This window comes from Pantoea sp. F_5, assembly GCF_008631595.1.
GTDB classification, from domain to species: domain Bacteria; phylum Pseudomonadota; class Gammaproteobacteria; order Enterobacterales; family Enterobacteriaceae; genus Pantoea; species Pantoea gossypiicola.
This window is the reverse complement of record NZ_VWUO01000005.1, coordinates 115136-172806: the sequence shown is the minus strand read 5'-3', so window position 1 is coordinate 172806 and position 57671 is coordinate 115136. Positions and strand designations below refer to the sequence as shown.

The 57671-nt window shown below is 56.2% G+C and carries 46 protein-coding genes and 1 riboswitch (2 of these 47 running past the window's edge); of the genes, 28 read left to right on the top strand and 18 right to left on the bottom strand.

What is annotated here, in order from left to right; genetic code table 11:
* The 6 genes from dapB to F3I44_RS09010 form a co-directional block, all read left to right on the top strand.
* A protein-coding gene (dapB, locus tag F3I44_RS09035; protein WP_150010879.1) for a 4-hydroxy-tetrahydrodipicolinate reductase crosses the window boundary here: on the top strand, positions 1 to 299 show its end. Its footprint begins 517 nt before the window's first position; the window shows 299 of its 816 coding nt (coding positions 518–816); its start codon lies off the left edge, out of view; it ends in the stop codon at positions 297 to 299.
* A gap of 469 nt (positions 300 to 768) precedes the next feature.
* Complete coding sequence (gene carA / locus F3I44_RS09030; RefSeq protein ID WP_033731511.1) at positions 769 to 1917, top strand: glutamine-hydrolyzing carbamoyl-phosphate synthase small subunit; 1149 nt, start codon at positions 769 to 771, stop codon at positions 1915 to 1917.
* A 14-nt stretch (positions 1918 to 1931) separates the two neighbouring features.
* The gene (gene carB / locus F3I44_RS09025) at positions 1932 to 5159 is read left to right on the top strand and encodes a carbamoyl-phosphate synthase large subunit (RefSeq protein ID WP_013356733.1); all 3228 of its coding nucleotides are present in this window, start codon (positions 1932 to 1934) and stop codon (positions 5157 to 5159) included.
* Between the two features lie 252 nt (positions 5160 to 5411).
* Positions 5412 to 6551, top strand: a complete 1140-nt coding sequence (locus F3I44_RS09020) for a porin (RefSeq protein ID WP_150010877.1) — start codon at positions 5412 to 5414, stop codon at positions 6549 to 6551.
* Positions 6552 to 6785: 234 nt separating this feature from the next.
* Positions 6786 to 7268 carry a type 3 dihydrofolate reductase gene (folA, locus tag F3I44_RS09015; protein ID WP_013356735.1) on the top strand — a complete coding sequence of 161 codons (483 nt, stop codon included), beginning with the start codon at positions 6786 to 6788 and terminating at the stop codon, positions 7266 to 7268.
* A 90-nt stretch (positions 7269 to 7358) separates the two neighbouring features.
* Complete coding sequence (locus F3I44_RS09010; protein WP_150010875.1) at positions 7359 to 9242, top strand: PhoX family phosphatase; 1884 nt, start codon at positions 7359 to 7361, stop codon at positions 9240 to 9242.
* Between the two features lie 34 nt (positions 9243 to 9276).
* Here the strand turns inward: F3I44_RS09010 and apaH are convergent, their stop codons facing one another.
* The 6 genes from apaH to lptD are packed head-to-tail and all read right to left on the bottom strand — an operon-like array spanning position 9277 to position 16090.
* Positions 9277 to 10134: a bis(5'-nucleosyl)-tetraphosphatase (symmetrical) ApaH gene (gene apaH / locus F3I44_RS09005; protein ID WP_150010873.1), complete on the bottom strand. Its 858-nt coding sequence runs from the start codon at positions 10132 to 10134 to the stop codon at positions 9277 to 9279.
* Between the two features lie 53 nt (positions 10135 to 10187).
* The gene (gene apaG, locus F3I44_RS09000; protein ID WP_150010871.1) at positions 10188 to 10565 is read right to left on the bottom strand and encodes a Co2+/Mg2+ efflux protein ApaG; all 378 of its coding nucleotides are present in this window, start codon (positions 10563 to 10565) and stop codon (positions 10188 to 10190) included.
* A gap of 3 nt (positions 10566 to 10568) precedes the next feature.
* Positions 10569 to 11390, bottom strand: coding sequence for a 16S rRNA (adenine(1518)-N(6)/adenine(1519)-N(6))-dimethyltransferase RsmA (gene rsmA, locus F3I44_RS08995; RefSeq protein ID WP_150010869.1), 822 nt, complete (start codon positions 11388 to 11390; stop codon positions 10569 to 10571).
* Positions 11383 to 12375, bottom strand: a complete 993-nt coding sequence (gene pdxA / locus F3I44_RS08990; RefSeq protein WP_150019379.1) for a 4-hydroxythreonine-4-phosphate dehydrogenase PdxA — start codon at positions 12373 to 12375, stop codon at positions 11383 to 11385. Before pdxA ends, rsmA begins: the two co-directional genes overlap by 8 nt.
* Positions 12365 to 13660 (bottom strand): peptidylprolyl isomerase SurA, encoded by a 1296-nt coding sequence (gene surA / locus F3I44_RS08985; protein WP_150010865.1) that lies wholly within the window; start codon positions 13658 to 13660, stop codon positions 12365 to 12367. Before surA ends, pdxA begins: the two co-directional genes overlap by 11 nt.
* Positions 13661 to 13714: 54 nt before the next feature.
* On the bottom strand, positions 13715 to 16090 hold the full coding sequence (gene lptD, locus F3I44_RS08980; protein ID WP_150010863.1) for an LPS assembly protein LptD: 2376 nt from the start codon (positions 16088 to 16090) through the stop codon (positions 13715 to 13717).
* Positions 16091 to 16272: 182 nt separating this feature from the next.
* Here lptD and djlA point away from each other — a divergent pair, with 182 nt between their 5' ends.
* Positions 16273 to 17082 carry a co-chaperone DjlA gene (gene djlA, locus F3I44_RS08975; RefSeq protein ID WP_013356743.1) on the top strand — a complete coding sequence of 270 codons (810 nt, stop codon included), beginning with the start codon at positions 16273 to 16275 and terminating at the stop codon, positions 17080 to 17082.
* A gap of 59 nt (positions 17083 to 17141) precedes the next feature.
* Here the strand turns inward: djlA and rluA are convergent, their stop codons facing one another.
* The 3 genes from rluA to polB all read right to left on the bottom strand — a co-directional run bounded on the left by rluA (position 17142) and on the right by polB (position 23255).
* Complete coding sequence (rluA, locus tag F3I44_RS08970) at positions 17142 to 17795, bottom strand: bifunctional tRNA pseudouridine(32) synthase/23S rRNA pseudouridine(746) synthase RluA (RefSeq protein ID WP_150010861.1); 654 nt, start codon at positions 17793 to 17795, stop codon at positions 17142 to 17144.
* Between the two features lie 39 nt (positions 17796 to 17834).
* A complete protein-coding gene (gene rapA / locus F3I44_RS08965) occupies positions 17835 to 20741 on the bottom strand; it encodes an RNA polymerase-associated protein RapA (RefSeq protein WP_150010859.1) in 2907 nt (968 codons plus the stop codon).
* A gap of 153 nt (positions 20742 to 20894) precedes the next feature.
* The gene (gene polB, locus F3I44_RS08960) at positions 20895 to 23255 is read right to left on the bottom strand and encodes a DNA polymerase II (protein WP_150010857.1); all 2361 of its coding nucleotides are present in this window, start codon (positions 23253 to 23255) and stop codon (positions 20895 to 20897) included.
* A gap of 169 nt (positions 23256 to 23424) precedes the next feature.
* On the opposite strand from polB, the gene F3I44_RS08955 reads away from it, so the two are divergent.
* The gene (locus tag F3I44_RS08955) at positions 23425 to 24189 is read left to right on the top strand and encodes a DedA family protein (protein ID WP_150010855.1); all 765 of its coding nucleotides are present in this window, start codon (positions 23425 to 23427) and stop codon (positions 24187 to 24189) included.
* Positions 24190 to 24192: 3 nt separating this feature from the next.
* On the opposite strand, the gene thiQ is transcribed toward F3I44_RS08955, so the two are convergent.
* From thiQ to sgrR, 4 genes are all read right to left on the bottom strand, one after another.
* The gene (thiQ, locus tag F3I44_RS08950) at positions 24193 to 24894 is read right to left on the bottom strand and encodes a thiamine ABC transporter ATP-binding protein ThiQ (RefSeq protein ID WP_150010853.1); all 702 of its coding nucleotides are present in this window, start codon (positions 24892 to 24894) and stop codon (positions 24193 to 24195) included.
* A complete protein-coding gene (gene thiP, locus F3I44_RS08945; protein ID WP_150019378.1) occupies positions 24881 to 26488 on the bottom strand; it encodes a thiamine/thiamine pyrophosphate ABC transporter permease ThiP in 1608 nt (535 codons plus the stop codon). Before thiP ends, thiQ begins: the two co-directional genes overlap by 14 nt.
* Positions 26464 to 27450 (bottom strand): thiamine ABC transporter substrate binding subunit, encoded by a 987-nt coding sequence (thiB, locus tag F3I44_RS08940; RefSeq protein WP_150010849.1) that lies wholly within the window; start codon positions 27448 to 27450, stop codon positions 26464 to 26466. The genes thiP and thiB overlap by 25 nt, the downstream gene beginning before the upstream one ends.
* Before the next feature lie 46 nt (positions 27451 to 27496).
* Positions 27497 to 27599: riboswitch (TPP riboswitch) on the bottom strand.
* A gap of 35 nt (positions 27600 to 27634) precedes the next feature.
* A complete protein-coding gene (gene sgrR / locus F3I44_RS08935) occupies positions 27635 to 29296 on the bottom strand; it encodes an HTH-type transcriptional regulator SgrR (protein WP_150010847.1) in 1662 nt (553 codons plus the stop codon).
* 253 nt (positions 29297 to 29549) lie between these two features.
* Here sgrR and F3I44_RS08930 point away from each other — a divergent pair, with 253 nt between their 5' ends.
* Positions 29550 to 30728: an MFS transporter gene (locus tag F3I44_RS08930; protein WP_150010845.1), complete on the top strand. Its 1179-nt coding sequence runs from the start codon at positions 29550 to 29552 to the stop codon at positions 30726 to 30728.
* A 233-nt stretch (positions 30729 to 30961) separates the two neighbouring features.
* Here the strand turns inward: F3I44_RS08930 and leuD are convergent, their stop codons facing one another.
* The 5 genes from leuD to leuL form a co-directional block, all read right to left on the bottom strand.
* Positions 30962 to 31567, bottom strand: coding sequence for a 3-isopropylmalate dehydratase small subunit (leuD, locus tag F3I44_RS08925; protein ID WP_003854779.1), 606 nt, complete (start codon positions 31565 to 31567; stop codon positions 30962 to 30964).
* A 3-nt stretch (positions 31568 to 31570) separates the two neighbouring features.
* Positions 31571 to 32977 (bottom strand): 3-isopropylmalate dehydratase large subunit, encoded by a 1407-nt coding sequence (leuC, locus tag F3I44_RS08920; RefSeq protein WP_150010843.1) that lies wholly within the window; start codon positions 32975 to 32977, stop codon positions 31571 to 31573.
* A 4-nt stretch (positions 32978 to 32981) separates the two neighbouring features.
* Positions 32982 to 34073: a 3-isopropylmalate dehydrogenase gene (gene leuB, locus F3I44_RS08915; RefSeq protein ID WP_098051507.1), complete on the bottom strand. Its 1092-nt coding sequence runs from the start codon at positions 34071 to 34073 to the stop codon at positions 32982 to 32984.
* 2 nt (positions 34074 to 34075) lie between these two features.
* Positions 34076 to 35638: a 2-isopropylmalate synthase gene (gene leuA, locus F3I44_RS08910; protein WP_150010841.1), complete on the bottom strand. Its 1563-nt coding sequence runs from the start codon at positions 35636 to 35638 to the stop codon at positions 34076 to 34078.
* Positions 35639 to 35728: 90 nt separating this feature from the next.
* Entirely contained in the window at positions 35729 to 35812 is an 84-nt protein-coding gene (gene leuL / locus F3I44_RS24240; protein ID WP_099257765.1) for a leu operon leader peptide, read from the bottom strand.
* Between the two features lie 730 nt (positions 35813 to 36542).
* Here leuL and ilvI point away from each other — a divergent pair.
* The 19 genes from ilvI to lpxC all read left to right on the top strand — a co-directional run.
* Complete coding sequence (gene ilvI / locus F3I44_RS08900; protein WP_150010839.1) at positions 36543 to 38264, top strand: acetolactate synthase 3 large subunit; 1722 nt, start codon at positions 36543 to 36545, stop codon at positions 38262 to 38264.
* A gap of 2 nt (positions 38265 to 38266) precedes the next feature.
* Entirely contained in the window at positions 38267 to 38758 is a 492-nt protein-coding gene (gene ilvN / locus F3I44_RS08895) for an acetolactate synthase small subunit (protein ID WP_009092152.1), read from the top strand.
* A 196-nt stretch (positions 38759 to 38954) separates the two neighbouring features.
* The gene (gene cra / locus F3I44_RS08890; protein ID WP_150010837.1) at positions 38955 to 39965 is read left to right on the top strand and encodes a catabolite repressor/activator; all 1011 of its coding nucleotides are present in this window, start codon (positions 38955 to 38957) and stop codon (positions 39963 to 39965) included.
* 494 nt (positions 39966 to 40459) lie between these two features.
* Positions 40460 to 40918, top strand: coding sequence for a division/cell wall cluster transcriptional repressor MraZ (gene mraZ, locus F3I44_RS08885; RefSeq protein WP_009092149.1), 459 nt, complete (start codon positions 40460 to 40462; stop codon positions 40916 to 40918).
* A gap of 2 nt (positions 40919 to 40920) precedes the next feature.
* Entirely contained in the window at positions 40921 to 41862 is a 942-nt protein-coding gene (gene rsmH / locus F3I44_RS08880) for a 16S rRNA (cytosine(1402)-N(4))-methyltransferase RsmH (protein ID WP_150010835.1), read from the top strand.
* Positions 41859 to 42179, top strand: a complete 321-nt coding sequence (ftsL, locus tag F3I44_RS08875; RefSeq protein ID WP_003854764.1) for a cell division protein FtsL — start codon at positions 41859 to 41861, stop codon at positions 42177 to 42179. The genes rsmH and ftsL overlap by 4 nt, the downstream gene beginning before the upstream one ends.
* A 16-nt stretch (positions 42180 to 42195) precedes the next feature.
* A complete protein-coding gene (locus F3I44_RS08870) occupies positions 42196 to 43965 on the top strand; it encodes a peptidoglycan glycosyltransferase FtsI (RefSeq protein ID WP_150010833.1) in 1770 nt (589 codons plus the stop codon).
* Entirely contained in the window at positions 43952 to 45439 is a 1488-nt protein-coding gene (gene murE, locus F3I44_RS08865) for a UDP-N-acetylmuramoyl-L-alanyl-D-glutamate--2,6-diaminopimelate ligase (RefSeq protein WP_150010831.1), read from the top strand. Before F3I44_RS08870 ends, murE begins: the two co-directional genes overlap by 14 nt.
* On the top strand, positions 45436 to 46794 hold the full coding sequence (gene murF, locus F3I44_RS08860) for a UDP-N-acetylmuramoyl-tripeptide--D-alanyl-D-alanine ligase (RefSeq protein WP_150010829.1): 1359 nt from the start codon (positions 45436 to 45438) through the stop codon (positions 46792 to 46794). The genes murE and murF overlap by 4 nt, the downstream gene beginning before the upstream one ends.
* On the top strand, positions 46788 to 47870 hold the full coding sequence (gene mraY, locus F3I44_RS08855; RefSeq protein ID WP_013356763.1) for a phospho-N-acetylmuramoyl-pentapeptide-transferase: 1083 nt from the start codon (positions 46788 to 46790) through the stop codon (positions 47868 to 47870). The genes murF and mraY overlap by 7 nt, the downstream gene beginning before the upstream one ends.
* A gap of 2 nt (positions 47871 to 47872) precedes the next feature.
* Positions 47873 to 49189 carry a UDP-N-acetylmuramoyl-L-alanine--D-glutamate ligase gene (gene murD / locus F3I44_RS08850; RefSeq protein ID WP_150010827.1) on the top strand — a complete coding sequence of 439 codons (1317 nt, stop codon included), beginning with the start codon at positions 47873 to 47875 and terminating at the stop codon, positions 49187 to 49189.
* Positions 49189 to 50403, top strand: a complete 1215-nt coding sequence (gene ftsW / locus F3I44_RS08845; protein ID WP_150010825.1) for a cell division protein FtsW — start codon at positions 49189 to 49191, stop codon at positions 50401 to 50403. The genes murD and ftsW overlap by 1 nt, the downstream gene beginning before the upstream one ends.
* Entirely contained in the window at positions 50400 to 51458 is a 1059-nt protein-coding gene (gene murG / locus F3I44_RS08840; RefSeq protein WP_150010823.1) for an undecaprenyldiphospho-muramoylpentapeptide beta-N-acetylglucosaminyltransferase, read from the top strand. The genes ftsW and murG overlap by 4 nt, the downstream gene beginning before the upstream one ends.
* A gap of 70 nt (positions 51459 to 51528) precedes the next feature.
* Positions 51529 to 53007, top strand: coding sequence for a UDP-N-acetylmuramate--L-alanine ligase (gene murC, locus F3I44_RS08835; protein ID WP_150010821.1), 1479 nt, complete (start codon positions 51529 to 51531; stop codon positions 53005 to 53007).
* Entirely contained in the window at positions 52997 to 53917 is a 921-nt protein-coding gene (locus tag F3I44_RS08830; protein WP_150010819.1) for a D-alanine--D-alanine ligase, read from the top strand. The genes murC and F3I44_RS08830 overlap by 11 nt, the downstream gene beginning before the upstream one ends.
* A 1-nt stretch (position 53918) precedes the next feature.
* Positions 53919 to 54758, top strand: coding sequence for a cell division protein FtsQ (gene ftsQ, locus F3I44_RS08825; RefSeq protein ID WP_150010817.1), 840 nt, complete (start codon positions 53919 to 53921; stop codon positions 54756 to 54758).
* Positions 54755 to 56011: a cell division protein FtsA gene (gene ftsA / locus F3I44_RS08820; RefSeq protein ID WP_010253890.1), complete on the top strand. Its 1257-nt coding sequence runs from the start codon at positions 54755 to 54757 to the stop codon at positions 56009 to 56011. Before ftsQ ends, ftsA begins: the two co-directional genes overlap by 4 nt.
* Positions 56012 to 56082: 71 nt before the next feature.
* Positions 56083 to 57237, top strand: coding sequence for a cell division protein FtsZ (ftsZ, locus tag F3I44_RS08815; RefSeq protein ID WP_003854738.1), 1155 nt, complete (start codon positions 56083 to 56085; stop codon positions 57235 to 57237).
* Between the two features lie 101 nt (positions 57238 to 57338).
* Positions 57339 to 57671, top strand: the start of a protein-coding gene (gene lpxC / locus F3I44_RS08810) for a UDP-3-O-acyl-N-acetylglucosamine deacetylase (protein WP_013356769.1). Its footprint extends 585 nt past the window's final position; 333 of the gene's 918 nt are visible here — the first part of the coding sequence; its start codon is at positions 57339 to 57341; the stop codon falls past the right edge of the window.

Here is a 57671-nt window from a genome sequence, read left to right as displayed (position 1 = left end):
GGGAGGCAATAGCCGACGCGATGCAGTGGAAACTGGATGAGCATGCAGTCTATACGCGTGAAGGCCATACGGGTGAACGTCAGCCACAGACTATCGGTTTTGCGACGGTGCGCGCAGGTGACATCGTCGGTGAACATACAGCGATGTTTGCAGATATTGGCGAGCGGGTAGAGATTACCCACAAGGCTTCAAGCCGTATGACCTTTGCAAATGGCGCAGTTAAATCAGCTTTATGGCTGAAGGATAAGAAATCAGGTCTTTATGACATGCGTGATGTGCTGAATTTGTCGATGTTGTAAGTGTTGTGAGCCATCGTGATGTGGTTATTTCAATCGTTAATTGATTGATTGAAAAGGGGCAATGTTATCATTGCCCTTAATTTTATCTTAAAAATAGTGTTCTGATGTAAAATACCTATCTGATGCTTATTTGTATTGGTTTTTTGGTTTTGTCAGCCCGGCTAAACGCCATTTTTGACCATTTGGTCAAAAATAAAGGCCCTGCTGCGCTGGTTTCGTTTTTAGGCTGCATGGCAAACGATTATTCCGCCAGGTTTTATCCTCTTTTTACCGCTTATGCCTGATTTTTCCCTCATAAGGCAGATAATCATTAAAAAATCCCGCAACAGGGTAGACAATGACCAGGGCGATCATTAGAATGCGCGCAATTTGCCAAAAATCGACAATTCAGGCGGTTTTTGCATTGATTCAGGCGGCTATTTTGAATTAATATGCAGATATATTGACTGTTTATTCCCTGGAGGATGTTTTGATCAAGTCAGCAATCCTGGTTCTGGAAGACGGAACCCAATTCCACGGTCGGGCCATCGGGGCAACAGGATCGGCAGTGGGAGAAGTCGTTTTCAACACTTCAATGACCGGTTATCAAGAAATCCTCACTGATCCTTCCTATTCCCGCCAAATCGTCACTCTCACTTATCCCCATATCGGTAATGTCGGTGCCAATGCCGCCGACGAAGAATCCAGCCAGATTCATGCGCAGGGCCTGGTTATTCGTGACCTGCCACTGATTGCCAGCAACTTCCGTAGCGAAGAAGGCTTATCTGCTTACCTGCAGCGCAACAACATCGTGGCGATTGCCGATATTGATACCCGCAAGCTGACGCGCTTGCTGCGTGAGAAGGGGGCGCAGAATGGCTGCATTATTGCCGGCGACAATCCGGATGCTGCGCTGGCGCTGCAAAAAGCCCAGGCGTTCCCGGGACTGAAAGGAATGGACCTGGCGAAAGAGGTCTGCACCACGGAGACTTACAGCTGGCAGCAGGGCAGCTGGACGCTGGACGCAGGTCTGCCAGAGCAGGCTGCTGCGGAGTCGCTGCCTTACCATGTAGTGGCTTACGACTACGGTGCTAAGCGCAATATCCTGCGCATGCTGGTCGATCGCGGCTGCCGTCTGACCGTGGTTCCGGCACAGACACCTGCCGAAGAGGTCCTGAAACTGAATCCGGATGGCATTTTCCTCTCCAACGGTCCGGGTGACCCGGAACCGTGCGACTACGCTATCAGCGCCATTCAGGCCTTCCTGAAAACCGAGATCCCGGTGTTCGGTATCTGCCTGGGCCACCAGTTGCTGGCGCTGGCCAGCGGTGCTAAGACCGTGAAGATGAAACTCGGCCACCACGGCGGCAACCATCCGGTGAAAGATCTCGAAAACAATCGCGTCATGATCACCGCACAGAACCACGGTTTTGCGGTTGATGAGAACAATCTGCCCGCGAATCTGCGTGTGACCCACATTTCGCTGTTCGATAAAACCGTGCAGGGCATTCATCGCACTGACAAGCCTGCATTCAGCTTCCAGGGGCATCCGGAAGCCAGTCCGGGACCGGGTGATGCTGCGCCGCTGTTTGACCACTTTATTGAATTGATTGACGCATTCCGTCTGCAAGCGAAGTAATCAGGAGCTAATTCATGCCAAAACGTACAGACCTAAAATCCATCCTGATTCTTGGTGCCGGTCCGATTGTGATCGGCCAGGCCTGCGAATTTGACTATTCCGGTGCGCAGGCGTGTAAGGCGCTGCGTGAAGAGGGCTACCGCGTTATTCTGGTGAACTCTAACCCGGCGACGATTATGACCGACCCCGAAATGGCCGATGCAACCTACATTGAGCCGATTCACTGGGAAGTGGTGCGCAAAATCATCGAAAAAGAGCGCCCGGACGCGGTTCTGCCCACAATGGGCGGTCAGACGGCGCTAAACTGCGCGCTGGAGCTGGAGCGTCATGGCGTGCTGGAAGAGTTTGGCGTCACCATGATTGGCGCGACCGCTGATGCCATCGACAAAGCGGAAGATCGCCGTCGTTTCGACGTGGCAATGAAAAGCATCGGTCTGGATACCGCCCGCTCCGGTATTGCGCACACCATGGAAGAAGCGCTGGCCGTGGCAGAAGATGTTGGCTTCCCGTGCATCATCCGTCCCTCCTTTACCATGGGCGGCACGGGTGGCGGCATCGCCTATAACCGCGAAGAGTTTGAAGAGATTTGCGAACGCGGTCTCGATCTCTCACCAACCAATGAGCTGCTGATTGATGAGTCGCTGATTGGCTGGAAAGAGTATGAAATGGAAGTCGTGCGCGATAAGAACGACAACTGCATCATCGTCTGCTCCATTGAAAACTTCGACGCGATGGGGATCCACACGGGTGACTCCATCACGGTCGCACCTGCCCAGACGCTGACCGACAAAGAGTATCAGATCATGCGTAACGCCTCGCTGGCGGTACTGCGTGAAATCGGTGTTGAAACCGGCGGCTCCAACGTGCAGTTCTCCGTTAACCCGAAAGATGGTCGCCTGATTGTCATTGAGATGAACCCACGCGTGTCGCGCTCCTCGGCGCTGGCGTCAAAAGCGACTGGCTTCCCGATTGCGAAAGTGGCGGCCAAACTGGCGGTCGGCTACACGCTCGACGAGCTGATGAACGATATCACTGGTGGTTTAACACCGGCCTCGTTTGAGCCGTCAATCGACTACGTTGTCACCAAGATCCCACGTTTCAACTTTGAGAAATTTGCCGGTGCCAACGATCGCCTGACTACGCAGATGAAGTCGGTGGGTGAAGTGATGGCAATTGGCCGCACATTCCAGGAATCCATGCAGAAAGCGCTGCGCGGCCTGGAAGTGGGCGCTAACGGTTTTGACCCGAAAGTGCACCTCGACGATCCGGAAGCGTTAACCCGCATCCGCCGCGAGCTGAAAGATGCCGGTTCAGACCGCATCTGGTACATCGCGGACGCTTTCCGCGCTGGCATGTCGGTTGATGGTGTGTTCAACCTGACCAACATTGACCGCTGGTTCCTGGTGCAGATTGAAGAGCTGGTACGGCTGGAAGATCAGGTGGCAAGCGAAGGGGTGAATAGCCTGGATGCCACGTTCCTGCGTACCCTGAAGCGCAAAGGCTTTGCCGATGCGCGACTGGCGACGCTGGCAGGTGTGGCTGAGAGCGAAATCCGCAAGCTGCGTCAGCAGTTTAACCTGCACCCGGTTTATAAGCGTGTCGATACCTGTGCTGCCGAGTTCGCGACGGATACCGCTTACATGTACTCCACCTATGAGGAGGAGTGCGAAGCCAACCCGAGTCCGGATCGCGAAAAAATCATGATTCTGGGTGGTGGACCAAACCGTATCGGTCAGGGTATCGAATTCGACTACTGCTGTGTTCATGCCGCTCTGGCGCTGCGTGAAGATGGTTACCAGACCATTATGGTGAACTGTAACCCGGAAACGGTCTCGACCGATTACGACACCTCTGACCGCCTCTACTTTGAGCCGGTCACGCTGGAAGACGTGCTGGAGATTGTCCGCATTGAGCAGCCAAAAGGCGTCATCGTACAGTATGGCGGTCAGACCCCGCTGAAACTGGCGCGTGCGCTGGAAGCCGCAGGCGTACCGGTTATCGGCACCAGCCCGGATTCCATTGACCGTGCCGAAGACCGTGAGCGTTTCCAGCAGGCGGTTGATCGCCTGAAACTGAAGCAACCGGCTAACGCCACGGTCGCGACGCTGGAGCAGGCAGTCGAGAAAGCCGCTGGCCTGGGTTATCCGCTGGTGGTGCGTCCTTCTTATGTACTGGGTGGCCGTGCCATGGAGATCGTTTACGACGAGATCGACCTAAGACGCTACTTCCAGACGGCAGTCTCCGTTTCCAACGATGCGCCGGTACTGCTTGATCGCTTCCTGGATGATGCGGTTGAAGTCGATGTGGATGCGATTTGCGACGGTGAGCGGGTGCTGATTGGCGGCATTATGGAACATATCGAGCAGGCTGGTGTTCACTCCGGTGACTCCGCCTGTTCACTGCCGGCCTACACGCTGAATCAGGAGATTCAGAACGTGATGCGCCAGCAGGTTGAGAAACTGGCGTTTGAGCTGAACGTTCGTGGCCTGATGAACGTCCAGTTCGCGGTGAAAGACAACGAAGTCTATCTGATCGAAGTGAACCCACGTGCGGCGCGTACCGTTCCGTTCGTCTCTAAAGCGACTGGTGTACCGCTGGCGAAAGTGGCTGCACGCGTGATGGCAGGTAAAACACTGGCAGAGCAGGGCGTGACGGAAGAGGTGATCCCGCCTTACTACTCAGTTAAAGAAGTGGTGCTGCCATTCAACAAGTTCCAGGGCGTTGACCCGATTCTGGGCCCGGAAATGCGCTCTACCGGTGAAGTCATGGGCGTGGGCCGCACGTTCGCTGAGGCATTCTCCAAAGCGATGCTGGGTGCACAGAGCAACATGAAGAAGTCGGGCCGTGCGCTGCTGTCGGTGCGTGAAGGCGACAAGAAACGTATCGTCGACCTGGCCGCGAAGCTGCAGAAGTTTGGTTTTGAACTGGATGCAACTCACGGCACGGCAGTGGTGCTGGGCGAAGCGGGCATCAATCCGCGCCTGGTTAACAAGGTACATGAAGGTCGTCCACACATTCAGGACCGCCTGAAGAATGGCGAGTATAGCTACATCGTCAATACTACGGCAGGTCGTCAGGCGATTGAAGATTCGAAGCTGATTCGCCGCAGCGCACTGCAGTATAAAGTGCACTACGATACCACGCTGAACGGTGGCTTCGCGACTGCGATGGCGCTGAATGCTGACCCGACGGAACAGGTTATCTCCGTTCAGGAGATGCATGCCCAGATAAAGGCGATGTAAGGTAATGTTGTGTGAAAAACGGCTCCTCCGGGAGCCGTTTTTTTTGCCACTTCTCTGGCGATAATCCGAAAGTCAGGTCCAGTGATAGGCTGGAGTTTGCGTTAAAGTGACTGATTTGGCTTAATTTTTTAGCTTTAGGTGCGAATGACGCCGATTCGCACAAATTTATAAGATAAACACTTCCTGTACGGATTTTTCGCCAGTACTATGCCTGCCGCTCATCACTGGAGCGTATCAGGACATAAATAAAAAATGAAAATGCGTACTTTTTCTCTGAGTGCAGTGGCTGCACTGATGGTTACTCTTCCTTTCGCCAGCCAGGCGGAAATTACCCTGTTAAAACAGGATCCGCAGGCAGGCGATCCACTTAGCCGCCTTACCCTGAATGTTGGCGGCAGCATCCGTGCTCAGGTCAATCATCAGACCGGCGTGGATGACAAATCTTACAAGCGCGACGGTTTTGATGGTGGCACCCGTTTCCGTTTTGGCGCTGACTACTACCTGTTTGATGACGTGAGCTGGACCAGCTATTACGAGCTGGGCGTGAATATTCCGGCGGTCTTCAGCTGGGATCGTCACTATGCCGATGGTGCCAATAACACTACGCGTCGCCAGCTTTACACCGGTCTGAAAAGCAAGACCTGGGGCCAGCTGACCTTCGGTCAGCAGAACAGCGTTTACTATGACACCGTAGGCGCGAAAACCGATATCTGGGATTACGATATGGTCGGCCAGGCCCCGGGCAACGGTATTAATGGCGACTACGACGGATCTTACCGTTCACGTAAGCAGCTGAAGTACAAAAACAGCTTCGGCGACGCGGATATCTACGCTTCTTATCTGTTCGAAGATAACGAGTATCTGCCAGGCAATGGCCTGCGCTATAAGCGTAAAGGCGGCGGCTCACTGGGCGTGGATTACCACATCACTGAGGATTTGAGCTGGGGCACGGCGTGGAACTACACCCGCGCGGCGATGCGTAATCCGAACAACGGCGACAGCCGCGATTACGACCAGAACATCTACGGTACCGCACTGAGCTGGACACCAGGCAACTGGACGCTGTCAGCCGGTGGTGGCTGGTATCAGAACTTCATGACCACCAAACGCAAAGATGTGCATGATTACTTTGCTGGCGATGCATGGGGCATTGAATATTTCGCCGGTTACAAGATCCCGGTGGCGCAGTACGGTCTGAAAGCCGTCCAGCCTTATGTCATGGGTGACCGCATTGAGTATGCGACTGGCCGTGATTACCAGCGCATCGACAACGGTCTGGGTGTGACGCTGTTCCTCGACTACGGTTTCCGTGTTGATTACGAACATGTCTTTACCTCCAGCACCGATAACCTGGGTGATATGAATCTGGTGCGTCTGCGCTACGACTTCTGATAACTCTGACGGCTCCTTCGGGAGCCGTTTTCTTTTACGCACGCTTTTTGTGCCAGCCTGAGGCAAATCGCTGGCGTGCTGCGGCAAACTGACGCGATTACGCGGTGAAAAACGCTGCACAGGCCGCGAAAAACGGTGTCATGAAAAGCTTTACGCAAATAGACCTTCCCTCCTATCGACGAAAGTTTCACCTTTACGTATCATGGCGCCAATTTTTTTCAGTGAGTGGTTAACATGATTAGTCTTATCGCGGCATTAGCAGCAGATCGCATTATTGGAATGGAGAACGCCATGCCGTGGGACCTGCCTGCAGATCTGGCGTGGTTCAAGCGCAATACGCTGAAGAAACCGGTGATTATGGGGCGACTGACCTTTGAATCCATTGGCCGTCCGTTACCTGGCCGACTGAACATCGTTGTCAGCAGTAAGCCAGGCACCACAGAAGGCGTGACCTGGGTTACGTCGCTGGATGAGGCGTTACAGGCAGCCGGTGATGCAGAAGAGATCATGGTGATTGGCGGTGGACGTGTCTATGAGCAGATGCTTAAGCGTGCCGATCGTCTCTATCTGACGCACATTGATGCGGAAGTAGAAGGTGATACGCAGTTCCCGGATTACGAGCCGGACGAATGGCAGTCCACGTTCAGCGAGTTCCACGACGCAGATGAGCAGAACTCTCACAGCTACTGTTTTGAGATCCTCGACCGTCGCCGTTAATCCTCTTCCCGCCTGGCTGTAACCTGGCTGTCATCTCTATTTATTAGCATTGCTTCTTTTCTGGGATCGTCATAAAGGAAGCAATCAACAATGAAAACCGAACTCTCCGCCTTAAGCACTGACCGCCTTCGTGATCCACATCGCCGTAAATTTCTTGCCGGTTCCGGCGCGATCGGGCTGACCGGCTTTCTCAGCGGCAGCCTCACGCTTTCCGGAAGCGTACTGGCGCAGGAGAAGCCCGCGGGCAGTCTGCTGCTGGGCTTTCAGGCGATTGCCGCGTCAACCGCCGATGAGGTTGTGGTCGCACCGGGCTATCGTGCAGATGTGTTGATCTCCTGGGGGGATCCGCTGGTGAATGGCGCGGCCGCGTTTGATCCGCACGGCAACAATAGCGCGGAAGATCAGGAAAAGCAGTTCGGTGACAACAACGATGGGATGAGCTTTTTCGCGATCGATGACCAGCGAGGCGTGATGGCGATTAACAATGAATACGTGAACGAGCCGACGCTATTTGCCCACGGCGGCAGCAAAGCGACCAGCCTGGAAGATGTGAAGAAGTCACAGGCGGCACACGGCGTCTCCATCGTTGAAGTGAAGCGGGGCGACGATAATCGCTGGCAGGTAGTACGTCCTTCTGACTACAACCGCCGCATTACTGCCAATACGCCTATGCGGTTTTCCGGCCCGGCCGCAGGTGATAACGCGCTGAAGACCGCCGCCGACCCGCAGGGAATGCATGTCCTGGGCACCTTTGGTAACTGCGCCAACGGTAAAACGCCGTGGGGCACTTATCTCACCTGTGAAGAGAACTACGACACCTATTTTGGCACTCATCAGGCAGACTTTACCCCGACCCCACAGCAGAAGCGTTACACCCTGAATGCTGCCGAGCCGGAGCGCAACTGGTCTGACTTTGATCCCCGCTTCGATATCGCGAAAAATCCCAACGAATTTAATCGCCACGGCTGGATTGTCGAGATCGATCCCTTTGATCCTCACGCCGTGCCGGTCAAACGTACCGCGCTGGGCCGCTTTAAGCACGAGAACGCGGCTGTGACGGTCGCGAAAACCGGGCAACTGGTGGTTTACATGGGCGACGATGAGCGCGGCGAATATATCTATAAATATGTCTCCGACGACAAAGTCATCCCGGATGATGCCAAAGCCAGTCAGGGATTGCTGGATAAAGGCACGCTCTATGTGGCGCAGTTCAACGGCGATGCGCAGGGTACACCGCTGAAAGGCACCGGGCGCTGGCTGCCACTGAAGTGGGGTGAAAATGGACTCACCCCGGAAAAGGGGTTTAACAGCCAGGCAGATGTCCTGATCAATGCGCGTGCTGCGGCCGACGTGGTTAACGCCACGCGGATGGACCGGCCCGAGTGGATTGCCGTTAACCCGCACGATGGCCGTGCCTATTGCACGCTGACCAACAACAATAAGCGCGGCAATGAGGGCATGCCGGTCAATGCGGCGAATCCGCGGCCCAAAAATATCTACGGTCAGATTATCCGCTGGGATGAGAAGGGCGATGCTACGGCACAGACCTTTGAGTGGGATATCTATGCGTTGTGCGGCAACCCGATAGCGCATCCCGAGGGGATCTATCGCGGCACACCTAATATCACGGCGGAGAACACCTTCAACAGTCCGGATGGCCTGGGATTTGATGCGCAGGGGCGCTTGTGGATCCTGACCGATGGCAAGTACAGTAACAAAGAGGATTATCAGGGGCAGGGGAATAATCAGATGCTGGTGGGGGATCCTGGCAGTGGGGAGATCCGCCGGTTTATGGTCGGCCCCAAATCGTGCGAGCTTACCGGTATTACCTTCACGCCCGACTACAAAACGCTATTCGTGAATGTGCAGCATCCCGGTGAAGAGGGTGACTCACACTTCCCCAATAACAGCCCGCGTCCACGCTCGTCGGTGATCATGATCACCCGCGAAGATGGCGGCATTATCGGTGCATAAAACAGGATGCTGGCCTGACTGGCCAGCATCGCCGTTATAAGGCAGGCGGTGCCAGACTGTCGCTGGAGTCGAGCGCTTTCTCGCGGTTAGAGGGCTGAACCACATAGCGCTGCTCTTCCCAATGCAGCAGGGTCAGCGCGCCGCCCCAGCAGCAGCCGGTATCCAGTCCGATAATCCCCTCTGGCGTACCTTTGCCTTCCAGTGAAGCCCAGTGACCAAACACGATGGTGTAGTCACGTGCGACCGGTCCCTCAATGTTAAACCAGGGTTTCAGCGGCGGAAGGGCGGATTCAGGGGCATCTTTACAGATCATGTCCAGCTGGCCGTTGGGGAAGCAGTAACGCATACGGGTAAAGGCATTGGTGCTGAAGCGCAGACGCGCCAGGCCAGTCAGATCTTCACTCCAGTTGTTCGGCATGTCGCCATACATGGCATCCAGGAACAGCGGATAGCTGTCGCTGGCGAGCACCGCTTCAACTTCACGTGCACACTTTTTCGCAGTCTCAATATCCCACTGCGGCGTGATACCGGCGTGGCCCATCACCAGTTTTTTCTCTTCATCAACCTGTAACAGCGGCTGGCGGCGCAGCCAGTTGATCAGCTCGTCTGCATCGTCCGCTTCCAGCAGGGTGGTGAGACGATCTTTAGGCTTGTTACGGCTGATCCCGGCATAGACTGCCAGCAGATGTAAATCGTGGTTGCCCAGCACCAGGCGCACGGCGTCGCCCAGTGACTTCACATAGCGCAGGACCTCCAGTGAGCCAGGACCGCGCGCCACCAGGTCGCCGGTCAGCCACAGCGTATCCTGCTCGGGATTGAAATCGACCTGCTGCAGCAAGGCACGTAATTCATCGTAGCAACCATGGACGTCGCCAATCAGGTATGTGCTCATAACGTTTTATCCATCGGGAATGTGCCCGACGTATCGGGCAAAAGGCGTGAAAATCAGTGAATGTGGGTCTGAATGGCGAGGCGGAACACCGGGATCTCGACGTGGAAGGTATCGCCCTGATCGTCGACCATCACGTAATGTCCCTGCATGGTGCCCATCGGCGTTTCGATCACCGCACCGCTGGTGTACTGAAATTCATTACCAGGCGCAATAAACGGCTGTTCACCGACCACGCCTTCGCCCTGAACTTCCGTTTCGCGGCCGTTACCGTTGGTAATCAGCCAGTAACGTCCCAGCAGTTGCACAGCGGAACGGCCCAGATTGCGTATCGTAATGGTATAGGCGAAGACGTAGCGATCCTCATCCGGTGAGGATTGTGAGGCAACGTACTGGCTTTGCACATGGACGGAGACGCGGGCCGTTTCACTCATGACTTACTCCTGCGATTTTCCCTGATGATTAGCCAGCCAGTTTGCCAGCTGACAATATTGCGCGACAGAGACGTTCTCGGCACGCAGGGTTGGATCTATGGATAACTCTTCCAGTGCACCGGCAGCCACCATGTGGCTCAGGCTGTTGCGCAATGTTTTACGGCGCTGACCAAAGGCTTCTGTCGTGATACGGCTCAGGATACGCACGTCGCTGACCGGATGCGGCGGCTCGGCAAAGGGCACCAGACGCACTACGGCCGAGTCCACTTTCGGTGGCGGCGTGAAGGCGTGTGGCGGCACTTCCAGCACAGGAATAACCTGGCAGTAATATTGCGCCATCACCGTCAGACGGCCATATGCTTTACTGCCCGGACCGGCAACCAGACGGTTGACCACCTCTTTCTGCAGCATGAAGTGCATATCTTTGATCGAACCAGTATAGCTGAAAAGGTGGAACATCAGCGGGGTCGAAATATTGTAAGGCAGGTTACCAAATACCCGCAGCGGCTGGCCTCTCTCCTGCGCCAGCGCGGCGAAGTCGAAGGTCATGGCATCCTGCTGGAAGATGGTCAGTTTCGGGCCAAGGAACGGATGCGTTTGCAGACGCGCCGCGAGATCGCGGTCCAGCTCCACCACCGTTAAGCTATCGAGGCGTTCGCCCACCGGCTCGGTTAAGGCACCGAGGCCAGGGCCGATCTCCACCAGCGCTTCATCGCGCTGGGGATGAATGGCGGAGACAATGCTGTCGATAATGTACTGATCGTTCAGGAAGTTCTGCCCGAAACGTTTACGGGCGTAGTGCCCCTGATGGACGCGATTATTCATTACTGCTCTTGATCATAGTGATGGCGAGGTTAAGCGCCGTGATAAAGCTGCCCGGTTCCGCCTGACCCAGCCCGGCGAGTTCAAGCGCGGTGCCGTGGTCAACGGAGATCCGGATAAAGGGCAGGCCCAGGGTAATATTTACCGCGCGGCCAAACCCCTGAAACTTCAGTACCGGCAGGCCCTGGTCGTGATACATCGCCAGCACCGCATCGGCATGTTGCAGATATTTAGGCTGGAACAGCGTATCCGCAGGCAGTGGGCCGGTCAGTTTAATGCCCTGCTGACGCAGTTCATTGAGTGCCGGCGTGATGGTGTCGATCTCTTCACGTCCCATATGGCCGCTTTCACCCGCATGAGGGTTAAGACCACAGACGTAAATATGCGGCTCGGCAATGGCAAATTTCTGCTGCAGATCGCGATGCAGAATCGTGATCACTTCATGCAGACAGTCGCGGGTTACCGCAGCGGGGACATCTTTCAGCGGCAGATGCGTAGTCGCCAGTGCGACGCGCAACGCTTCTGTCGCCAGCATCATGACTACGCGATGGCCACCTGCGCGATCGGCGAAGAATTCGGTATGGCCGGTGAAGGCAATACCGGCATCATTAATAACACCTTTATGTACCGGGCCGGTTATCAGGGCAGCAAATTCACCGTCGAGACAACCGTCACAGGCGCGTGCCAGCGTAGCCAATACATAGTCGCTGTTGGCGACGCAGAGCTCGCCGGGCGTGACCGTCTCTGCCGTTTCAACAGGCAGGATAGTCAGTGTACCCGCCTGCTGTGGCAATGCTGCCACGCCAGGCTGATAGGGACGCAGGGTCAGCGGTAAACCGAGTTTTGCCGCACGCTGCTGCAACAGGGCAGGTGAGGCGCAGACGACCAGTTCAACCGGCCACGACTGCTGGGCCAGCTGAACGGTAAGATCGGGACCAATCCCGGCAGGTTCGCCGGGGGTGATCACTACACGGGCGTTACTGCGCATTGCCATCCAGAATCTTCACGTAGGCACTGGCGCGTTGTTCCTGCATCCAGGTCTGTGCTTCTTCTGCGAACTTACGGTTAAACAGCATACGGTAAGCACGCTCTTTCTGGGCTGCATCGGTTTTATCCACCTGACGGGTATCCAGCAACTGAATCAGATGCCAGCCGAAAGAGGAGTGGACCGGCTGACTCGTCTGACCTTTCTTCAGGCGCAGCAGTGCGTCACGAAACGCCGGATCAAAGACTTCCGGAGAGGTCCAGCCGAGATCGCCACCCTGGTTCGCCGAACCCGGATCATCAGAGTACTGTTTGGCCGCCGCGGCGAAAGTGGTTTTGCCGCTGCGGATGTCAGCTGCGATCTGTTCCAGCTGCGCGCGTGCCTGTTCATCCGTTAGAATCGGCGATGGCTTCAGCAGAATGTGACGCGAATGCACTTCGGTGACAGAGACATTTTTGCTCTCGCCACGCAGGTCGTTCACTTTCAGGATATGGAAACCGACACCTGAGCGAACGGGGCCGACAATATCGCCTTTTTTCGCGGTCGCCAGCGCCTGCGCAAACAGGGTTGGTAACTCTTCGATTTTACCCCAGCCCATATTGCCGCCTTTCAGCGCCTGAGAGTCAGCAGAGTAGGTTACGGCCATCTTGCCGAAGTCAGCGCCATTTTTCAGCTCGCCAACCAGCTGTTTCGCCAGCGTTTCCTGCTCATCAACCTGCTGCTGTGTCGGGTTTTCCGGCAGCGGCAGCAGAATATGGCTGACGTTCAGTTCGGTGCCCTGACTGTTCTGAGAGCCGATCTGAGCAGCCAGCGTATCGACTTCCTGCGGCAGAATGGTGACGCGACGACGCACTTCGTTATTGCGCACTTCAGCAATGGTCATCTCTTTACGGATCTGAGAACGATAAACGCTGTAGTTCATGCCGTCATAAGCCAGACGGCTGCGCAGCTGATCAAGGCTCATGCGGTTCTGCGCAGCGATGTTCTGAATCGCCTGGTCCAGTTGCTCGTCGCTGATCTGGATCCCTGCTTTTTCACCCATCTGCAGAATGATGTTGTCCATGATCTGACGTTCCAGAATCTGATGGCGCAACGTTTTATCATCCGGCAACTGCTGGCCTGCCTGCTGGGCCTGAGATTTAACCGTGCCCATCATGCCGTCCACGTCACTCTCAAGAACCACGCCGTTATTGACCACGGCTGCAACTTTATCAACGACTTGTGGTGCTGCGAACGCGGTGTTGGCACTGATTGCCACACCAAGAATCAGCATTCTCCAGTTCTTCATACTTTATCCATTGTTGGTTCCGCACTGCGGGATTGCCTGTCAAACATCACAACATCAGAAAGCGGGCTGGTAAGGAATAATGCCCTGACGCAGCATATCGTTGGTGCCTAAGCCATAGTTAGGACTCAGGCCACGCAGCTCAATGTTGAATGAGATTTGGTTGTCATATTTACTGTCGTTGTTTTCCCAGCCGTTAATTTTGCGTTCGTAACCGACCCGGATCGCGTAACAGCATGAGCTGTATTGCAGTCCAACCAGTTGCGACGCCGGACGCGTGTTGCGGGTATCGTAGTAGTAAGCACCTACCACGGACCATGCATCCGCAATCGGCCAGCTTGCCGTAGTGCCCACCTGTGAAATCCCGTTTTTGTAGATAGGATTTGTCACCAGCGCACTGTTATTCAGCGCCGTTGCCACATATTCCGGGCTGCTGTAACGGTAGCTCAGCTGTACCATGCGGTCGGCATCACGACGGTATTCCAGTACGGTATTGCCCTGGGAGACGTTGTCGAGTTTGGTGTCATATTGCAGTCCACCTCTGACGCCCCAGCGATCGCTGATTTTCCAGTATGTATCACCAGCCCAAATCAGGCTGCCGGTATCATCTTCTTTACTGGTTTGATTCACACCAGTACGAGAAGGGGTAAACGAGTAGATTTGACCCACAGAAACGTTAAAACGTTCAACAAGATCGGTATCATAAATACGCGAGGTGACACCGGTAGCCACTTCATTGGCTGACGCGATGCGATCCAGCCCGCTATAAGTACGGTCGCGGAACAGACCGGTGTAGTCGGTTTGCAGCAATGTTGAGTCGTAGGGATAGATGTTGCTCTGATTACGATACGGGATATACAGGTACTGCACGCGCGGTTCCAGCGTCTGGGTATAGCCCGCAGCAGAGTTCATATCGCGGTCAAACACCAGCCGTCCATCCACTTTAAACTGCGGCAGGGTACGGTTGACCGATTCATCCAGTTCGCCGCTCTTATCACCCCTGAGGCCATTGGCTGCGTTGTTATAGTAATCAACGTCAGTCTGCTGATAGTGGGTCGCCAGGAACTTCGCTTCGGTATCCAGACTGGCCCAGCCGTTTGACAGCGGCAGGTTCAGCGTCGGCTCAATGTGCAAACGGGTCGCTTCAGGATAGCGATCGCTGACGTTGGTAAATTTCACCGCCTGAGCATAGATCCGGCCATCAAACGGGCCAATATCGTTCTGATAGAGATTAACGTCCAGCTGCGGCATCGCGCGGTAGACGTTATTGCTGCTGTTATTGCCGAATACCTGGAAATCTTTGGTGGAGAGCGTGGCGTCCCAGTTAGTGTCGGCATAGCCAATGCTGAATTTCTGCGTGGCGTAGTTGTCAGTCGAGCTGTAGTACTTCGAGTCGAGATCGTTGAAGTAATATTTGTCGCTGACCTTGGTGTAGTCCGCGCTGAAACGCCAGTGCTGGTCATAAACACCCGCATGACGCCAGTAGAAGAGCCAGCGATCGGAGCTGTCATTTTCGGCGATGCCGCGCAGCGCTTTGTCGTTGTCGTACTGTTTATCGGAGCCGAGGTAGTCGAATTCCATCAGACCGGCACCCAGCGTGGTCAGATAACGGAATTCATTTTCAAACTTCATGCCGCGCTTACTGATGTAGTGCGGCGTGATGGTCGCATCGGCCTGCGGCGCGATGTTCCAGTAATAGGGCAGAATGAACTCGAAGCCATTATTACTGCCATATTTTGCGTTCGGGATCAGGAAACCGGACCGGCGACGATCGCCAATCGGTAACTGCAGGTAGGGGCTGTAGAACACCGGAACGGAACCGAGCTTAAAGCGGGCGTTCCAGATCTCCGCCACTTCTTCTTCACGGTCCTGGATCACTTCTGAACCCACAACGCTCCAGCTGTTGGAGCCAGGCAGACAGGAAGTAAAGGAGCCATTTTCCAGAATCGTGTAGCGGTTATCGCCGCGCAGCTTCATCTGATCGGCGGTGCCGCGTCCCTGACGATCCACCATCTGGTACTGACCATTCCAGACGTTGGTATCTTTGGTGTTGAGGTTTGACCAGGCTTTAGGACCTTTCAGGATGACCTGGTTGTCATCGTAGTGCACATTACCCAGGGCATCGACGGTACGCACTGGCGCAGTCTGGCCATCCTGCTGACGCTGATGAAGCTGAACCTCATCCGCCTGCATACGGCTGTTGCCCTGCTCAATGTTTACATTGCCGGTGAAGACCGCATCATCGGGATAGTTCCCTTTCGCGGCATCAGAGTGAATAGTGACAGGCAGCTGGTTCGTATTACCGTTCACCAGCGGGCGGTTGTAACTCGGCACGCCTAACATACACTGCGACATCAAATCGTCGGCAAAGGCTTGCTGGCTAATGGCTGCGCCGATCAGTGTGGCCAGCAGAGTAGGTATATGTTTTTTCATACGCGGTATCGAGAATTCCATGAAAACTGGCATCATGCCGACAATCGGGTCAGAGACTAACTTACTGCCCGGCGTTGCGCCAGTGTTAATCCTGGTCTGTCAGCGTTGCCGTTAGGCGCTGAGATAAATGACAGGTATGATAATGCAATTTTCAGCCGCAAGCATGGCGAATTGAGGAGTTTATGCGCTACTGGGGAAAAGTTATGGGTCTGGCGGTGGGATTACTTTCCGGCGCAGGCTTCTGGGGTATTGTGATCGGTTTGATCATTGGTCATATGATTGACAAAGTACGCGGCGCGCAAGGCAAGGCTTACTTCTCAAATAATCAGACCCGACAGACGCTGTTTTTCAGCACCACCTTTCAGGTGATGGGCCATCTGACCAAGTCAAAAGGGCGCGTCACGGAAGCGGATATTCAGATTGCTTCACTGTTAATGGAACGGATGCAGCTGCACGGCGACTCCCGCAGTGCAGCCCAGCGTGCGTTCCGCGAAGGCAAGCAGGCGGATTACCCGTTACGCAGTAAATTGCGTGAACTGCGCAGCGCCTGTTTTGGCCGGTTCGATCTGATTCGGATGTTCCTGGAGATCCAGATTCAGGCCGCCTTTGCCGACGGCTCACTGCATCCCAACGAGCGTCAGGTGCTCTATGTGATTGCTGAAGAGCTGGGCATTTCACGGGTCCAGTTCGATCAGTTCCTGCGCATGATGGAGGGTGGCCAGCAGTTTGGCGGTGGTCAGCGCAGTTCGGGCGGTTTCCAGCAGGCGCAACGCGGCCCAACGCTGGAAGATGCCTGTAGCGTGCTGGGTGTGAAGAGCAGCGATGACGCCACCACGATCAAACGCGCTTACCGTAAACTCATGAGCGAGCATCATCCTGACAAGCTGGTGGCGAAAGGGCTGCCGCCAGAGATGATGGAGATGGCGAAGCAGAAAGCGCAGGAAATTCAGGCAGCGTACGATCTGATTCGCAAAGAGAAAGGCTTTAAGTAATCACTGTGACGCCTGGCCTCTTCTGCAACAGAGGAGGCCACGGTGACAGGCAGTCGACTTCAAAAATCGGCGGGCTGACGAAACGTCATGGCATTACCAAATGCCGGATGGGTAATGGTCAGTGACTCCGCATGCAGCAGCAAACGGGCTGCCATCACTTTGGCCTCCGGGTGCGCATAGAAGTTATCCCCCAGAATCGGATGGCCCAGCGCCAGCATATGTACCCGCAGCTGGTGTGAACGGCCGGTAATCGGCTTCAGCGACACGCGCGCACTGTTATCCGCACGATATTCCAGCACCTGATACTCCGTCTGCGCGGCTTTGCCGGTCTCGAAGCAGACCATCTGCTTTGGACGATTTGGCCAGTCACAAATCAGCGGCAGATCAACCAGTCCCTCTTCCTTTTCAGGATGCCCCCAGATACAGGCCACGTAGGTCTTGGACGGCTCCCGTTCGCGGAACTGGCGTTTCAGCTCGCGTTCCGCCGCTTTGGTCAGCGCCACCACCATTACGCCGCTGGTCGCCATATCCAGCCGGTGAACAGATTCTGCCTGCGGGAAATCACGCTGTATCCGCGTCATCACGCTATCTTTATGCTCATCCAGACGACCGGGTACCGAGAGCAGACCGCTGGGTTTGTTCACCACCATGATATGCGCATCCTGATAAAGGATGTGCAGCCAGGGTTCACGCGGTGGATTGTAAGGTTCCATGGGGCTTTCCAAAAATAAGGGGCCATGCGGCCCCTGAGCTTACTGGTGTGTCACCACAATCAGGCGCAGCGCGTCGAGACGCCAGTTAGCCTGATCGAGACTTTCCAGCACCTGTTCGCGATTGCTTTCCAGTGCCTCGACTTCATCGTCGCGGATGTTCGGGTTGACGGCTTTCAGCGCGTTAAGACGCGAAAGCTCAGCACCCAGCTTCTCGTTCGCTTCAGCACGTGCCGCATCAATCACCGCACGCGCTTCGCTGACCACACTCTCTTCGGCCTGTGTCAGAATCGCATGCACATCCTGCTGCACCGCATTCACCAGTTTACTGGCGGTATGACGGTTAACCGCATTCAGCTGACGGTTAAAGCTTTCGAACTCCACTTTGCCCGCCAGGTTGGTGCCTTTAGTATCCATCAGCAGACGGATTGGCGTTGGCGGCAGGAAGCGGGTCAGTTGCAGATGCTTCGGTGCCTGCGCTTCAACGACATAGATCAGCTCGACCAGCAGGGTCCCCACCGGCAGCGCCTTGTTCTTCAGCAGTGACAGTGCGCTGCTGCCGGTATCGCCTGACAGGATCAGATCCAGTCCGTTACGAATCAGCGGGTGTTCCCAGGTGATAAACTGGGTATCCTCGCGCGACAGCGCCTGATCGCGGTTAAAGGTGATGGTGCAGCCATCTTCCGGCAGGCCTGGGAAATCGGGCACCAGCATGTGGTCGGAAGGGGTCAGCACGATCAGGTTATCGCTGCGATCTTCCTGATTGATGCCGACGATATCAAACAGGTTGAGTGCGAAGTTCACCAGGCCAGTATCGTTATCCTGCTCGCTGATGGCATTGGCCAGCAGCTGCGCTGATTCACCGCCGTTGGAGTTCAGCTCCAGCAGGCGATCGCGACCCTGTTCCAGCTGCGATTTCAGCGCGTCGTGCTGTTTACGGCAGTCAGTGATAAACGCATCGAAGCCTTCATTGTTCTCCGGCGCGGCCAGATAGCCGATCAGCTGCGAATGGACGCTGTCATAGATGGTACGGCCGGTCGGGCAGGTGTGCTCGAACGCGTCCAGCCCTTCGTGATACCAGCGCAGCAGCACCGCCTGTGCGGTCTGCTCCAGCCACGGCACCAGAATCTGAATATCGTGCGCCTGACCGATACGATCCAGACGACCGATACGCTGCTCCAGCAGGTCCGGGTTAAACGGCAGGTCGAACATCACCAGACGGCTGGCAAACTGGAAGTTACGGCCTTCAGAACCGATCTCGGAGCATAGCAGCACCTGCGCGCCGTTCTCTTCTGAGGCGAACCAGGCGGCAGCACGGTCACGTTCAATAATCGACAGACCTTCGTGGAACACCGCGGCGCGGATGCCTTCACGTTCACGCAGCACCTGCTCCAGCTGCAGCGCGGTGGCGGCTTTGGCGCAGATCACCAGCACTTTTTCTTTACGGTTGCTGGTGAGATAGCCCATCAGCCATTCGACGCGCGGATCGAAGTTCCACCAGGTGCCGCTGTCGCCTTCAAATTCCTGATAAATCTGCTCCGGATAGAGCAGGTCACGCGCCCGCTCCTCGGCGCTTTTGCGCGTACCCATAATGCCGGAGACTTTAATTGCCGTCTGATACTGCGCTGGCAGCGGCAGCCGGATCTGATGCAGCTCGCGTTTCGGAAAGCCTTTCACCCCATTACGGGTGTTTCGGAACAGCACGCGGCTGGTGCCGTGGCGGTCCATCAGCATGGCGATTAGCTCCTGACGCGCTTCCAGCTTGCCGTCACGATCGCTGTTGGCGACCTGCAGCAGCGGCTCAATGTCCTGTTCGCCGACCAAATCGTTGATCCGGTTCATCTCCTCCTGGGAGATCGCCTTGTCAGCCAGCAGCGCTGTAACCGCATCGGCAATCGGACGGAAATGCTGCTGCTCTTCAACAAAGGCAGCAAAATCATGGAAACGGTCCGGATCGAGCAGGCGCAGACGGGCAAAGTGACTCTCCATGCCGAGCTGTTCCGGCGTCGCCGTCAGCAGCAGCACCCCGGCCGTTTTCTCAGCCAGCTTTTCGATGACCTGATATTCACGGCTGGGTTCGCCTTCGGACCAGGCCAGGTGGTGCGCCTCATCCACCACCAGCAGATCCCATTCGGCATCGGCCAGCAGTTCAAGACGCTGTTTGTTACGGCGAACAAAGTCGAGCGAACAGATGATCAGCTGTTCCGTTTCAAACGGGTTATCGCTGTCGTGCTGCGCTTCGGTGTAGCGATCGTCATCAAACAGCGCAAAGCGCAGGTTGAAGCGGCGCAGCATTTCAACCAGCCACTGGTGCTGTAAGGTTTCAGGCACCACGATCAGGACACGCTCAGCACGACCCGCCAGCAGCTGCTGCTGGATGATCATCCCGGCTTCAATGGTTTTACCCAGGCCCACTTCATCGGCCAGCAGCACGCGCGGTGCATGGCGACGGCCGACATCGTGGGCGATATGCAACTGGTGAGGGATCAGGTTAGTGCGCATACCGCGTAAGCCGCTGACAGGCAGGCGATATTGCTCGCTCTGGTATTTACGGGCGCGGAAGCGCAGGGCGAAACGATCCATCCGGTCGAGCTGGCCAGCAAACAGACGATCCTGCGGCTTACTGAATACCAGCTTGCTGTCGAGCATCACTTCGCGCAGCATCACGTCGCTTTCTTCGGTATCCAGCCGGGTACCGATATAGGTCATCAGGTCATTTTCGTTGCGTACTTCATCGACGCGCATCTGCCAGCCTTCGTGGCTGGTGATGGTATCACCCGGATTAAAGATGACGCGGGTAACCGGCGAATCGTTGCGGGCGTAGAGGCGGTTTTCCCCCGTGGCCGGAAACAGCAGGGTGATCATGCGGGTATCGATCGCCACCACGGTGCCCAGTCCCAGTTCACTTTCCGTATCACTAATCCAGCGCTGACCTAATGTAAAAACCATATTTTTTTTGCTCAAATTTTAACGTTTTTAGAGGTGTTCCCAAAGCTCAGGCAATAGCGTTACCGCCAGACAAACAAGGCCTGGAGCGGGAGTAAGAGCGGTGAGTTTCAGGAAGGGCGCTATGGTACTGGATGGCAGGGCGTTCGTCACCTGTCAAAAAAGCCCCAGTTGCCCGGTAATCAGTGTAGCAAAATCCCCACCCACAAAGGGCAGAATGCCCTCTGCGACCGGCTGAAGTTGCTTCGTCACATAGTGGTCATAGTCCAGCGGCGTGCTACGCGCCTCCAGTGGCTCCGGGCCTGCCGTCGCCATAACGTAACGAATACGGCCACCTTTCTGGTACTGCAATGGCCGGTTTAATTTACGATTCTGCTCATCGGCCAGCCGGGCGGCACGTACGTGTGGAGGCACGTTTCGTTCATATTCATTCAGCGGCCGCCGCAGACGCTTTTTGTAGATCAGCTGATCGTCGAGTTCACCCGCCAGCAACTGCGCGACGGTCATGCGGATGTAGTCCTGCCATGGCTCACGGTGAAAAATACGATGGTAGAGCTGCTGCTGAAACTGTTTGGCCAGCGGCGTCCAGTCGGTTCGTACCGACTCCAGTCCCTTGAAGACCATGCGCTCACCGGCAGCGTCACGAATCAGTCCGGCGTAGCGTTTCTTGCTGCCCTGTTCCGCGCCGCGAATGGTCGGCATCAGGAAGCGGCAGAAGTGGCTTTCATACTCCAGTTCCAGCGCGCTGGTCAGTCCCTGAGTCTGCTGGAGGTGGTCACGCCACCAGGCATTCACTTTCTGCACCAGCTGCTGCCCGATTGCGGCGGCCTGCTCTTCGCTGTGAGCGGACTTCAGCCAGACAAAGGTGGAGTCGGTATCGCCATAGATAACGTCATAGCCCTCTGCCTCAATCAGTGCGCGGGTCTGCTGCATGATGGCGTGACCGCGCAGGGTAATCGAGGAGGCCAGACGCGGATCGAAGAAGCGGCAGGCGCTGGTTCCCAGCACGCCATAAAAGGCGTTCATGATGATCTTCAACGCCTGGGACAATGGCTGATTGTTCTGCTTTTTCGCCGCTTCACGACCCAGCCAGATCTGCTCAACAATTGCAGGCAGGCAGTGGGTATGCCGTGAGAAACGCGCTTCGCGGAAACCTTCGACTGAATCGGCATCATCCGGATGAGCCAGACCCTCTACCAGACCCACCGGGTCGATCAGGAAGGTGCGGATAATCGACGGATAGAGGCTTTTGTAATCCAGTACCAGTACCGAGTCATACAGGCCGGGGCGCGAATCCATCACATAGCCGCCCGGACTGGCTTCCGGGGCGACATCGCCCATGTTGGGGGCGACAAAACCGGCACGATGCATCCGCGGGATATAGAGGTGACCAAAAGCCGCCACCGAACCGCCGTGGCGATCGACGGCCAGGCCATTTACCGCCGCACGTTCCAGCAGAAACGGCATAATCGCCGTCTTATGAAAAATGCGCGTCACGAGTTCGCAGTCTTTCAGGTTATAACGTGCCAGCGCCGGTTTATCGTTGGCGAAGCGCCAGTTGATCTCCTCCATGCGCTGCCAGGGGTTATCGATCGCTTTCCCTTCACCCAGCAGCTGCTGTGATACCGACTCCAGGCTGAACGACGGAAAATCCCAGAACGCCGATTTCAGTGCATCGATGCCATCGATAATTAACCGGCCGCTGGCCTGCGCGAAAAAAACGCCCGGTTTGAAGCCATGTTCCCGCCACTCCAGCGCCATCTGCTGGCGGCCAAGACGCAGCGGAATGCCGTAGCGGTCGGCATGCTTCTGCAGCACCCGCAGGTCAAACTGCACCACGTTCCAGCCAATCAATACGTCCGGGTCATGCTCTGCAAACCACTGGTTCAGCGCGTCAAGCAGCTGCGGGCGGCTATCGAGATAGATCAGCTCAAAATCCAGCGTGCTGGCATCACCGTTTGGCGGGCCGAGCATAAAGACCTGGCGCTGACCGCACCCCTCCAGCCCGATGCAGTAAAGCTCGCCGTGCTGCGTGGTTTCAATATCCAGTGAGACCCATTTCAGCGGCGGGCGATAGTCGGGATGAGGTTTGAGCCGCGCATTAACCACGCTGTCGCCGCGCTGCTCGCCGTCAAACCAGACCGGTGCGGTAATAAAACGCTCCATCAGGTAGCGCTCCGGCGGACGGATATCTGCCTCGTAGACCGGAATGCCCTGCTCGCGCAGCCGCTTTTCGATGCGCTGTAGCTGACGGTTCTGCGGGCAGTAGAGGCCAAAAACCGGGCGGCGGCGGAAATCTTTCAGCGCCAGCGACTGAATCCGAAACTGACGCTCATCTTTGAGTAATTCGCTGACCTGCGCCTGAAATTCTTCAGGAATAAACGCGACAGACTCCTGCACCGGCAGCACCACACGCTGCGCGCCGGCATCGGTGGCAAGCCAGAGGATAATTTCGGTGCCATGCGGGCTGTCGCGCCAGTGGCGGGTGAGCAGAAAACCTGCGCGGGGCATATTCAGATGTTCTCCGGACTCAGCAATTCAGGGGTGAGAAAACCGCGTAAGTATACCATGGATATTTATACAGTTCCCGTTACTGAGTTTTGTCAACATTGTCCTACAATTCTTGCCTTGACGCTGTGTGGCTGGCTCTGGACAATCCAGCATTCTGCTTTTACTAAGGACGACTATGGAAGCCTGGATTCAACAACTGATTACGCAGTCTCTGGAGTGGGCGCTGTTTGCCGTTGCGCTGGTGACATTTCTGGAGTCGCTGGCGCTGGTCGGGCTGTTGCTGCCAGGTACGGTAATGATGGCCAGTCTGGGCGCGCTGATCGGCAGTGGCGAACTTGGCCTTTATCCTGCCTGGGCTGCGGGCTTTGCCGGCTGCCTGATCGGTGACTGGGTCTCCTACGGCATTGGCTGGAAATTCCAGGGGCCGCTGCATCGCTGGAAGTATCTGCAAAAATATAAAGGCCTGCTGGATAAAACCGAGCACGCCCTGCATCAGCACAGCATGTTTACGATTCTTGTCGGGCGATTTGTCGGCCCGACGCGTCCGCTGATCCCGCTGGCGGCCGGTATGCTGGAGCTGCCGGTGCGTAAATTTCTGCCACCGAACCTTATTGGCTGCATTCTCTGGCCGCCGCTCTATCTGCTGCCCGGTATTCTGGCAGGAGTGGCAATTGACGTGCCAAAAGCGGCGCAGGGGGGCAGCTTTAAATGGCTGTTACTCGGCGCAGCGCTGCTGATCTGGCTTGGCGGCTGGTTAGGCTGGCGCTGGTGGCGCAGCGGCAAAAGCCGCGACTGGGCCACGGCCTGGCTGCCGCCTGAGCGTTTGCGCTGGGCAGGACCGCTGGGGCTGGTGATCGCCGTGGCGGCGTTCGTCGGCATTCAGTTCCATCCGATGATGCCGGTTTTCCGGCATCTGCTGTGGCAGGTTTTCATCGCCTGATGCTTAACGACGCGGGATGCCGAGCACCTCGGCCTCCCGCGTATCGCCCGATAGCAGCTGTCGGGTCTCCCCATCCCAGTACACCCGTCCATCCACAATCACCACGCTGCGTGGCGCAATCTGCTGTGCATCTTCCAGACTGTGCGACACCATCAGCAGCGTGATGCTGCGCGCTTCGCACACTGAACGCACCAGTTGCAGCATCTCGCCACGCAGCGCCGGATCCAGCGCAGAAAAAGGCTCATCCAGCAGCAGCACCGGACGATCACGCAGCAGACAACGTGCCAGTGCCACGCGCTGTCGCTGTCCGCCCGACAGTTCGCCCGGCAGACGGGTCAGCAGATCGCCTAATCCCACCTGCTCGGCGAGCACCATCAGTTGCTGACGCTGCTTAGCGCTGAGTTTTAATCCCGGATGCAGTCCCAGCGCCATATTCTGCTGCACGCTGAGGTGCGGAAACAGGTTGTTCTCCTGAAACAGCATGGAAACCGGCCGTCTGGCCGGGACGCTGTGAGTGTGCGCCTGGCCGTCAATGATCAGAGTACCCTGTTTCACCGGAAGGAAACCGGCGATCAGGCTCAGCAGCGTGCTTTTACCGGCTCCGCTGGGTCCGAGGATCGCGATGCGCTCGCCGCGTGTGGCACTGAGGCTGAAGCGCATCGGCAGATGCTGATAAAGGTAAGTGAGGTTATCAAGTGTCAGCATGGCGGCCTGGTAATTTTTCCATTAGCGTGAACAGCAATAAGCAGAGCAGCAGCAACAGCAGGGCAGTGACCGCGCCATCTGCGCCGCGATAGGCACCAATCTGCTGATAAAGGTAGAACGGCAGCGTGCGGAAGTCGGCGCTGCCAAACAGCGCCACCACGCCAAAATCACCAATCGACAGCACGCAGGCAAAGGCCAGTGCCTGAGCCAGCGGACGCTTCAGCGCCCGCAGCTCAATCAGCCGCAGACGGTTCCAGCCGTGGATATCCAGAGAATCGCAGAGTCTGCCATAGCGCTCTGCGACATCCCGCATCGGATTTTCCAGCACTTTCAGCGCATAGGGAATAGCGATTAGCGCATTGGTAAAGATCACCAGCCCGTCGGCCGACTCGGGCAGGCCGATGGTGGCGTTGAACAACAGGAAAAAGCCGGTGGCGAGCACAATGCCTGGCATCGCCAGTATCAGCATGCCGCTGGTGTCGATCAACTGTGCCGCCGCCGGACGCTGACGCAGACGCAGTTCCCGACTGCTCCACAGCAGCATCATGGTCAGCACCACACAGATCAGACCGGCACCGATGGCGATGCGCAATGAAGTCAAAGTGGCCTGCCATAGTGCAGGCTGTGCCAGCGCGCCTCGCACTCCACCGTGCAGACCATCGACGATGACCGCCGCCAGCGGAGGCAGCAGCAGGATCAGCGCCAGCCCGATCAGCAGCGCATCCATCAGCTGTGCCGCACGGGAATCCTGCGGATCGCGCCAGCCGTTCAGCTGGCTGGTTCCCGCGGGAATCGCTTTGCTGAAGCGCTGGCTGAGTAGCACCAGCGTCAGACAGCAGCCGAGCTGGATCAGCGCCAGCAGCGCCGCACGTCCGGGATCGTAGTCATAACTCAGCGCCTGGAATATCGCCAGCTCAATGGTGGTGGCCTGCGGACCGCCGCCCAGCGACAGCACGGTGGCAAAGCTGGCGAAACAGAGCATAAAGATCAGCGCGCCGGTCGGCAGCAGCTGACGCCGCAGCCACGGCCACTCCAGCAGACGAAAATGGTGCCAGCCGCGCAGGTCGAGCTGTGCCGCCAGCTGACGCTGTTCCGCCGGGATGCTCTCCAGCGCCTGCAACATCAGGCGGGTCGCCAGCGGCAGGTTAAAGAAGACGTGCGCCAGCAAGATGCCCGACAGGCCATAGGGCGAGAAGTAATAACCGATGCCGAGCAGCTGGCACAGATACGCCAGCCAGCCATTGCTACCGTAGACGGTCAGCAGCCCAAACACCGCGACCAGTACCGGCAGCACCAGCGTCATGGCACACAGGCGCAGCAGCAGCTGGCGGCCTGGGAAACGACGTCGATAGAGCGCCCGCGCCAGCGGCACTGCAGGCAGCAGCGACAGCAGGGCGGAGAGCAGCGCCTGAGCGAAAGAGAACGCGATAACGTGATGCAGGTAGTCATCCTGCAGCACGCCACGTAAGTCCGTGTCCGGCGCGGCGCGCCATAGTGCGCCGAAGGCCAGAAACGCCACAAGTGTCAATAACGCTGTGGCGAGGGAACCGGGAATCAGCCAGCGCGGCATCAGCGGCTGACGGCGCGTTGCCACTGGCTAATCCAGCCCGAGCGCTGGCTGGCAACCTCTTCCGGCGAGAACTGCAGGGCGGTAGAAGGCACAGTAAGCGCCGCGAAACCGGCAGGCAGTGGCGTGTCGATCACCGGGTACATCCAGTTGCCGGTGGGGATGGTGCGCTGGAACGCAGGCGAAACCATAAACGTCATGAACTGCTGCGCCAGCGCTGGCTGTTTGCTGCTGGCTAACTGCGCGGCCACTTCAACCTGCAGATAGTGTCCTTCGGCAAAGGACGCGGCAGCGTAGTTCTCTTTCTTCTCTTCGATGATGTGATAAGCCGGTGAGGTGGTGTAGCTCAGCACCAGATCGCCTTCGCCCTTGAGGAACAGGCCATAGGCTTCACTCCAGCCCTTCGTCACCGTCACGGTTTTCTGCGCCAGCTTTTGCCAGGCCTGAGGAGCCTGATCGCCATAGACCTTCTGCATCCACAGCAGCAGACCTAAGCCGGGCGTGCTGGTGCGGGGATCTTCGTAGATCACCCGCCACTTCTCCGGACTGTCGACCAGCGCTTTCAGGCTTTCTGGCGGATTTTTCAGCCGGGTTTTATCATAGACAAAGGCGAAGTAGCCATAATCGAACGGCACGAAGGTGGTGTTGTGCCAGTCATCGGGCAGTTTTAATGTCGAGGTGTCGACCTGACTTTCGGCAAACAGGCCGGTTTTCTGCGCGGCCTGCACCAGATTGTTATCCAGCCCCAGCACCACATCCGCTTTACTGTTTTTGCCTTCCATGCGGACGCGGTTCAGCAGCGAGACGCCATCTTCCAGCGTGACGAATTTAAGCGCGCAGTTGCACTGGGCTTCAAAGGCTTTTTTAACCGCCGGGCCAGGGCCCCAGTCGGCGGAGAAGGAGTCGTAGGTGTAGACCGTGAGAACCGGCTTAGCCGCCAGAACGGGGGCGGAGAGTAACAGCAGCACCGGCAGAACTTTGTTTAACACTTTGCGCTCCTTCAGGAGAATAGGGGATGAGTCGCAAAGGATCTGAGCACAGAGGCCTCTCAAATCCCTACGTCGGTATTAACCGAATCAGGTTCGACGGGTCTCTCTCAGCGGCTTGCTTGTGGCAGGCCGCACCCCGTTGAGAACATCACATTCTAGTCATTTCAGCGCCAGGGCGAAAGCGTCACAGCGCCGGTGGCGCAAACCAGGCTGATTTAAAATCAAACCAGCCCAGGGTATTCATCCGCACACCGCGCATACTGCGCTGGCCTTCCAGCAGCAGCCAGTGGTGAAACAGCGGATGCAGACCGGCTTCTTCAACCAGCTGTTTGCTCCATTCGGCCAGCGGCAGGGTTTTCTCGCGCCAGCGGGCCGCATCGCCGTGCCAGTCGATCGGCAAACAGTGATGCAGTAGCGGAATCTCATAAAGCTGCGCGAACAGCGAATAATTCAGCGGCAGGGTGAAGTTTACGCTGCCCAGCCAGATATCACTTTCCGCGTCGCCCTGATACCAGCTTTCGTAGCTAATCTCACGGGTCTCCAGCGTGACGCCATGCGCTGCCAGCAGCGGACGCAGCGCATTAGCGATGCCTTCATGCTCCACGTGCTGGCTGTACCAGGTCAGCGTCAGGTGGGTTAAGCCGGGCGGTTTTTCCACTGGCGTCAGGTCGCGCCGGTGATGCCAGCGCGGCAGCAGGCCATACGCCGGAAACCAGTAACGCTGATAACCAACACCGGCATGATTGAGCAGAGCGATGGGGTTAAAGAGGTAACTGACCCAGCGCCGTACCGCCTCGTTGCGACCCTGCTCTGAACGCTGATCGAACAGCAGATAGTAGCAGCCCTCTTCAAGGCGGCTCTCCTCCTGAATCTCATCAATGCTGTCACCCTGCAGACGGACACCGGCATAGACCAGTTCATCGCTGATGTCGGGCAGTACCCAGATAGAGACATCGTCAATCAGGGCGCGAAACCCGAAGTAGTCATCAAACGCTTCGATCTTCAGCTGGCTCTCCTGATTGCGTATCACCCGGTAAGGACCCGTGCCAACCGGCTGGCGGGCAAAATCCCGCAGCGTCGGCCATTCGCGCGGCAGGATCATCGCACTGACGCTGCCCAGCAGCCAGGGTAAACCCTCGTCAGGCTGGCTTAAACGAATGTCCAGCGTCCAGGGGGCAGGTGAGTCAATCTGCTCTATATGGCAAAAGAGAGGATGGGAGCGCTGACGCTCCAGCGTGGCGAGCACATCCTCCATCTCCAGTTCTCTGCCGTGATGGAAGCGAATCGCCGGACGCACAAAGAAACGCCAGTGAAGCGGAGAGGTCTGCTGCCAGTGGTGTGCAATATCAGGCTCGATTTCCCCGTTTTCCTCATTTATCCGGGTCAGGCCATTAAAAATCTGGCGGGCAATATGCGTTTCCGAGCGCCGCAGTGCTGAACCGGGTAGCAGGTTAAGCAGCGGACGATAGTAGAGCACCCGCAGGATATGCTTGCCCTGGCGGAAACTGCGTCCCAGGTGCGCCCCAATCATCTGCCGCACCTGGTTTTTATCGCCCACCAGCTGGACCAGTTGATCGATGCGATCCTGTTCCAGCAGATCCTCAGCACGCTGCTGCTGCAACGCCAGGCCGGTATAGCAGAAGGAGAGCTGCGAACGTCTGCCGCGCCCGGCTTCCGCCTGCCAGATCAGCCAGCCAGCAGCCTGCATCCGGTTGAGCAGATTACGCATATGACGTCGGGAGCAATGCAGCAGATCAGCCAGTTCATTGAGGGTAATCTCCTGCGATTGCCCCTTGCAGCTCTGCCACAGGCGAATGAACTGCTGCTTCAGACGTGATGATGACATAAAAGGGGAACTCCTGGTAAAAAGCGCTCTGTTTTTTCTACCTCATTTTAAGAGCAAACTTTGCGCTATGGGAAGAGCGGGAGGCATTCAGCAATGAATGGCGTTCGACCCTCACTTCGCTGTTCAGTGGAGTGCTTTTCTGAGTAGGGTGCATTTACACCGCCAGCAGATGATCTCTGCTGGCTTTTTTCATGTTGCGCGGTATCGTCTACCCTTCTTTTTCCCCTCTGTTTGTTCTGAAAGGGATTTCGCTATGAAATCGCTGTTAACGCGGCAGCGCCGCATCAATCCGGTTTACCTCGCTTTTATGGTCGCCTCGTTCATGCTGGGTATCGCGGGCGCATTACAGGCACCGACGCTCAGCCTGTTTCTGACGCGCGAGGTGCAGGCGCGGCCCTTCTGGGTCGGGCTGTTTTTTACCATCAATGCGGTGGCCGGTATCGTGGTGAGTATGCTGGTGGCTAAGCGCTCAGACAGCGTCGGCGATCGTCGTCATATCATTCTCTTTTGCTGCCTGATGGCGCTGGTGAATGCGCTGCTGTTTGCCTTTACCCGCCACTATCTGACCCTGCTGACGCTGGGTGTGCTGCTGTCGGCGCTGGCCAGCGTCTCTATGCCTCAGCTGTTTGCGCTGGCGCGGGAGTATGCCGATCAGTCAGCGCGTGAAGCGGTGATGTTCAGTTCGGTGATGCGTGCGCAGCTGTCGCTGGCGTGGGTAATCGGGCCACCGCTGTCCTTCGCGCTGGCGCTGAACTACGGTTTTGTGACGCTGTTTATGGTGGCTGCCGCACTGTTTCTGATCTGTATCCTGCTGGTCTGGTTCACGCTGCCGTCTGTGCCACGCACGCAGCCGCTGATGCAAAGCGGCGGGCTACCGATAAGCGGCTGGCGCGATCGGGATGTGCGGTTGCTCTTCATCGCCTCCGTCGTGATGTGGACCTGCAACACGATGTATATCATCGATATGCCGCTCTATATCAGCACCACGCTGGGGCTGCCGGAGAAGCTGGCCGGTCTGCTGATGGGGACGGCGGCCGGGCTGGAGATTCCGGTGATGCTGCTGGCGGGACATTACGCGCGTCGCATCGGTAAGCGCAGGTTAATGCTGATTGCGGTAGCCGCCGGCGTCCTGTTTTATCTGGGGCTGGTGCTGTTCAATTCCCGCACCTCGCTGATGGTATTGCAGCTGTTTAACGCGGTATTTGTCGGGATTATTGCGGGTATCGGCATGCTGTGGTTCCAGGATCTGATGCCCGGGCGGCCCGGCGCGGCGACCACAATGTTCACTAACTCGATCTCGACCGGCATGATTCTGGCCGGGGTGATTCAGGGAACGCTGAGTGAGCGGCTGGGGCATGAGGCGGTTTACTGGCTGGCATTCGGGCTGGCGATTGTGGCGCTGGTGATGTCGGCGCGGGTGCGCGACGTATAAAAGAGAAGGGCGACCGGATGTCGCCCTTATTTGAAGTTACTCAAAAAATCTGGCCCAGCCATCTGTGATATCGAGCCTGCTCAGGGAACACGGTCAGATCGGAAAGTCGCTTAAGCCAATCCCTGGCCGCTCGGCCCGCGCCGTCCATGGCGCGGGACGCTTTCCTCCTCTGCCCGTGTTCCCTGCGCGTTAAACTTAATCGTTGCTGCCTGATTAGGCCTTCTTTAACGCAATCAGCGCAGGAATGCGGGCTGATTCTGCTCATACTGCGAAATAGACGCTTCATGCTGCAGCGTCAGACCGATGCTGTCGAGGCCGTTGATCATGCAGTGGCGGCGGAAGCTGTCGAGTTCAAACGGATAGACTTTATCGCCCGCCGTGACCGTCTGCGCTTCCAGATCGACCGTAAAGCTGATGCCTGGCTGAGCCGCAACCAGCCGGAACAGCTCATCCACTTCCTCTTCGCTTAATTTCACCGGCAGCAGTTGGTTGTTAAAGCTGTTACCGTAAAAGATATCCGCGAAGCTCGGCGCAATCACCACGTGGAAACCGAAATCGGTCAGCGCCCAGGGCGCATGCTCACGTGATGAGCCGCAGCCAAAGTTCTCGCGTGCCAGCAGGATGCTGGTGCCTTTGAACTCTGGCTTGTTCAGCACAAAGCCGGGCGTCGGCACCGTACCGGCGTCATCTTCAAAGCGCCAGTCATGGAACAGATGCTGACCGAAACCGGTGCGGGTGACCTTCTGCAAAAACTGCTTGGGAATGATCGCGTCCGTATCGACGTTCGCGGCATCCAGCGGCGCAACAATGCCGGTGTGCTGAGTAAATTTATTCGCCATGACTTAAGCTCCTGTCGTCAGTTCACGGATGTCGGCAAAGTGGCCGGTCACGGCAGCCGCCGCGGCCATCGCCGGGCTGACCAGATGGGTACGTCCACCACGGCCCTGACGACCTTCAAAGTTACGGTTGCTGGTTGAGGCACAGCGCTCGCCCGGATTCAGGCGGTCATTGTTCATCGCCAGACACATTGAGCAGCCTGGCAGACGCCATTCGAAGCCCGCCTCCAGGAAGATTTTATCCAGACCTTCCGCTTCAGCCTGCGCTTTTACCGGGCCGGAACCTGGCACCACCATCGCGACCACGCCAGGCGCGACTTTGCGGCCTTTGGCGATAGCGGCGGCGGCACGCAGATCTTCAATGCGCGAGTTGGTGCAGGAGCCGATAAACACTTTATCAATCGCAACATCGGTCAGTTTGATGCCTGGCTGCAGATTCATATACGCCAGCGCTTTTTCCGCGGAGGCGCGCTCAACCGGATCGGCGAATGAGGCCGGGTTCGGGATCACCTGATCAACGGCAATCACCTGACCCGGGTTGGTGCCCCAGGTGACCTGCGGTGCAATCTCTTCAGCATGCAGCGTCACTACCGCATCATACTTCGCGCCTTCATCTGACTTCAGGGTGCGCCAGTATTCAACGGCCTGCTCCCATTTCTCGCCCTGCGGTGAGAACTGACGACCTTTCAGGTAGTTGAAGGTAGTGTCATCCGGTGCCACCAGACCCGCTTTCGCACCCATCTCAATCGCCATGTTGCACAGGGTCATACGACCTTCCATGCTCAGCGCCTGAATCGCCGGGCCGCAGAACTCAACCACATAGCCGGTGCCGCCTGCGCTGCCGGTTTTACCGATGATCGCCAGCACGATATCTTTGGCGGTAATGCCGGTTGATGCCTGGCCCAGCACTTCAATCTTCATGGTTTTCGCCCGACCCTGTTTCAGAGTCTGAGTCGCAAACACATGCTCTACTTCGGAGGTGCCGATACCAAAGGCCAGTGAGCCAAACGCGCCGTGGGTGGCGGTGTGCGAGTCACCGCATACAATGGTCATGCCTGGCAGCGTCATACCCTGCTCAGGACCGATAACGTGGACGATGCCCTGGAATGGATGATTCAGGTCATACAGCTGTACGCCAAATTCTTCGCAGTTCTTCATCAGCTCCTGCATCTGAATCCGCGCCATCTCGCCCGACGCATTAATGTCTTTGGTCTGGGTAGAGACGTTGTGATCCATGGTGGCAAAGGTTTTGCCCGGCTGACGCACCTTGCGTCCGTGTGCGCGCAGACCATCAAAAGCCTGTGGCGAGGTGACTTCATGGATCAGGTGGCGATCGATATAGAGTAACGGCGTTTCGTTCGGCGCTTCGTGGACGACATGTGCATCAAATAACTTCTGGTATAAGGTTTTCATTTTTTTATTTTTCCTCGGCGATAAAGCGGGCAATGATGCTGCCCATCTCATCTGTGCTGACCGCAGGGCCATCACCGGCTAAATCTTTGGTACGGTAGCCCTGTTCCAGCGCACGGCTGATGGCGCGCTCGATACTGTCGGCAGCGGCATCGGCATTCAGGCTGTAACGCAGCAGTAATGACAGCGACAGAATCTGGGCGACCGGGTTAGCAATGTTCTGTCCGGCGATATCCGGTGCTGAACCACCCGCCGGTTCGAACAGGCCGAAGCCCGCTTCATTCAGGCTGGCGGACGGCAGCATACCCATTGAGCCAGTGATCATGGCGCACTCATCAGACAGAATGTCACCGAACAGGTTGGAGCAGAGCAGCACGTCAAACTGCGACGGGTCTTTGATCAGCTGCATGGTCGCGTTGTCGATATAGATGTGGCTCAACTGCACGTCCGGATACTCTTTCGCCACTTCATTAACGATTTCACGCCACATGACTGAAGTCTGCAGGACGTTGGCTTTGTCCACCGAGGTCACTTTATTGCGGCGTTTACGCGCAGACTCAAACGCGATACGGGCGATGCGCTCAATTTCGAAACGGTGATAGACCTCGGTATCAAAGGCACGCTCTTCCGGGCCGCTGCCTTCGCGTCCTTTCGGCTGACCAAAATAGATGCCGCCGGTCAGTTCACGCACGCACAGAATGTCGAAGCCTTTCGCGGCGATGTCGGCGCGCAGCGGGCAGAAGGCTTCCAATCCGCTATAGAGCGCCGCCGGACGCAGGTTACTGAACAGCTTAAAATGCTTGCGCAGCGGCAGCAGTGCACCGCGTTCCGGCTGTGATGCGGGGGGTAAATGCTCCCACTTCGGACCGCCAACGGAGCCAAACAGGATCGCGTCGGCCTGCTCGCAGCCTGCAACAGTTGCGGGCGGCAGGGGTTCGCCGTGCTGATCGATAGCAATGCCGCCGACCGCATATTCCTGGGTGGTAATCTGCATATCAAAGCGCTGACGAATGGCATCGAGCACTTTCATCGCCTGGGCCATCACTTCCGGACCGATACCGTCGCCGGGTAAAACTGCGATATGAGAGGAGGTGGACATAGTTATACAGTTTCCTTCTGATCTTTAAATTTGCGCTGCAATTCTTGTTCAACCTGACGGGCACGCCAGATATTGTTCAGGGCATTGACCATCGCTTTCGCAGAGGACTCGACAATATCGGTCGCGAGACCAATGCCGTGGAATTTACGGCCGTTGTAGCTCACAACGATATCGACCTGACCCAGCGCGTTTTCGCCGTGGCCTTTCGCGGTCAGCTTGTAGTTAACCAGCTCAGCGTCAAACTGCGTGATGCGGTTAATCGCCTGATAGACCGCATCAACCGGACCGTTACCGGTAGCGGCATCCGATTTAGCAACATCACCGCAGCCCAGGTTCACTGAGGCGGTAGCAGTCATGCTGGAACCGGTCTGGACGTTAAATTCGTGCAGCTGGAAGTGCTCCGGCTCTTCATTCTGTTTGTTGATGAAGGCCAGCGCTTCCAGGTCGTAATCGAAGACCTGACCTTTTTTGTCAGCCAGTTTCAGGAAGGCGTCATACAGGGCATCCAGATTGTAATCCTGCTCTGCATAGCCCATCTCTTCCATACGATGTTTTACTGCCGCACGGCCTGAGCGTGAGGTCAGGTTCAGCTGGATTTTGTGTAAGCCAATCGACTCTGGCGTCAGGATTTCATAGTTCTCGCGATTCTTCAGCACGCCATCCTGATGAATGCCGGAGGAGTGGGCGAAGGCGTTGGAACCAACGACTGCCTTGTTAGCCGGAATCGGCATGTTGCAGATCTGGCTGACCATCTGGCTGGTGCGATAGATCTCCTGATGATTGATTGTGGTATGCACGTTCATGATCTGCTGACGGGTTTTGAGCGCCATGATCACCTCTTCCAGCGCACAGTTACCGGCACGTTCACCCAGGCCATTCATTGTGCCTTCAACCTGACGTGCACCAGCCTGAACGGCAGCCAGGGCGTTACCGGTTGCCATCCCCAGGTCGTCGTGGGTGTGGACAGAGATAATCGCTTTGTCGATGTTGGGAACACGGTTCATCAGCTCACTGATGATGTGAGCATATTCGCCTGGCAGGGTATAGCCAACGGTATCCGGGATGTTGATGGTGGTTGCACCGGCGTTAATCGTCGCTTCAACCATCCGGCACAGGTCATCAATTGGCGTACGGCCGCCATCTTCACAGGAGAACTCAACGTCACTGGTGTAGTTACGTGCACGCTTCACCATATGCACCGCACGCTCAATCACTTCTGGCAGCGTGCTGCGCAGTTTGGTGGCGATATGCATCGGTGAGGTAGCGATAAAGGTATGAATACGGAAGGCTTCGGCAACGCGCAGTGATTCGTACGCCGCATCAATATCCTTTTCCACACAGCGGGCCAGACCGCAGACCCGGCTGTTTTTGATGGTGCGCGCAATGGTCTGTACGGATTCAAAATCGCCGGGTGAGGAGACCGGGAAACCCACTTCCATCACATCCACGCCCATACGCTCCAGCGCTAAGGCAATCTGCAATTTTTCTTTCACACTCAGGCTGGCCTGTAATGCCTGCTCACCATCGCGCAGAGTGGTATCGAAAATAATGACTTGCTGGCTCATCGTATTCATCCTTTTGCTTTTTTCGGGCCTGGCAACGAGCATAAAAAAACCCGCGACAGGCGCGGGTTTTTAACTTTCAGCAGGTTTGAATCAGTGTTTGATTCCGCCCACAAGTCTACCGCGCAAGCTGAGTGCGTTTAGTAGTAGACCGAGAAGGCGAACAGAACGAAACATGGATTCAAACCTTATAAAATATTGTGCTGTACATATTGGTACTGGAATCGCTCAGGGATGTCAACCTTCAATGCAGGGGTATTCTCCGGGACGATGAAGGAAGATATTCTGTTATTTACCGGTCAGGCAGCGTAATGAACAGCGCCTCAGTCTCGGCAGAGGCCATCAGCGCCAGAATGCGGGGTCTGGTTGTCGACTTTTGAATTTATTTTATTGAAATTAAAAGGATTTATTTTTCTTGCGCTCTGGGGTGGCACAGCATTTATCACCTGTCGGTTAGCATAATCCAATGCATTTCATTGATTTACTGGTTAATTACGCCAGAAAAGAAAAGTGTCAGGCGATTGTGGGCTATTGCAGCCGGTAATAAGTTTTCGTTATTTCTTAGATCACGCTGAAAATAATTTCGGACCCAGCATTTTCCTCTGCGGTTCTGCGACGTAATTAGTTTAATCCGCGCAGCCAATTCTTATCAGGCAGAGCCTTTATGTCCCGGCCTTTTAATTTACGCGGGTTTACGGTTTGCCTGCCCGGTTAACTGCGGTTATGGTAATTGACCTACTCTCAGAACAATGAACTCAACAGATTTCTCTGTAACAGGACAGCGGCACATGTTTTCGCTGTCGTGCATAAACATAAGATTTTGATTGGCAAAGCAGGCACCAGGGCAACGTGTTACGTACCAGCGGGCGTCGTAACCGGGCCGGGTCCTCAAGCCTGGAGGCAGAAGATGGAGATGTTGTCAGGAGCCGAAATGGTCGTCCGCTCGTTAATCGATCAGGGCGTTAAGCAGGTATTCGGTTATCCGGGTGGCGCAGTCTTAGATATCTATGATGCGCTGCAAACCGTCGGGGGTATCGATCACATTCTGGTGCGTCATGAGCAGGGCGCGGTGCATATGGCTGACGGCCTGGCGCGCGCTACTGGTGAAGTCGGCGTGGTGCTGGTCACCTCAGGACCCGGTGCAACCAATGCGATTACCGGTATCGCCACCGCCTATATGGACTCGATTCCTCTGGTGATCCTGTCGGGTCAGGTTCCCTCGTCGCTGATTGGCTATGACGCCTTTCAGGAGTGCGATATGGTTGGCATCTCTCGACCGGTGGTGAAGCACAGCTTCCTGGTGAAAAGCACCGAAGAGATCCCAACCGTACTGAAAAAGGCGTTCTGGCTGGCCTCCAGCGGACGTCCGGGACCGGTGGTGATCGACCTGCCAAAAGATATTCTTAACCCGGCTAATAAACTGCCTTATCACTGGCCGGATTCGGTAAGTATGCGTTCTTATAACCCGACCATTCAGGGCCACAAAGGGCAGATTAAGCGCGCGTTGACCACCTTGCTGGCCGCGAAGAAGCCGGTGATTTACGCGGGTGGCGGTGCCATCACCGCAGGCTGCGAAGCAGAACTGTTGCAGCTGGCCGAAAGCCTGAATATTCCGGTGACAACTTCGCTGATGGGGCTGGGCGCGTTCCCGGGCACCCACCGTCAGTGCGTCGGCATGCTCGGTATGCACGGCACGTACGAAGCCAACATGACGATGCACAATACCGATCTGATTTTTGGTATCGGTGTTCGCTTTGATGATCGCACCACTAACAACCTGGCGAAATATTGTCCCAACGCCACGGTGATGCACATCGATATCGACCCGACCTCTATCTCCAAAACCGTAGCGGCGGATATTCCGATTGTGGGCGATGCGAAACAGGTACTGCAGCAGATGCTGGAGTTGCTGGCGCAAAGTGAAAGCCAGCGTGCTGAGAGCCTGCATGACTGGTGGCAGGCGATCGAAGGCTGGCGCAGTCGTCACTGCCTGGAATTTGATCGCACCAGCGACAAAATCAAGCCGCAGGCCGTGATTGAAACCATCAGCCGTCTGACCAAAGGCGATGCGTACGTCACCTCGGATGTGGGTCAGCATCAGATGTTTGCTGCACTCTATTATCCTTTCGACAAACCGCGCCGCTGGATTAACTCTGGCGGTCTCGGCACCATGGGCTTTGGTCTGCCCGCAGCGCTGGGCGTGAAGATGGCGCTGCCGGAAGAGACCGTGATCTGTGTAACGGGCGATGGCAGTATCCAGATGAACATTCAGGAGCTCTCTACCGCGCTGCAGTACGATTTGCCGGTGCTGGTGCTAAACCTGAATAACAGGGTGCTGGGCATGGTGAAGCAGTGGCAGGATATGATCTATTCCGGTCGTCACTCCCAGTCTTATATGGAATCGCTGCCTGACTTCGTGCGTCTGGCGGAAGCCTATGGACATGTCGGCATCGCGATTGAGCACCCGGCTGAGCTGGAAGAGAAGCTGACGCTGGCGCTGGAAATGCTGGCGAAAGGACGTCTGGTGTTTGTGGATGTCACCGTTGACGGTAGCGAGCACGTTTACCCTATGCAGATTCGCGGTGGCAGCATGGATGAGATGTGGTTAAGCAAAACGGAGAGGACATAATTATGCGTCGCATTTTATCAGTTCTGCTGGAGAACGAATCCGGCGCATTATCCCGTGTCGTCGGTCTGTTTTCGCAGCGCGGCTATAACATTGAAAGCCTGACCGTGGCACCGACCGACGATCCGACACTGTCGCGGATGACCATTCAGACGGTGGGCGATCAGAAGGTACTGGAGCAGATTGAAAAGCAGCTGCACAAGCTGGTGGATGTATTGCGCGTGACCGAGCTGGGGCAGGGCGCCTATGTTGAGCGCGAAATTATGCTGGTGAAGATTCAGGCCAGCGGTTATGGCCGTGAAGAGGTAAAACGTAACGCCGAGATCTTCCGCGGTCAGATTATCGACGTGACGCCGACGCTGTACACGGTTCAGCTGGCAGGCACCAGTGACAAACTGGACGCCTTCCTGAATAGCGTTCGCGAGGTTGCCGAAATTGTTGAAGTGGCACGCTCCGGTATCGTGGGCGTTTCACGTGGCGATCGCATCATGCGTTAATCACGCTGCGTCATCATCAATTCTCACCTAACCCGGCGAAATGCCGGGTTTTTTTATTTTTTATGCGCCAGGCGAGTTACATTCAGAAAAGCGGTTGCTCCGCGCACTTTTCTGCTGTTAGATGAGAGTCATAAGTTATCCATAGCTTAACTGCGGCTATTTTTGCCGTTAAAGCGTATTTGATGGTGGGATTATCGTGAAACTGGATGAAATTGCGCGTCTGGCAGGCGTATCGCGCACCACGGCCAGTTATGTGATCAATGGCAAAGCGCGGCAGTATCGTGTCAGCGACAAAACCGTTGAGAAAGTCATGGCGGTGGTACGTGAGCATAATTATCACCCTAATGCGGTGGCTGCCGGGCTGCGCGCCGGGCGAACGCGCTCTATTGGGTTAGTCATTCCCGATCTGGAAAATACCAGCTATACCCGTATTGCGAACTATCTGGAGCGACAGGCGCGACAGCGTGGCTATCAGCTGCTGATTGCCTGTTCGGAAGATCAGCCTGATAACGAGATGCGCTGCATTGAACATCTGTTACAGCGGCAGGTCGATGCGATAATCGTCTCTACCTCGTTACCGCCAGAACATCCCTTTTATCAGCGCTGGATCAACGATCCCCTGCCGATTATCGCGTTAGACCGCGCGCTGGATCGTGAACATTTCACCAGCGTAGTGGGTGCCGATCAGGATGATGCACAGACGCTGGCCGCTGAATTGCGTCAGCTTGAGGTTAAAAATGTGCTGTTCCTTGGCGCGTTACCTGAGCTCTCAGTGAGTTTCCTGCGGGAGATGGGGTTCCGCGATGCCTGGAAAGACGATACCCGCCCGATTGACTATATCTACTGCAACAGCTTCGAACGCACAGCCGCTGCTGCGCTGTTTGAAAAATACCTTGAAGATCACCCGATGCCGGAGGCGCTTTTTACCACCTCTTTTGGTCTGCTGCAGGGTGTCATGGATGTGACGCTGAAACGTGACGGAAGGTTGCCGACCGAGCTGGCCATTGCCACCTTTGGCGACCACGAATTACTGGACTTTCTTGAGTGTCCGGTCCTGGCGGTGGGTCAGCGTCATCGTGACGTGGCAGAACGCGTACTGGAATTAGTTTTAGCCTCTTTAGATGAACCCAGAAAACCGAAACCGGGTTTAACCCGCATTCGTCGTAATTTATACCGTCGCGGACAATTAAGCAGAAAAGTTAAATGAAAAACGGGCAGTATTACGCTGCCCGCCCATTTTATTTACATGATGTACTGATTAAATAAACAGGTCGACGTAAAAAAGCGTAAATTCTGCTCATCAAATCTAACAAAGTCGACAGGCTTATTTTTATTATCTGCTTACAACTTCAACAAACTTCCTGCCCCGTCTGGCCTGAAGCTGCTGTGCTTCCTTTCGGAAATCCCCTAAAATGCCGCCGCCGTCTCAGAAACGCTGGTAAATATTCAGCGCTTCACATTGTTTCATTTTTAGTCGTTTTTTCCCGGGTTCTTATTTTTATTCAGGTATTCATTGGCTTAATTTTTATTTTCCCTTTTTATTCGTTTATATCGTCGCCAGAGATTAATTTCGCGCTCTGTAAAGAGTGATATTCAACTACCGCTCCGGCTTGACAAGGATTTCATGGGATCCTTAAACTCGTTTCGTGGTAAAAAGTGGGATAAAGTGGCGTAAATGGGTGACCAGGAGGAGAGACTGGCATGTTCCGCGGAGCAACGTTAGTCAATCTCGACAGCAAAGGGCGGCTCGCCGTACCCACGCGATATCGCGATTTGCTGATTGGGGAGTCTCAGGGGCAGATGGTCTGTACCATCGACCTCCACCAGCCATGCCTGTTGCTTTATACCCTGCCCGAATGGGAAATCATTGAAAAAAAGCTGGCACGTCTTTCCAGTATGAATCCACTTGAGCGTCGCGTGCAGCGTTTGCTGTTGGGCCATGCCAGTGAATGTCAGATGGACAATGCAGGCCGCCTGCTGCTGGCAAATACGCTTCGGCAGCATGCAAAATTAACCAAAGAAGTGATGCTGGTTGGACAGTTCAACAAGTTTGAGCTGTGGGATGAACAGACCTGGTATCAACAAGTCAGGGACGATATTGACGCAGAACAGTCGGCTCAGGAGCCTTTATCTGAGCGGTTGCAGGACTTGTCGCTATAGCTATGCAGGAAAATTTCAAACATACCACCGTACTGTTGGATGAGGCGGTTAACGGCCTCAATATCAGGGAAGACGGTATCTACATTGACGGCACTTTTGGCCGCGGTGGTCATTCACGCCTTATTCTTTCGCAACTGGGAGAGAAGGGAAGGCTGATCGCTATCGATCGCGATCCGCAAGCTATCGCCGCTGCTGCGGAGATCACTGACCCGCGTTTTTCAATTATTCATGGCCCTTTTTCCGCACTGGCAGAGTATGTCGCTGAACGGGATTTAGTCGGAAAAATTGACGGCATTTTACTCGATCTGGGGGTGTCATCACCGCAACTGGATGATGCCGAACGCGGCTTCTCCTTTATGCGTGACGGACCGCTTGATATGCGAATGGACCCTTCGCGCGGTCATTCCGCCGCAGAATGGTTGCTGCACGCGGAAGAAGCGGATATCGCTTTCGTCCTGAAGACCTACGGTGAAGAGCGATTCTCTAAACGTATTGCCCGGGCCATTGTCGAGCGCAATCGTGAACAGCCGATGACCCGCACCCGGGAGCTGGCTGAAGTTATCTCTGTCGCCATGCCGGTGAAAGATAAGTTTAAGCATCCGGCTACACGCAGCTTCCAGGCAATTCGTATCTGGATTAACAGCGAACTGGAAGAGATCGATATTGCGCTAAAAGGGGCGATTGAGGTACTGGCACCACAGGGTCGCCTCTCTGTCATCAGCTTCCATTCACTGGAAGATCGGCTGGTGAAGCGCTTCATGCGCGATCAGAGTCGCGGGCCACAGGTGCCTGCCGGGATACCGATGACTGAACAGCAGCTGCGAGCCCTGGGCGGGCGTGAGCTGAAGCTGCTTGGCAAGATGTCGCCGGGTGACGCTGAAGTCTCTGAGAATCCGCGTGCGCGCAGTTCGGTATTACGTATCGCGGAGAAAACCGACGCATGATCGGTAATGAGCGCCACAGTCTGCCCGCCGTCATCGGCGGGGATTTGCTGCGAAAAGGCAAGATTCCGGTGCTGTTGCTGATCGCAGTGGTGGTGTCTGCCGTGCTGGTGGTCACCACCACCCATAAAACACGACTGCTGACCGCGCAGCGCGAACAGCTGGTGCTGGAGCGTGATGCGCTGGATATCGAGTGGCGCAACCTGATTCTGGAAGAGAATGCGCTGGGCGACCATAGCCGGGTTGAACGCATCGCCACTGAGAAGCTGCAGCTGCAGCACGTTGATCCTTCACAAGAAAATATCGTGGTGCAGAAATAAGGATTTCAGATAGCGAATGAGCGGCACAGGTAGAACGCTGAAGTTAAAGAAACCGGAAGATAAAGCCAGCTTTGTAAGCTGGCGTTTTGCGTTGCTGTGCGGCTGTATTTTACTGGCGCTGGGTGGTTTGCTGTCGCGTGTGGCCTGGCTGCAGGTGATCAATCCGGGCAAGCTGGTGAAAGAAGGCGATCTGCGCTCGCTGCGTGTTCAGGCCGTGCCGACTTCACGCGGGATGATCAGCGATCGCGCTGGCCGCCCACTGGCAGTTAGTGTACCGGTTAATGCCATCTGGGCTGATCCAAAAGAGCTGCATGCCGGTGGTGGTGTAACGCTGGACAGCCGCTGGAAAGCGCTGTCTGATGCGCTCTCTATTCCGCTTGATCAACTGGCGGCCCGCGTCAATGCCAATCCTAAAGGCCGCTTTGTCTATCTGGCGCGCCAGGTCAATCCGGCCATCGGCGAGTACGTTAAAAAACTCAAACTTCCCGGTATTCATCTGCGCGAAGAGTCGCGTCGTTACTACCCTGCCGGGCAGGTCACCTCCCATCTGATTGGCTTTACCAATATCGATGGACAGGGCATTGAAGGCATCGAGAAGAGCTTTGATAAGTGGCTGACCGGTTCGCCGGGCGAACGAACGGTGCGTAAAGATCGCTATGGCCGGGTCATCGAAGATATCTCGTCTGTAGACAGTCGCGCCGCCCATAACCTGACCCTGAGCATTGATGAGCGGTTACAGGCGCTGGTTTACCGCGAACTGAATAATGCAGTGGCGTTCAACAAAGCAGAGTCGGGCACAGCGGTGCTGGTGGATGTGAACACCGGTGAAGTGCTGGCGATGGCTAACAGCCCGGCTTACAACCCGAACAATCTCAGTAACACCTCCAAAGATCTGATGCGCAACCGCGCCATCACCGACATCTTCGAGCCTGGCTCAACCGTCAAGCCGATGGTGGTGATGACGGCGCTGCAGCGCGGCGTGGTCAGAGAGAACAGCGTCCTGAATACCGTGCCGTACCGCGTCAATGGTCATGAGATCAAAGATGTGGCGCGCTACAACGAATTGACCCTGACAGGGGTTTTACAGAAGTCGAGTAACGTCGGTGTTTCACGTCTGGCGTTAGCGATGCCTTCCTCAGCGCTGGTAGAAACTTACGCGCGCTTTGGACTGGGCAAACCGACCAATTTGGGGCTGGTCGGGGAAAGCAGTGGCTTATACCCTAAAAAACAACGGTGGTCTGACATAGAGAGGGCCACCTTCTCTTTCGGCTACGGGCTAATGGTAACGCCGTTACAGTTAGCGCGAGTCTACGCAACGATTGGCAGCTATGGCATCAACCGTCCGCTGTCGATTACCAAAGTGGATCCGCCCGTCGCGGGACAACGCGTTTTCGATGAGTCACTGGTGAAAACTGTGATGCACATGATGGAAAGCGTGGCACTGCCCGGTGGCGGTGGCGTTAAAGCGGCAATTAAGGGTTATCGCATTGCGATAAAAACCGGTACGGCGAAAAAAGTCGGACCGGACGGACGCTACGTCAATAAATATATTGCTTATACCGCAGGCGTGGCACCTGCCAGTCATCCCCGATTCGCGCTGGTGGTGGTGATCAACGATCCCCAGGCCGGCAAGTATTACGGCGGTGCGGTTTCTGCACCGGTCTTTGGTGCCATCATGGGCGGCGTACTGCGCACCATGAACATCGAGCCGGACGCATTACCGACGACCAATGACAGGAATGAGTTGGTGACTAACAGAAGTGAGGAATCAAGTGACAGATCGTAACCTGCGCGATTTACTCGGCCCCTGGGTGCCAGGCGCGCCGGCGCGCCCACTGCGCGACATGACCCTGGATAGCCGTATGGCGGCGTCTGGCGATCTGTTTGTCGCTGTTGCGGGCCATCAGGTCGATGGACGCCGTTTCATTCCGCAGGCGATTGCGCAGGGCGTTGCCGCCGTAGTGGCTGAAGCTGAGGGTGAAGCGGTCGACGGTGAAATCCGTGAAATGCACGGCGTACCGGTAATCTATCTGGCGCAGTTGAATCAGCGCCTTTCGGCCTTAGCAGGCCGGTTTTACCAGCAGCCGGGCGAGAAGCAGACGCTGATTGGCGTCACCGGCACCAACGGTAAAACCACGACCACCCAGCTGCTGGCCCAGTGGGCGACGCTGCTGGGTGAGACCAGTGCGGTGATGGGCACCGTCGGCAACGGGCTGGTGGGTCACTTAGTTGCTGCAGAAAATACGACCGGTTCAGCAGTGGACGTTCAGCATATGCTGTACGAGCTCGCTGAAAAAGGGGCGACCCTGACCGCGATGGAAGTCTCGTCACACGGTCTGGTGCAGCATCGCGTTGCGGCACTGCCGTTTGCCGCTGCGGTCTTCACCAACCTCAGTCGCGATCACCTCGATTACCACGGTGATATGTCGGGCTATGAGTCGGCCAAATGGTTGCTGTTTTCTGAGCATCAGGTCGGACAGGCGATTCTTAACGCTGATGATGAAGTCGGCCGTCGCTGGCTGGCGCGCTTACCTGATGCGGTTGCCATCACCATGGAAGACAACCTCCAGCCGGGCTGCCATGGCCGCTGGCTGAAAGCCGATGCGGTGGAGTATCACGACAACGGTGCGCATATCCGTTTCAGCTCAGGCTGGGGTAACGGTGAAATCGACAGCCCGCTGATGGGCGCGTTCAACGTCAGCAATCTGCTGCTGGCACTGGCGACCCTGCTGTCACTGGATTATCCGCTGGCGGCGCTGGTAAGCGTTGCACCACGGTTACAGCCGGTTAACGGGCGTATGGAAGTGTTCAGCGCTGCAGGAAAACCGACGGTCGTGGTGGACTATGCCCACACGCCGGATGCGCTGGAAAAAGCGTTGGAAGCGGCACGTCTGCACTGCAAAGGAAAACTGTGGTGCCTGTTTGGCTGCGGCGGGGACCGTGACAAAGGCAAACGCCCGTTAATGGGTGCGATTGCTGAGCAATATGCGGATGTGGTGGTGATTACCGACGACAATCCGCGCAGCGAAGATCCGCAGGCGATAGTAAAAGACATTCTGACTGGTTTGCTCGAACCGGGCCGCGCCCGCGTGGTATCAGGTCGTGCGCAAGCGGTCACTAACGCCATTATGCAGGCACAGCCTGACGATATCGTGCTGGTGGCGGGCAAAGGCCATGAAGATTATCAGATCATCGGCAACCGTCGTCTCGACTACTCCGATCGTGCCACGGTAGCGGCACTGCTGGGAGGCGCAGCATGATTCCGGTTTCATTAAAGACCCTGGCGGAAATTACCGGTGGCACGCTGCACGGCAGCGATTTAACCCTGAATGATGTGACCACCGATACCCGCAAAGTGACGGCGGACAGCCTGTTTGTCGCACTGGTGGGCGAACGCTTTGATGCACATGACTTCGCCGGAGATGCCATTGCTAATGGGGCACAGGCGCTGCTGGTGAGTAAGCATTTACCTGTGGCGGTGCCTCAGGTAGTGGTTGAGGATACCCGGGTTGCCTTTGGCCAACTGGGTGCCTGGGTTCGTCAGCAGTCGACCGCCCGCGTAGTCGCGCTGACCGGCTCCTCCGGCAAAACCTCGGTTAAAGAGATGACCGCAGCGATTTTGCGTCAGTGTGGCGAGACGCTCTACACCGCAGGCAATCTCAACAACGATTATGGCGTACCGATGACGTTGCTACGCCTGACCGCAGAACATCAGTACGCGGTTATCGAGCTGGGGGCTAATCATCAGGGCGAAATCGCCTACACCACTGACCTGGTTAAACCGGAAAGTGCGCTGGTGAATAATCTGGCCGCGGCACATCTGGAGGGTTTTGGCTCACTGGCCGGTGTCGCTAAAGCGAAAGGTGAGATCTTCCAGGGCCTGCCGGCTCACGGCATTGCCATTCTCAACCAGGAGAGCAACGACTGGCCAAACTGGCAGACCACGCTGCAGGACAAAACCGTGTGGCGCTTCTCGCCGCAGGCGGCTGAGTGTGATTTCTCCGCCCGTGATATCCGCATTGCGCAGGATGGCACCCATTTTGTGATGAACACACCGCGCGGCACGGTTGAGATCGTACTGCCGTTGCCGGGCCGTCATAACATCGCTAACGCTCTGGCGGCGGCGGCACTGGCCCTGTCGGTGGATGCGCCGCTTAGCGCCGTTCAGCAGGGACTGAAAAATTTGCAGTCGGTGCCAGGTCGCCTGTTCCCGGTACGTCTCTCTGCGCATCAGCTGCTGCTGGATGATAGCTACAACGCTAACGTCGGATCGATGACCGCCGCCGTACAGGTCCTGTCAGAGATGCCAGGCTACCGGGTGCTGGTGGCGGGTGATATGGCGGAACTGGGTGAGGAGACTGAAAAATGCCACCGCGAAATTGGCGAAGCGGCACGCGAAGCAGGCCTTAACCGCGTACTGACCTGTGGAAAATTCAGTCAATTCATCAGTGAAAGCAGTGGAGTTGGTGAACATTTCAGCGATAAGACGGCGCTGACTGAACGTTTGCGAGAATTGTTGTCCCAACACTCAGAAATTACCGTCCTGATAAAAGGTTCACGTAGTGCCGCCATGGAGCAGGTAGTACAGAGCTTAAAGGAGAAAGGAACATGTTAGTTTGGCTGGCCGAGCATCTGGTCGCTTTTTATTCGGGCTTCAACGTCTTTTCCTATCTGACGTTTCGCGCCATTGTCAGCCTGCTGACCGCATTATTTATCTCACTCTGGATGGGGCCGCGCCTGATCGCCTGGCTGCAGAAATTACAGATTGGCCAGGTCGTCCGTAACGATGGCCCGGAATCGCACTTCAGTAAGCGCGGGACGCCTACCATGGGCGGCATTATGATTCTGACCTCCATCACTATTTCGGTGCTGATGTGGGCCTATCCGTCGAACCCCTATGTCTGGTGCGTGCTGTTCGTGCTGGTCGGCTTCGGCATCATCGGCTTTGTCGATGACTACCGTAAAGTGGTGCGTAAAGACACGAAAGGCCTGATCGCCCGCTGGAAATATTTCTGGATGTCGGTGATTTCACTGGGTGTGGCGTTCGGACTTTATGCGGCGGGCAAAGATACTCCCGCGACTCAACTGGTCGTGCCGTTTTTCAAAGACATCATGCCGCAGCTTGGCCTCTTTTATGTGCTACTTGCCTACTTTGTGATTGTCGGAACGGGTAACGCGGTCAATCTGACCGATGGGCTGGATGGGCTGGCGATTATGCCAACCGTCTTTGTCGCTGCGGGCTTCGCGCTGGTTGCCTGGGCAACCGGTAACGTGAAGTTTGCTGAATACCTTCATATTCCCTATCTGCGTCACGCCGGTGAGCTGGTGATTGTCTGTACCGCTATCGTCGGGGCAGGGCTGGGCTTCCTGTGGTTCAACACCTATCCGGCTCAGGTCTTTATGGGCGACGTCGGCTCGCTGGCGTTAGGCGGCGCGCTGGGCACCATCGCGGTGTTACTGCGTCAGGAATTTTTACTGGTGATCATGGGCGGCGTATTTGTGGTTGAAACGCTGTCGGTGATCCTGCAGGTGGGATCGTTCAAGTTGCGCGGCCAGCGTATTTTTCGCATGGCACCGATCCATCACCACTATGAACTTAAGGGCTGGCCGGAACCGCGCGTTATCGTTCGCTTCTGGATTATTTCGCTAATGCTGGTGCTGATTGGCCTGGCTACGCTGAAGGTGCGTTAATCATGGCTGACTATCGGGGTAGAAAAGTCGTCATCATCGGGCTGGGCCTGACCGGTCTCTCCTGTGTTGATTTCTTTTTAGCGCAGGGCGTCACGCCTCGCGTGATGGACACCCGTGTCTCGCCGCCGGGGCTGGATAAATTACCCGGGCAGGTTGAACGCCATCTGGGCGGCATTAATGGTGACTGGTTACTGGCGGCCGATCTGATTGTTGCCAGCCCAGGCGTTGCGCTGGCGCATCCGATTCTCAGCGAAGCGGTTGAAGCCGGAATTGAAATCGTCGGTGACATTGAGCTGTTCTGCCGCGAGGCGCAGGCACCCATCGTGGCAATTACCGGTTCCAACGGCAAAAGCACCGTGACCACGCTGGTGGGTGAAATGGCGAAAGCCGCAGGCTGGCAGGCAGGCGTCGGCGGCAATATCGGTCTGCCCGCGCTAAGTCTGCTGCAATCACCGGCCCAGCTTTATGTCCTGGAACTCTCCAGCTTCCAGCTTGAGACCACGCACAGCCTGAAAGCGGCTGCGGCAACCGTGCTTAATGTTACCGAAGATCATATGGATCGCTATCCGCTGGGTATGCAGCAGTATCGTGCCGCCAAGCTGCGGGTTTACGAGAACGCGCAGACCTGCATCGTTAACGCCGATGATGCGCTGACGATGCCGGTTCGAGGTGCGGATAAGCGCTGTGTCAGCTTTGGTGTCGATTTCGGTGACTACCACCTTAACAAGCAGCAGGGCAGTATCTGGCTACGGGTGAAAGGCGAGAAAGTCCTGAACACCGCTGAAATGAAGATGGTGGGACAGCATAACTACACCAACGCACTGGCCGCGCTGGCGCTGGCCGATGCGGTCGGTCTGCCACGCGCCTCCAGCCTCGCGGCCTTAACGCAATTTAACGGTCTGGCGCATCGCTTCCAGCTGGTCCATGAACACCAGGGTGTGCGCTGGATTAATGACTCCAAAGCGACCAACGTCGGCAGCACCGAAGCGGCGCTGAATGGCCTGCAGGTAACAGGCACTTTATGGCTGCTGATGGGCGGTGATGGCAAATCAGCCGATTTTACGCCGCTGATTCCCTGGCTGCAGGGTGACAATGTGCGTATCTACTGTTTTGGCCGCGACGGCGATGCGCTGGCAGCGCTGCGTCCTGACATCGCTGTGCGCACGGAAACGATGCGACAGGCGATGGAGCAGATCGCGCCGCAGGTCAAAGCAGGCGATATGGTTCTGCTGTCGCCCGCCTGTGCCAGCCTTGACCAGTTCCGTAACTTTGAGCAGCGCGGCGATCAGTTCGCGCAACTGGCGAAGGAGCTGAGCTGATGCGTATTCCTGGCACCGGACTGGCTCACTATTTCTCAGGACGCCTGAAAGATTGGGTCATGGGCGCACGCGAAAGTGATGACACTTCACTGGTGCTCTATGACCGCACGCTGTTATGGCTGACGCTGGGCCTGGCGGTGATTGGTTTTGTGATGGTGACCTCAGCCTCTATGCCAGTGGGGCAGCGTCTGAATGACGATCTCTTTTACTTTGCGAAGCGTGATGCGTTTTACATCGTGCTGGCTTTAGGTATGGCGCTGGTTACGCTGCGGGTACCGATGGATTTCTGGCAGCGCTATAGCAATGTGATGCTTATGGTCACGATTGTCATGCTGCTGATTGTTCTGGTGGTCGGTAGCTCGGTTAATGGTGCATCGCGCTGGATCGCCCTGGGTCCGTTGCGTATCCAGCCTGCTGAGCTGTCGAAACTCTCCCTGTTCTGCTATCTCGCCAGTTACCTGGTGCGCAAAGTGGAAGAGGTGCGTAACAACTTCTGGGGCTTCTGTAAGCCGATGGGCGTGATGGTCGTGCTGGCGGTGTTACTGCTGGCGCAGCCGGACCTGGGTACGGTGGTGGTGCTGTTTGTCACCACCCTGGCGATGCTGTTCCTGGCGGGAGCCAAACTGTGGCAGTTCATGGCCATCATCGGCTCCGGTATTTTTGCGGTAATTCTGCTGATTATTGCCGAACCTTATCGTATGCGCCGTGTGACCTCGTTCTGGAACCCGTGGGAAGATCCCTTTGGTAGTGGCTACCAGCTGACGCAGTCTCTGATGGCATTTGGTCGCGGGGAATTCTGGGGGCAGGGACTCGGTAACTCGGTGCAAAAGCTGGAATATCTGCCGGAAGCGCACACCGACTTTATTTTCGCCATTATCGGGGAAGAACTCGGCTATGTCGGTGTGGTGCTGGCACTTTTAATGGTATTCTTCGTCGCTTTTCGTGCGATGTCGATTGGCCGTCGTGCTCTGGAACTGGATCAGCGTTTTTCCGGCTTTTTGGCCTGTTCAATCGGTGTCTGGTTCAGCTTCCAGGCGCTGGTTAACGTCGGGGCTGCAGCCGGTATGTTACCGACCAAAGGCCTGACCTTACCGCTGATCAGTTACGGTGGTTCGAGTCTGATCATTATGTCGACCGCCATCGTCTTTTTATTACGCATAGATTATGAAACGCGCCTGGCGAAAGCGCAGGCGTTTACCCGAGGTGGTCGATGAGCGGTAAGCGATTGATGGTGATGGCAGGCGGAACCGGCGGACATGTCTTTCCCGGTCTGGCTGTCGCCCATCATCTGATGGAACAGGGCTGGCAGGTTCGCTGGTTAGGCACCGCCGACCGCATGGAAGCCGATCTGGTGCCAAAGCATGGCATCGACATCGACTTCATCCGCATCAGCGGGTTACGCGGGAAAGGCATGAAAGCGCTGCTGCTGGCACCGCTGCGCATCTTCAATGCCTGGCGTCAGGCGCGTCGCATCATGAAAGCCTGGCAACCGGATGTAGTGCTGGGTATGGGCGGCTACGTTTCCGGCCCTGGTGGCTTAGCGGCGTGGAGCTGTGGTATTCCTGTGGTGCTGCATGAGCAGAATGGGATCGCCGGGCTGACTAATAAATGGCTGGCGAAAATCGCCACCAAAGTTTTGCAGGCGTTTCCGGGCGCGTTTCCCGCCGCCGATGTGGTGGGGAATCCGGTGCGTACTGATGTTCTGGCTCTGCCTTTGCCCGCGCAACGTCTGGCAGATCGTCATGGCCCGGTTCGGGTACTGGTGATTGGCGGCAGTCAGGGGGCGCGAATACTGAATCAGACGCTGCCGCAGATTGCGGCGCTGGTGGGTGATGAGATCACCCTGTGGCATCAGACCGGTAAAGGTGCACAGCCCGAAACAGAGAAAGCGTATCAGCAGGCCGGACAGACGCAGCATAAGGTCACTGAGTTTATTGATGACATGGCTGCCGCCTACGCCTGGGCCGATGTAGTGGTGTGCCGCTCCGGCGCGTTAACCGTGAGTGAAGTCGCTGCCGCAGGTTTACCGGCGATTTTCGTGCCGTTTCAGCACAAAGATCGCCAGCAGTACTGGAACGCGCTGCCGCTGGAAAAAGCGGGGGCCGCCAGAATTTTTGAGCAGCCGCAGTTTACTGCGGAGGCTGTAGCGGATCTGCTACGCCACTGGGATCGCGCAACACTGCTGACGATGGCTGAGCAGGCCCGTCAGGTAGCGATCCCCGATGCGACTGAACGGGTCGCTCTGGAAGTGGCTCGCGCCGCAAAGTAATCATTCCGGTCAGCGTGGCTGACCTGTACCCGGAGTGGGTACAAACTGAAATAGCAGGTAACTGAGAGCGATGAATACACAACAATTGGCAAAACTGCGTTCTATCGTGCCCGAGATGCGTCGCGTCCGGCACATCCACTTTGTCGGCATCGGTGGTGCTGGCATGGGCGGTATTGCCGAAGTGTTAGCAAATGAAGGCTACCATATCAGCGGTTCAGATCTGGCCCCTAACCCGGTGACGCAGAACCTGATCGCGCTGGGTGCCACCATTTATTTTAACCATCGCCCCGAAAATGTGACCGATGCCAGCGTCGTCGTCGTCTCAAGCGCCGTATCGCAGGATAACCCGGAACTGGTGGCAGCACGTGAGCAGCGTATCCCAGTGATCCGTCGCGCGGAGATGCTGGCTGAACTCATGCGTTTCCGTCACGGCATCGCCGTTGCGGGTACGCATGGCAAAACGACCACTACGGCGATGGTGTCGAGTATTTATGCGGAAGCGGGTCTTGATCCGACCTTCGTTAACGGCGGTCTGGTTAAAGCAGCAGGTACGCATGCGCGTCTGGGTAACAGCCGCTATCTGATTGCCGAAGCAGATGAGAGCGATGCGTCGTTTCTGCATCTGCAGCCGATGGTGGCGATTGTGACCAACATCGAAGCTGACCATATGGACACCTATCAGGGCGATTTTGAGAACCTGAAGCAGACGTTTATTAACTTCCTGCATAACCTGCCGTTTTACGGTCGGGCGGTGATGTGTGTGGACGATGCGGTCATCCGTGATCTGATACCGCGTGTGGGACGTCATATCACCACGTACGGTTTCAGTGACGATGCTGACCTGCGCATTGAAAATTATGAGCAGAGTGGCGCGCAGGGGCATTTCACCCTGATCCGTCAGGATAAAGCGCCGCTGCAGATTACGCTGAACGCGCCGGGTCGCCACAACGCCCTGAACGCGGCGGCAGCGGTCGCCGTCGCCACTGAAGAGGGCATTGAAGACAATGCCATCCTGGCTGCGCTGGAGAGTTTCCAGGGGACGGGTCGTCGCTTTGATGTGCTGGGTGAATTCCCGACAGAGCCGGTCAACGGACAGCCGGGCAGTGCAATGCTGGTAGATGATTACGGTCATCATCCCACCGAAGTGGACGCGACGATTAAAGCCGCGCGCGCAGGCTGGCCGGATAAAAAACTGGTGATGGTGTTTCAGCCGCACCGTTACAGCCGCACCCGCGATCTGTTTGATGATTTCGCCAACGTGCTGTCGCATGTTGATGTGTTGCTGATGCTGGATGTGTACTCCGCAGGTGAAACCGCGATTCCGGGTGCCGACAGCCGTTCGCTGTGCCGTGCCATTCGTAACCGGGGCAAGGTTGATCCGATTCTGGTGCCGGAACATGACGCGCTGCCGGAGATGCTGGCACCGCTGCTGTCAGGTAATGACCTGATTCTGGTACAGGGTGCCGGTAACGTCGGCAAGGTTGCCCGCAAGCTGGCGGAGACTAAGCTCCAGCCGGAACGCAAAGCGGAGGATCGTCATGGCGGATAAAGTTGCCGTATTAATGGGCGGCACCTCAGCAGAGCGTGAGGTTTCGCTGAACTCGGGTCAGGCCGTCGTCGCCGGACTGCGTGAAATGGGCATCGATGCGCATGGCGTCGATACCCGTGATGTGTCGGTGCTGACGCTGAAAGAGCAGGGCTTTACCAAAGCCTTTATCGCGCTGCATGGCCGGGGCGGTGAAGATGGCACGATGCAGGCCGTGCTGGAGTTTCTGCAACTGCCTTACACTGGCAGCGGCGTGATGGCATCCGCGGTGACCATGGATAAGTTGCGCACCAAACTGCTGTGGCAGGGGCGCGGATTACCGTCAGGAAAGTTTGTCTGGCTGACGCGTCAGCAGTTTGATGGCGGGCTGGATGCAGAGAGCAACGCGGCCATTACAGCACTGGGTCTGCCACTGTTTGTTAAGCCAGCCTGCGAAGGCTCCAGTGTGGGAATCAGCCGGGTTAACGAGCTGAGCGCGCTGCCTGCCGCACTGAAAATGGCGTTTAAGCACGACAATGACGTACTGGTCGAGGCGTTTCTCAGCGGCGCAGAGTATACCGTCGCGATTGTGGGTGATCGTATTCTGCCCTCAATTGAAATAAAGAGCGCCAGTGAGTTCTATGACTATGAAGCTAAATACATTTCTGACGATACTCAGTACGTCTGTCCGGCCGATTTGAGCGCTGAACGTGAAGCTGAATTACAGCAGCTGGTGCTGGCGGCCTGGCGTGCACTGGGCTGTCGTGGCTGGGGACGGGTTGATGTGATGACGGATGAGGCAGGGAATTTCCAGCTACTGGAAGCCAATACCTCGCCGGGCATGACCAGCCACAGTCTGGTTCCTATGGCAGCGAAACAGGCGGGCATGCGTTTCCCGCAGCTGGTTGCCCATATTCTGGAGCTGGCCGACTGATATGTCACAGGCGGCGATGAGAGTTCGAAACCGTGAACCGCAGGAGCGTATCCGCACCGGGCGCAGTAACGGAGCCCGACTGTTCGGCATTGTTTTTCTGCTGATGGTTATCGGGATTATGGTTGCCGGCGGGCTGGCGGTGCTGAAGTGGATGAACGATGCGTCCCGGCTGCCGCTGTCAAAACTGGTGGTGACAGGACAGACGCACTACACCACCCACGACGATATCCGCCAGGCGATTCTGTCGCTGGGTCCGCCTGGCACGTTTATGTCTCAGGATGTGGATATCCTGCAGCAGCAGATTGAGCGGCTGCCGTGGATTAAGCAGGTCAGCGTGCGTAAGCAGTGGCCAGACGAACTGAAAATCCATCTGGTGGAGTATACGCCAGTGGCACGCTGGAACGATGTGCATATGGTGGATGCTGAAGGGGTCTCCTTCAGCGTACCCGCCAGTCATGCCGGCAAAGAGACAATGCCGATGTTGTATGGGCCTGAAGGGAGCGAGAAAGAGGTCCTGGCGGGCTATCACAGCATGGATGATGTGCTGAAAGCCCGGAAGTTTACTCTGAAGGTGGCGTCGATGACGGCCCGGCGTTCATGGCAGCTGGTGACCAGCGATGATGTACGTATCGAACTGGGGCGCAGCGACACCATGAAACGACTGAATCGCTTTATTGAGCTCTACCCGGTGCTGCAACAGCAAGGTCAGAACGAGAGCAAACGTATCAGCTACGTGGATTTGCGATACGACTCTGGCGCTTCTGTTGGCTGGACACCGGTCGTGATGGAGCCACAGGACAGTAATCAGCAACAGAACCAGGCACAGGCTAAACAACAATGATCAAGGCAACGGACAGAAAACTGGTAGTTGGACTCGAAATCGGCACTGCAAAGGTTGCCGCCCTGGTTGGGGAAGTTCTGCCCGATGGTATGGTCAATATTATTGGGGTGGGCAGCTGCCCTTCCCGCGGTATGGATAAAGGTGGCGTAAACGACCTTGAGTCGGTGGTGAAATGCGTTCAGCGCGCCATCGATCAGGCTGAGCTGATGGCAGATTGCCAGATCTCCTCCGTCTACCTTGCTTTATCGGGCAAACATATCAGTTGTCAGAACGAAATCGGGATGGTTCCGATTTCGGAAGAGGAAGTGACTCAGGATGATGTAGAGAACGTTGTACATACCGCCAAATCGGTGAGAGTACGTGACGAGCACCGCATCCTGCACGTGATTCCTCAGGAATACGCAATTGATTATCAGGAAGGGATTAAGAATCCGGTCGGACTGTCCGGCGTGCGCATGCAGGCAAAAGTGCACCTGATCACCTGCCACAACGATATGGCGAAGAACATCGTTAAAGCTGTTGAGCGCTGCGGACTGAAAGTGGATCAGCTGATTTTTGCCGGCCTCGCCTCCAGTTTTGCGGTTCTGACTGAAGACGAACGTGAGCTGGGCGTCTGTGTTGTCGATATTGGTGGCGGTACAATGGACATAGCCGTATATACCGGCGGCGCTTTGCGGCACACTAAGGTGATTCCGTATGCAGGCAACGTTGTCACCAGCGATATCGCCTATGCATTTGGTACACCACCAACGGATGCTGAGGCGATTAAAGTGCGCCATGGTTGCGCGCTGGGCTCGATTGTCGGCAAAGATGAAAACGTTGAAGTGCCAAGTGTAGGCGGACGCCCACCGCGTAGCCTGCAACGTCAGACGCTGGCGGAAGTGATTGAACCGCGTTATACCGAACTTTTGAATCTGGTCAATGACGAGATTCTGCAGTTACAGGAACAACTGCGTCAGCAGGGCGTCAAGCATCATCTGGCCGCAGGCATTGTCCTGACCGGTGGTGCAGCGCAAATCGAAGGACTGGCGGCCTGTGCGCAACGCGTATTCCATACGCAGGTGCGTATCGGACAGCCGCTGAATATTACCGGGCTGACTGACTATGCGCAGGAATCATACTACTCCACCGCTGTGGGACTGTTGCATTACGGCAAAGAGTCGCACATGAACGGTGATGCAGAGACCGAAAAACGGGTTTCAGTAGGTAACTGGTTCAAGCGTATTAACAGTTGGTTAAAAAAAGAGTTTTAATTTTTGTGAAAGGGGATCATGCTGTTTTCTTTAGTGATCTCCAGGCGACAGGCACATAACGGAGAGAAATCATGTTTGAACCTATGGAATTAACCAACGACGCGGTGATTAAAGTCATCGGCGTCGGTGGCGGCGGCGGTAACGCCGTAGAGCACATGGTACGCGAACGTATCGAAGGTGTGGAATTCTTTGCTGTAAATACCGACGCGCAAGCGCTGCGTAAAACAGCTGTCGGCCAGACCATCCAGATCGGTAATAACATTACCAAAGGTCTGGGTGCGGGTGCGAACCCGGAAGTGGGCCGTAACTCTGCAGAAGAAGATCGCGAAGCACTGCGGGCTGCGCTGGAAGGGGCAGACATGGTCTTCATCGCAGCAGGCATGGGCGGCGGCACTGGTACCGGTGCCGCACCTGTAGTCGCTGAAGTGGCCAAGGATCTCGGTATCCTGACGGTGGCGGTTGTCACCAAGCCATTCAACTTCGAAGGCAAGAAACGCATGGCGTTTGCCGAGCAGGGGATCGCTGAACTCTCCAAGCATGTCGATTCACTGATCACCATTCCAAACGACAAGCTGCTGAAAGTGCTGGGTCGTGGCATTTCCCTGCTGGATGCGTTTGGCGCGGCCAATGACGTGCTGAAAGGTGCCGTCCAGGGTATCGCCGAACTGATTACTCGTCCGGGCCTGATGAACGTCGACTTTGCTGACGTGCGTACCGTGATGTCCGAAATGGGCTATGCAATGATGGGTTCAGGCGTGGCGTGCGGTGAAGATCGTGCAGAAGAAGCGGCTGAAATGGCGATCTCCAGCCCGCTGCTGGAAGATATCGACCTGTCAGGTGCCCGTGGCGTGCTGGTCAACATTACTGCGGGCTTCGACCTGCGTCTGGATGAGTTCGAAACCGTGGGTAACACTATCCGCGCCTTCGCTTCTGACAACGCAACCGTGGTAATCGGTACGTCGCTGGATCCGGAGATGAACGATGAACTGCGCGTTACCGTGGTAGCAACCGGTATCGGTATGGACAAGCGTCCGGAAATCACCCTGGTGACGAACAAGCCAGCCAGCCAGCCCGTGATGGATCATCGCTATCAGCAGCACGGTATGTCGCCGCTGCCGCAGGAGCAGAAGCCTGCTGCCAAAGTCGTTAACGACCAGGCTGCGCAGTCGAATAAAGAGCCAGACTATCTTGATATTCCGGCCTTTTTACGTAAGCAGGCCGACTAGGATTAACCCTATAATTGGGATTCTCCGCTCTTTGTGCTAAAGTGTCTGTCCGCTGGTAAAGTATACTGGCGGTCGGAAAGGTGATACTGCGAGATAATGCGATGATCAAACAAAGGACATTAAAACGTATTGTTCAGGCGACTGGCGTCGGTTTACACACCGGCAAAAAAGTCACACTGACATTACGCCCTGCGTCGGCTAATACCGGGGTCATCTATCGTCGCACCGACTTGAATCCACCGGTAGATTTTCCGGCTGATGCAAAATACGTGCGCGACACCATGCTGAGTACGTGCCTGGTGAACGATGAAGGCGTGCGTATTTCAACGGTTGAACACCTTAATGCCGCCCTGGCGGGTCTGGGTATTGACAACATTATTGTTGAAGTCGATGCGCCAGAAATCCCGATCATGGATGGTAGCGCAGCACCGTTT

What these genes read in the sequence shown, in the direction of transcription:
- carB (WP_013356733.1), top strand. Translation starts at nt 1,932, where the DNA reads ATGCCAAAACGTACAGACCTAAAATCCATCCTGATTCTTGGTGCCGGT.
- F3I44_RS09020 (WP_150010877.1), top strand. Translation starts at nt 5,412, where the DNA reads ATGAAAATGCGTACTTTTTCTCTGAGTGCAGTGGCTGCACTGATGGTT.
- folA (WP_013356735.1), top strand. Translation starts at nt 6,786, where the DNA reads ATGATTAGTCTTATCGCGGCATTAGCAGCAGATCGCATTATTGGAATG.
- F3I44_RS09010 (WP_150010875.1), top strand. Translation starts at nt 7,359, where the DNA reads ATGAAAACCGAACTCTCCGCCTTAAGCACTGACCGCCTTCGTGATCCA.
- apaH (WP_150010873.1), bottom strand. Translation starts at nt 10,134, where the DNA reads ATGAGCACATACCTGATTGGCGACGTCCATGGTTGCTACGATGAATTA.
- apaG (WP_150010871.1), bottom strand. Translation starts at nt 10,565, where the DNA reads ATGAGTGAAACGGCCCGCGTCTCCGTCCATGTGCAAAGCCAGTACGTT.
- rsmA (WP_150010869.1), bottom strand. Translation starts at nt 11,390, where the DNA reads ATGAATAATCGCGTCCATCAGGGGCACTACGCCCGTAAACGTTTCGGG.
- pdxA (WP_150019379.1), bottom strand. Translation starts at nt 12,375, where the DNA reads ATGCGCAGTAACGCCCGTGTAGTGATCACCCCCGGCGAACCTGCCGGG.
- surA (WP_150010865.1), bottom strand. Translation starts at nt 13,660, where the DNA reads ATGAAGAACTGGAGAATGCTGATTCTTGGTGTGGCAATCAGTGCCAAC.
- lptD (WP_150010863.1), bottom strand. Translation starts at nt 16,090, where the DNA reads ATGAAAAAACATATACCTACTCTGCTGGCCACACTGATCGGCGCAGCC.
- djlA (WP_013356743.1), top strand. Translation starts at nt 16,273, where the DNA reads ATGCGCTACTGGGGAAAAGTTATGGGTCTGGCGGTGGGATTACTTTCC.
- rluA (WP_150010861.1), bottom strand. Translation starts at nt 17,795, where the DNA reads ATGGAACCTTACAATCCACCGCGTGAACCCTGGCTGCACATCCTTTAT.
- rapA (WP_150010859.1), bottom strand. Translation starts at nt 20,741, where the DNA reads ATGGTTTTTACATTAGGTCAGCGCTGGATTAGTGATACGGAAAGTGAA.
- F3I44_RS08955 (WP_150010855.1), top strand. Translation starts at nt 23,425, where the DNA reads ATGGAAGCCTGGATTCAACAACTGATTACGCAGTCTCTGGAGTGGGCG.
- thiQ (WP_150010853.1), bottom strand. Translation starts at nt 24,894, where the DNA reads ATGCTGACACTTGATAACCTCACTTACCTTTATCAGCATCTGCCGATG.
- sgrR (WP_150010847.1), bottom strand. Translation starts at nt 29,296, where the DNA reads ATGTCATCATCACGTCTGAAGCAGCAGTTCATTCGCCTGTGGCAGAGC.
- F3I44_RS08930 (WP_150010845.1), top strand. Translation starts at nt 29,550, where the DNA reads ATGAAATCGCTGTTAACGCGGCAGCGCCGCATCAATCCGGTTTACCTC.
- leuD (WP_003854779.1), bottom strand. Translation starts at nt 31,567, where the DNA reads ATGGCGAATAAATTTACTCAGCACACCGGCATTGTTGCGCCGCTGGAT.
- leuC (WP_150010843.1), bottom strand. Translation starts at nt 32,977, where the DNA reads ATGAAAACCTTATACCAGAAGTTATTTGATGCACATGTCGTCCACGAA.
- leuB (WP_098051507.1), bottom strand. Translation starts at nt 34,073, where the DNA reads ATGTCCACCTCCTCTCATATCGCAGTTTTACCCGGCGACGGTATCGGT.
- leuA (WP_150010841.1), bottom strand. Translation starts at nt 35,638, where the DNA reads ATGAGCCAGCAAGTCATTATTTTCGATACCACTCTGCGCGATGGTGAG.
- leuL (WP_099257765.1), bottom strand. Translation starts at nt 35,812, where the DNA reads ATGTTTCGTTCTGTTCGCCTTCTCGGTCTACTACTAAACGCACTCAGC.
- ilvI (WP_150010839.1), top strand. Translation starts at nt 36,543, where the DNA reads ATGGAGATGTTGTCAGGAGCCGAAATGGTCGTCCGCTCGTTAATCGAT.
- ilvN (WP_009092152.1), top strand. Translation starts at nt 38,267, where the DNA reads ATGCGTCGCATTTTATCAGTTCTGCTGGAGAACGAATCCGGCGCATTA.
- mraZ (WP_009092149.1), top strand. Translation starts at nt 40,460, where the DNA reads ATGTTCCGCGGAGCAACGTTAGTCAATCTCGACAGCAAAGGGCGGCTC.
- rsmH (WP_150010835.1), top strand. Translation starts at nt 40,921, where the DNA reads ATGCAGGAAAATTTCAAACATACCACCGTACTGTTGGATGAGGCGGTT.
- ftsL (WP_003854764.1), top strand. Translation starts at nt 41,859, where the DNA reads ATGATCGGTAATGAGCGCCACAGTCTGCCCGCCGTCATCGGCGGGGAT.
- F3I44_RS08870 (WP_150010833.1), top strand. Translation starts at nt 42,196, where the DNA reads ATGAGCGGCACAGGTAGAACGCTGAAGTTAAAGAAACCGGAAGATAAA.
- murF (WP_150010829.1), top strand. Translation starts at nt 45,436, where the DNA reads ATGATTCCGGTTTCATTAAAGACCCTGGCGGAAATTACCGGTGGCACG.
- mraY (WP_013356763.1), top strand. Translation starts at nt 46,788, where the DNA reads ATGTTAGTTTGGCTGGCCGAGCATCTGGTCGCTTTTTATTCGGGCTTC.
- murD (WP_150010827.1), top strand. Translation starts at nt 47,873, where the DNA reads ATGGCTGACTATCGGGGTAGAAAAGTCGTCATCATCGGGCTGGGCCTG.
- ftsW (WP_150010825.1), top strand. Translation starts at nt 49,189, where the DNA reads ATGCGTATTCCTGGCACCGGACTGGCTCACTATTTCTCAGGACGCCTG.
- murG (WP_150010823.1), top strand. Translation starts at nt 50,400, where the DNA reads ATGAGCGGTAAGCGATTGATGGTGATGGCAGGCGGAACCGGCGGACAT.
- murC (WP_150010821.1), top strand. Translation starts at nt 51,529, where the DNA reads ATGAATACACAACAATTGGCAAAACTGCGTTCTATCGTGCCCGAGATG.
- F3I44_RS08830 (WP_150010819.1), top strand. Translation starts at nt 52,997, where the DNA reads ATGGCGGATAAAGTTGCCGTATTAATGGGCGGCACCTCAGCAGAGCGT.
- ftsQ (WP_150010817.1), top strand. Translation starts at nt 53,919, where the DNA reads ATGTCACAGGCGGCGATGAGAGTTCGAAACCGTGAACCGCAGGAGCGT.
- ftsA (WP_010253890.1), top strand. Translation starts at nt 54,755, where the DNA reads ATGATCAAGGCAACGGACAGAAAACTGGTAGTTGGACTCGAAATCGGC.
- ftsZ (WP_003854738.1), top strand. Translation starts at nt 56,083, where the DNA reads ATGTTTGAACCTATGGAATTAACCAACGACGCGGTGATTAAAGTCATC.